The 44,478-nt window shown below is 71.4% G+C and carries 41 protein-coding genes and 2 pseudogenes; 17 read left to right on the forward strand and 26 right to left on the reverse strand.

Annotated elements, in window-relative coordinates; all coding sequences use genetic code 11:
* Positions 1 to 182 precede the first annotated feature (182 nt).
* On the reverse strand, positions 183 to 2,507 hold the full coding sequence (locus ABZ656_RS13465; RefSeq protein ID WP_101404452.1) for a serine/threonine-protein kinase: 2,325 nt from the start codon (positions 2,505 to 2,507) through the stop codon (positions 183 to 185).
* A gap of 160 nt (positions 2,508 to 2,667) precedes the next feature.
* The gene (locus ABZ656_RS13470) at positions 2,668 to 3,420 is read right to left on the reverse strand and encodes a VOC family protein (RefSeq protein WP_101404451.1); all 753 of its coding nucleotides are present in this window, start codon (positions 3,418 to 3,420) and stop codon (positions 2,668 to 2,670) included.
* 165 nt (positions 3,421 to 3,585) lie between these two features.
* Here ABZ656_RS13470 and ABZ656_RS13475 point away from each other — a divergent pair, with 165 nt between their 5' ends.
* The gene (locus tag ABZ656_RS13475) at positions 3,586 to 4,221 is read left to right on the forward strand and encodes a TetR family transcriptional regulator (protein WP_101404450.1); all 636 of its coding nucleotides are present in this window, start codon (positions 3,586 to 3,588) and stop codon (positions 4,219 to 4,221) included.
* Between the two features lie 85 nt (positions 4,222 to 4,306).
* Here ABZ656_RS13475 and ABZ656_RS13480 read toward each other — a convergent pair whose 3' ends face one another.
* Both ABZ656_RS13480 and ABZ656_RS13485 read right to left on the reverse strand, forming a co-directional pair.
* Positions 4,307 to 4,849, reverse strand: coding sequence for a nitroreductase family deazaflavin-dependent oxidoreductase (locus ABZ656_RS13480; RefSeq protein ID WP_101404449.1), 543 nt, complete (start codon positions 4,847 to 4,849; stop codon positions 4,307 to 4,309).
* Positions 4,849 to 6,039 (reverse strand): acyl-CoA dehydrogenase family protein, encoded by a 1,191-nt coding sequence (locus ABZ656_RS13485; protein ID WP_360267609.1) that lies wholly within the window; start codon positions 6,037 to 6,039, stop codon positions 4,849 to 4,851. The genes ABZ656_RS13480 and ABZ656_RS13485 overlap by 1 nt, the downstream gene beginning before the upstream one ends.
* 114 nt (positions 6,040 to 6,153) lie before the next feature.
* Between ABZ656_RS13485 and ABZ656_RS13490 the strand changes: the two genes are divergently transcribed.
* A complete protein-coding gene (locus ABZ656_RS13490) occupies positions 6,154 to 7,320 on the forward strand; it encodes an acetyl-CoA acetyltransferase (protein ID WP_360267537.1) in 1,167 nt (388 codons plus the stop codon).
* A gap of 26 nt (positions 7,321 to 7,346) precedes the next feature.
* Here the strand turns inward: ABZ656_RS13490 and ABZ656_RS13495 are convergent, their stop codons facing one another.
* Genes ABZ656_RS13495 through ABZ656_RS13505 form a run of 3 tightly spaced genes read right to left on the reverse strand, consistent with a single transcriptional unit; the run spans position 7,347 to position 9,639 of the window.
* On the reverse strand, positions 7,347 to 8,687 hold the full coding sequence (locus tag ABZ656_RS13495; RefSeq protein WP_360267540.1) for a hypothetical protein: 1,341 nt from the start codon (positions 8,685 to 8,687) through the stop codon (positions 7,347 to 7,349).
* A complete protein-coding gene (locus ABZ656_RS13500) occupies positions 8,684 to 8,863 on the reverse strand; it encodes a DUF397 domain-containing protein (protein WP_101404446.1) in 180 nt (59 codons plus the stop codon). The genes ABZ656_RS13495 and ABZ656_RS13500 overlap by 4 nt, the downstream gene beginning before the upstream one ends.
* Entirely contained in the window at positions 8,860 to 9,639 is a 780-nt protein-coding gene (locus tag ABZ656_RS13505; protein WP_360267612.1) for a helix-turn-helix transcriptional regulator, read from the reverse strand. Before ABZ656_RS13505 ends, ABZ656_RS13500 begins: the two co-directional genes overlap by 4 nt.
* 122 nt (positions 9,640 to 9,761) lie before the next feature.
* Here ABZ656_RS13505 and ABZ656_RS13510 point away from each other — a divergent pair, with 122 nt between their 5' ends.
* Entirely contained in the window at positions 9,762 to 10,169 is a 408-nt protein-coding gene (locus ABZ656_RS13510; protein WP_360267543.1) for a hypothetical protein, read from the forward strand.
* Between the two features lie 10 nt (positions 10,170 to 10,179).
* On the forward strand, positions 10,180 to 10,851 hold the full coding sequence (locus ABZ656_RS13515) for a pyridoxal 5'-phosphate synthase (protein ID WP_101404445.1): 672 nt from the start codon (positions 10,180 to 10,182) through the stop codon (positions 10,849 to 10,851).
* On the opposite strand, the gene ABZ656_RS13520 is transcribed toward ABZ656_RS13515, so the two are convergent.
* Positions 10,788 to 11,762, reverse strand: a complete 975-nt coding sequence (locus ABZ656_RS13520) for a LysR substrate-binding domain-containing protein (protein ID WP_101404444.1) — start codon at positions 11,760 to 11,762, stop codon at positions 10,788 to 10,790. The genes ABZ656_RS13515 and ABZ656_RS13520 overlap by 64 nt on opposite strands.
* Before the next feature lie 208 nt (positions 11,763 to 11,970).
* Between ABZ656_RS13520 and ABZ656_RS13525 the strand changes: the two genes are divergently transcribed.
* A complete protein-coding gene (locus ABZ656_RS13525; RefSeq protein WP_101404443.1) occupies positions 11,971 to 12,876 on the forward strand; it encodes an SDR family oxidoreductase in 906 nt (301 codons plus the stop codon).
* 46 nt (positions 12,877 to 12,922) lie between these two features.
* Here the strand turns inward: ABZ656_RS13525 and ABZ656_RS13530 are convergent, their stop codons facing one another.
* Positions 12,923 to 13,816, reverse strand: a complete 894-nt coding sequence (locus ABZ656_RS13530; protein ID WP_101404442.1) for a GNAT family N-acetyltransferase — start codon at positions 13,814 to 13,816, stop codon at positions 12,923 to 12,925.
* A 61-nt stretch (positions 13,817 to 13,877) separates the two neighbouring features.
* Between ABZ656_RS13530 and ABZ656_RS13535 the strand changes: the two genes are divergently transcribed.
* Positions 13,878 to 14,180 (forward strand): hypothetical protein, encoded by a 303-nt coding sequence (locus tag ABZ656_RS13535; RefSeq protein ID WP_360267548.1) that lies wholly within the window; start codon positions 13,878 to 13,880, stop codon positions 14,178 to 14,180.
* Between the two features lie 81 nt (positions 14,181 to 14,261).
* Here the strand turns inward: ABZ656_RS13535 and ABZ656_RS13540 are convergent, their stop codons facing one another.
* The 3 genes and pseudogenes from ABZ656_RS13540 to ABZ656_RS13550 form a co-directional block, all read right to left on the reverse strand.
* Complete coding sequence (locus ABZ656_RS13540) at positions 14,262 to 14,906, reverse strand: GNAT family N-acetyltransferase (RefSeq protein WP_101404441.1); 645 nt, start codon at positions 14,904 to 14,906, stop codon at positions 14,262 to 14,264.
* Positions 14,907 to 15,047: 141 nt separating this feature from the next.
* A pseudogene (locus ABZ656_RS13545) lies at positions 15,048 to 15,446 on the reverse strand (OB-fold domain-containing protein); the annotation flags it as partial.
* 124 nt (positions 15,447 to 15,570) lie between these two features.
* A complete protein-coding gene (locus ABZ656_RS13550) occupies positions 15,571 to 16,023 on the reverse strand; it encodes a DoxX family protein (protein WP_360267551.1) in 453 nt (150 codons plus the stop codon).
* A 255-nt stretch (positions 16,024 to 16,278) separates the two neighbouring features.
* On the opposite strand from ABZ656_RS13550, the gene ABZ656_RS13555 reads away from it, so the two are divergent.
* From ABZ656_RS13555 to ABZ656_RS13570, 4 genes and pseudogenes are all read left to right on the forward strand, one after another.
* The gene (locus ABZ656_RS13555; RefSeq protein ID WP_360267554.1) at positions 16,279 to 17,601 is read left to right on the forward strand and encodes an NAD(P)/FAD-dependent oxidoreductase; all 1,323 of its coding nucleotides are present in this window, start codon (positions 16,279 to 16,281) and stop codon (positions 17,599 to 17,601) included.
* Between the two features lie 18 nt (positions 17,602 to 17,619).
* Positions 17,620 to 18,134: pseudogene (locus ABZ656_RS13560) on the forward strand (transposase); the annotation flags it as partial.
* A 392-nt stretch (positions 18,135 to 18,526) separates the two neighbouring features.
* Complete coding sequence (locus tag ABZ656_RS13565; RefSeq protein ID WP_101404438.1) at positions 18,527 to 20,752, forward strand: acetate--CoA ligase family protein; 2,226 nt, start codon at positions 18,527 to 18,529, stop codon at positions 20,750 to 20,752.
* Positions 20,753 to 20,825: 73 nt separating this feature from the next.
* A complete protein-coding gene (locus tag ABZ656_RS13570) occupies positions 20,826 to 21,659 on the forward strand; it encodes an enoyl-CoA hydratase-related protein (protein ID WP_360267557.1) in 834 nt (277 codons plus the stop codon).
* A gap of 1 nt (position 21,660) precedes the next feature.
* Here the strand turns inward: ABZ656_RS13570 and ABZ656_RS13575 are convergent, their stop codons facing one another.
* The gene (locus tag ABZ656_RS13575) at positions 21,661 to 21,792 is read right to left on the reverse strand and encodes a hypothetical protein (protein WP_360267560.1); all 132 of its coding nucleotides are present in this window, start codon (positions 21,790 to 21,792) and stop codon (positions 21,661 to 21,663) included.
* Positions 21,793 to 21,896: 104 nt separating this feature from the next.
* Between ABZ656_RS13575 and ABZ656_RS13580 the strand changes: the two genes are divergently transcribed.
* On the forward strand, positions 21,897 to 22,514 hold the full coding sequence (locus ABZ656_RS13580) for a flavin reductase family protein (RefSeq protein WP_101404435.1): 618 nt from the start codon (positions 21,897 to 21,899) through the stop codon (positions 22,512 to 22,514).
* A 202-nt stretch (positions 22,515 to 22,716) separates the two neighbouring features.
* Here ABZ656_RS13580 and ABZ656_RS13585 read toward each other — a convergent pair whose 3' ends face one another.
* The gene (locus ABZ656_RS13585; protein WP_360267563.1) at positions 22,717 to 24,096 is read right to left on the reverse strand and encodes an MFS transporter; all 1,380 of its coding nucleotides are present in this window, start codon (positions 24,094 to 24,096) and stop codon (positions 22,717 to 22,719) included.
* A gap of 71 nt (positions 24,097 to 24,167) precedes the next feature.
* Here ABZ656_RS13585 and ABZ656_RS13590 point away from each other — a divergent pair, with 71 nt between their 5' ends.
* Complete coding sequence (locus tag ABZ656_RS13590) at positions 24,168 to 25,166, forward strand: helix-turn-helix domain-containing protein (protein WP_101404433.1); 999 nt, start codon at positions 24,168 to 24,170, stop codon at positions 25,164 to 25,166.
* Positions 25,167 to 25,636: 470 nt separating this feature from the next.
* Here the strand turns inward: ABZ656_RS13590 and ABZ656_RS13595 are convergent, their stop codons facing one another.
* Genes ABZ656_RS13595 through ABZ656_RS13605 form a run of 3 tightly spaced genes read right to left on the reverse strand, consistent with a single transcriptional unit; the run spans position 25,637 to position 28,797 of the window.
* Positions 25,637 to 26,686: a Zn-dependent alcohol dehydrogenase gene (locus ABZ656_RS13595; RefSeq protein WP_360267566.1), complete on the reverse strand. Its 1,050-nt coding sequence runs from the start codon at positions 26,684 to 26,686 to the stop codon at positions 25,637 to 25,639.
* A 10-nt stretch (positions 26,687 to 26,696) separates the two neighbouring features.
* Positions 26,697 to 27,842 carry an acyl-CoA dehydrogenase family protein gene (locus ABZ656_RS13600; protein WP_360267569.1) on the reverse strand — a complete coding sequence of 382 codons (1,146 nt, stop codon included), beginning with the start codon at positions 27,840 to 27,842 and terminating at the stop codon, positions 26,697 to 26,699.
* A gap of 40 nt (positions 27,843 to 27,882) precedes the next feature.
* Positions 27,883 to 28,797, reverse strand: a complete 915-nt coding sequence (locus tag ABZ656_RS13605) for an SDR family oxidoreductase (RefSeq protein ID WP_360267572.1) — start codon at positions 28,795 to 28,797, stop codon at positions 27,883 to 27,885.
* 99 nt (positions 28,798 to 28,896) lie between these two features.
* On the opposite strand from ABZ656_RS13605, the gene ABZ656_RS13610 reads away from it, so the two are divergent.
* A complete protein-coding gene (locus tag ABZ656_RS13610; protein WP_360267575.1) occupies positions 28,897 to 29,823 on the forward strand; it encodes a cyclase family protein in 927 nt (308 codons plus the stop codon).
* A 510-nt stretch (positions 29,824 to 30,333) separates the two neighbouring features.
* Here the strand turns inward: ABZ656_RS13610 and ABZ656_RS13615 are convergent.
* From ABZ656_RS13615 to ABZ656_RS13630, 4 genes are all read right to left on the reverse strand, one after another.
* The gene (locus ABZ656_RS13615) at positions 30,334 to 30,816 is read right to left on the reverse strand and encodes an ATP-binding protein (RefSeq protein WP_360267578.1); all 483 of its coding nucleotides are present in this window, start codon (positions 30,814 to 30,816) and stop codon (positions 30,334 to 30,336) included.
* Positions 30,817 to 31,214: 398 nt separating this feature from the next.
* The gene (locus ABZ656_RS13620; RefSeq protein ID WP_360267581.1) at positions 31,215 to 32,222 is read right to left on the reverse strand and encodes an acyl-CoA dehydrogenase family protein; all 1,008 of its coding nucleotides are present in this window, start codon (positions 32,220 to 32,222) and stop codon (positions 31,215 to 31,217) included.
* A gap of 9 nt (positions 32,223 to 32,231) precedes the next feature.
* Positions 32,232 to 33,386 carry an acyl-CoA dehydrogenase gene (locus tag ABZ656_RS13625; protein ID WP_101404426.1) on the reverse strand — a complete coding sequence of 385 codons (1,155 nt, stop codon included), beginning with the start codon at positions 33,384 to 33,386 and terminating at the stop codon, positions 32,232 to 32,234.
* A gap of 7 nt (positions 33,387 to 33,393) precedes the next feature.
* Positions 33,394 to 34,587, reverse strand: coding sequence for an amidohydrolase family protein (locus ABZ656_RS13630; protein ID WP_101404425.1), 1,194 nt, complete (start codon positions 34,585 to 34,587; stop codon positions 33,394 to 33,396).
* 160 nt (positions 34,588 to 34,747) lie between these two features.
* On the opposite strand from ABZ656_RS13630, the gene ABZ656_RS13635 reads away from it, so the two are divergent.
* Positions 34,748 to 36,253, forward strand: coding sequence for an AMP-binding protein (locus tag ABZ656_RS13635; protein ID WP_360267586.1), 1,506 nt, complete (start codon positions 34,748 to 34,750; stop codon positions 36,251 to 36,253).
* Positions 36,254 to 36,298: 45 nt separating this feature from the next.
* Here the strand turns inward: ABZ656_RS13635 and ABZ656_RS13640 are convergent, their stop codons facing one another.
* Both ABZ656_RS13640 and ABZ656_RS13645 read right to left on the reverse strand, forming a co-directional pair.
* Positions 36,299 to 36,811, reverse strand: a complete 513-nt coding sequence (locus ABZ656_RS13640; RefSeq protein ID WP_101404423.1) for an EF-hand domain-containing protein — start codon at positions 36,809 to 36,811, stop codon at positions 36,299 to 36,301.
* Between the two features lie 155 nt (positions 36,812 to 36,966).
* Positions 36,967 to 37,350, reverse strand: coding sequence for an STAS domain-containing protein (locus tag ABZ656_RS13645; protein ID WP_360267589.1), 384 nt, complete (start codon positions 37,348 to 37,350; stop codon positions 36,967 to 36,969).
* Positions 37,351 to 37,744: 394 nt separating this feature from the next.
* Here ABZ656_RS13645 and ABZ656_RS13650 point away from each other — a divergent pair, with 394 nt between their 5' ends.
* Together ABZ656_RS13650 and ABZ656_RS13655 are read left to right on the forward strand one after the other, a co-directional pair.
* On the forward strand, positions 37,745 to 38,326 hold the full coding sequence (locus ABZ656_RS13650; RefSeq protein WP_360267592.1) for a sigma-70 family RNA polymerase sigma factor: 582 nt from the start codon (positions 37,745 to 37,747) through the stop codon (positions 38,324 to 38,326).
* The gene (locus ABZ656_RS13655; RefSeq protein ID WP_360267595.1) at positions 38,323 to 39,738 is read left to right on the forward strand and encodes a maleylpyruvate isomerase N-terminal domain-containing protein; all 1,416 of its coding nucleotides are present in this window, start codon (positions 38,323 to 38,325) and stop codon (positions 39,736 to 39,738) included. The genes ABZ656_RS13650 and ABZ656_RS13655 overlap by 4 nt, the downstream gene beginning before the upstream one ends.
* A 146-nt stretch (positions 39,739 to 39,884) precedes the next feature.
* On the opposite strand, the gene purU is transcribed toward ABZ656_RS13655, so the two are convergent.
* Both purU and ABZ656_RS13665 read right to left on the reverse strand, forming a co-directional pair.
* Entirely contained in the window at positions 39,885 to 40,766 is an 882-nt protein-coding gene (gene purU / locus ABZ656_RS13660; RefSeq protein ID WP_054235638.1) for a formyltetrahydrofolate deformylase, read from the reverse strand.
* A gap of 268 nt (positions 40,767 to 41,034) precedes the next feature.
* The gene (locus ABZ656_RS13665; RefSeq protein ID WP_101404420.1) at positions 41,035 to 41,481 is read right to left on the reverse strand and encodes a hypothetical protein; all 447 of its coding nucleotides are present in this window, start codon (positions 41,479 to 41,481) and stop codon (positions 41,035 to 41,037) included.
* Positions 41,482 to 41,652: 171 nt separating this feature from the next.
* Between ABZ656_RS13665 and ABZ656_RS13670 the strand changes: the two genes are divergently transcribed.
* The gene (locus tag ABZ656_RS13670) at positions 41,653 to 42,981 is read left to right on the forward strand and encodes an ABC transporter substrate-binding protein (protein WP_360267600.1); all 1,329 of its coding nucleotides are present in this window, start codon (positions 41,653 to 41,655) and stop codon (positions 42,979 to 42,981) included.
* Between the two features lie 39 nt (positions 42,982 to 43,020).
* On the opposite strand, the gene ABZ656_RS13675 is transcribed toward ABZ656_RS13670, so the two are convergent.
* On the reverse strand, positions 43,021 to 44,478 hold a 1,458-nt coding region (locus ABZ656_RS13675), incomplete at its 5' end, for a hypothetical protein (RefSeq protein WP_360267603.1).

The raw sequence follows: 44,478 nt of genomic DNA on the forward strand, positions 1-44,478 counted from the left end.
GTAGGAGCGGCCGGGTCTGGGGCGGAGCCCCGGGTACGGGATGGGACAGGTAGGAGCGGCCGGGTCTAGGGCGGAGCCCCGGGTACGGGATGGGACAGGTAGGAGCGGCCGGGTCTAGGGCGGAGCCCCGGGTACGGGATGGGACGGGTAGGGGCGGCCGGGGCGAGGAAAGGCCGGTCACCCTACGTCGTGCGGGCCGTCCCCGTCCCCTTCTCCGCGTCCAGCGCGTACACGCACCGGTCCTTGCTGCACGCGTACACCACCCCGTCCTTGACCACCGGCGCACCGGTGATCTCCCCGCCCGTCGCCAGCTTCCAGCGGAGCCGGCCGTCGTCCGCCTTCAGGGTGTAGAGGAGATGGTCCGTGGAGCCGAAGTGGATGCGGCCCTCGGCGACCGCGGGCGCGCCCACGAGGTCGCCCCCGGCCTGGAAGCGCCACTTCGGGGTGCCGGTGACCGCGTCGAGGGTGTACAACCCCTTGCCGCTGCCGACGTGGACGTGGCCGGCGGCGACCAGGACGGGATCGATCGAGGACCGGGCCTCGGTCGCGATGCGCCAGCGGTCACGACCGTCCGTGGCGTCGAGGGCGTACACCGTGCCGAGGTAGTCGGCGAGGTAGACGCCGCCTCCCGTGACCGCGGGGCCCGGCACGAAGGTCGGCGGGGAGAGGAAGACCGCGGGGGCCTCGAAGTGCCAGCGGACGTGCCCGCTCGCGACGTCGACGGCGAGGACGCGGGTGCCCGCGGAGATGTAGACGTAGCCGTCGGGGGCGGACGTGATCCGTACGGGTACGCCTCCGCACGACGCAGCGTCGCCGATCGGGTACGACCACCGCTCCTCACCCGTACGGGCCTCCAGGGCACGCAGCCGGGCGTCCTTCCAGACGTACACCGTGCCGTCGTGGACGGCGGGCCCGGCCTCCGGGGACTCGAAGTCGGACTGGGCGCCGGTGATCTCCCAGAGCTTCTGGCCGTTGGAGGCCTCCCAGGCCTGGACGCCGCCCCCGCGCGTACCGGTGATGACGGTCCCGCGGTCGGCCTTCAGGGAGTACACCCAGGCGTCCGTGGACAGCCGCCACAGGTCCGCGCCCTCCCGCGCGTTCAGGGCGAAGAGGGTGGGGCCGTCGGAGGCGTGGATGCGGCCGTCCGCGACCGCCATGGACCAGGCCACGTCCCGTGTCTTGAAGCGGCGGCGGCCGGTCGCGACGTCCAGGGCGTGGACTTCGAAGGAGGTGACGTAGACGAGGTCGCCCGCGACCGAGGGCGTACCCCAGACGTCGTTCGACATACGGAAGCGCCAGGGCCGCCAGCCGGACGGGGAGTCCGGTGCGGGCGGCGGAGCGACCGTCGGTGCGGGGTCGGCGCCGTTGACGCCGACGCGCGGGCGGGACCAGGAGGCGGCGAGGCCCGCCTCCGGAGGAGGTGCCTTCACGGCGGCGGCACGGGCGTCGGCGACACGCGGTCCGGGGCCGATGGGCACCTGGCCGCCCGCGAGCCGCACGGGGCCGGCGTCGGGCGCCCCGACGGGCACGGGGGCGTGCGAGGGCGGCGGAGGAAGGGCGGGGCGTCCGCCACCGCTGCGACCGCCGGAGGACGGGGGCTTCAGCGCCGGACGGCCCCCTCGGCGCGCCTCGATCAGGCCTACCGCCCGCTCGGGCAGCCACGCCGACGCCGTACCGCTGTCGTCGGAGCCGGAGCCGAAGAGGTGGGGTGCCAACTGGGCCTGGAGGTCGGCGGGATTGGGACGGCCGGTCGCCTCCATCTGCATACAGGACTCGATGAGGGGGCGCAGCTCGTCCGGGAGACCCTCCAGGTCGGGGCCCTCGCGCAGCAGCATGAAGACGGTCTCGACCGGGTTGGCGCCGTGGAAGGGCGCATGCCCCGTGGCGGCGAACACCAGCATCGAGCCGAGCGAGAAGACATCGCTCGCACCGGTGACGCTGCGCGAGTCCTTCGCCTGTTCGGGGGACATGTAGGCCGGGGTGCCGACGGCGACGTTCGTCATCGTCAAACGGGTGTTCGAGACACCGGAGGCGATACCGAAGTCGATGACCCGCGGTCCGTCCTCCACCACCAGCACGTTCGAGGGCTTCAGGTCACGGTGGACGAGCCCGGCGCCGTGGATCGACTGCAGCGCCTCCGCGACGCCCGCCGCCAGCCAGCGCACCGCCTGGGCCGGCATCGGCCCGCACTCGTTCACTATTTCTTCGAGGGAGGGTGCCGGAACGTACGCGGTGGCCAGCCACGGCACGGCCGCGCGCGGATCGGCGTCGACCACGGCCGCCGTGTAGAAGCCGGAGACCGCTCGCGCGGCCTCCACCTCACGAGTGAAGCGGACCCGGAACAGCTGGTCCTCGGCGAGCTCGGTCCTGACCGTCTTGATCGCCACGCGCCGGCCCGAAGCCGAGCGCGCGAGATAGACCAGCCCCATGCCGCCGGCACCCAGCCGTCCCAGCACCTCGAACGGCCCGATCCGCCGCGGATCGTGCTGTGTCAGCTGATCCACCACTTGCCTGCCACCTCCCCGTACGAGCCACGTCATCCACGTATGAACGCGGCCCCGTGCAGCGTCTCACCACCGCACCGCCATGGCGGCACGCACCCCGATTCTTCCTGTCCGGGCCACAGGTTGCGAACCCGGGGGCGGAACGGGGTGTCTCGGGACAAAATCACCGGCCCCGTACCTGGAGTACGGCGAACGACGCCCCTTGATTGTCCGTGACGACGGCGGCCCTTCCGTACGACGTGTCGAAAGGGGCCGTCCGGACGCGTCCGCCGAGCCGGTTCACCGTACCGAGAACCGCCTCGACGTCCTCCACCCCGAAGTGCACGAGGAAGTGCGGCGGCATCTCGGCCGGGAAGACACCGGAGACCGGGGCGCGGCCGAAGTCGGGCGAGGCGTCGGGGCCGAACAGGGCCTCGTGGAACAGGGCGCCGTAGAAACGGTCGACGGTTTCCGGGTCCCGCGCGTACAGCTCGGCCCAGCAGAAGGTGCCCGGCTCGTGCCGCTTGCCGAAACCGGGGTGGGTGCCCGCCTGCCACAGGCCGAAGACCCCGCCCTCGGGATCGGTCGCGAGGGCGGTCGTACCGTAGGGGCCCAGCCGAGTGGGCGCGATGATCACCTGCCCGCCGGCCGCCTGGATCCGGGCCGCGAGCGCGGCGGCGTCCGGGGTCGCGAACGACACCGTCCAGACGGTGGGCATCCGGCCGTCCCGCTTGGGGGTGAGGGCCGCCACGGGCTCCCCGTGATGGCGCGCCCACACGCCCTCCATGTGCGGCCCGAACCCCTCCCCGAAGGTCCAGCCGAACAGCTCACCGTAGAAACGCCTGCCCGCCTCCACGTCGGGAAGCTGCGCGTCGACCCAGCAGGGGACGCCCTCCGAGTAGGCGTGCGTTGCGTCGGATGCCCGGGATACGGCCATGCAGCCAAGTTAACGGCCTTTCATCCACTCCGCGCGACGGCCCGGACACCCTCAGGCATCCTCCAGAGCCCCCTCGCCGCTCACACTCCCCCCACGCACCCCATTTGCAGTCGGCCGAATCGCGCTCCGATCACCCCTCGGTAAGCTGACGGCATGACAGGACAAGTGCGTACCGTCGACGGCCGCGTGGCCGGACGGCGAGGGCAGGCGACCAGGCAGAAACTGCTCGACTGCCTCAGTGAAATGCTCAGCTCGTCGCCGTACCGGGACGTCAAAGTCATTGATGTCGCCCGGAAGGCGGGCACGTCGCCGGCGACTTTCTACCAGTACTTTCCGGACGTCGAGGGCGCCGTTCTGGAGATCGCCGAGCAAATGGCCGCGGAGGGCGCCGGGTTGACCCAGCTCCTCGAAGGGCGCTCCTGGGTCGGCAAGGCCGGCTGGGCGACCGCGCAGGAACTCGTGGACGGCTTCCTGGAGTTCTGGCGGAAGAACGAGGCGATTCTGCGCGTGGTCGACCTGGGCGCCGCCGAGGGCGACAAACGCTTCTACAAGATCCGCATGAAGATCCTCAACTCGGTGAACAACTCCCTCTCGGACTCGGTCGCCGAGCTCCAGTCCAAGGGCAAGGTCGACAAGGACGTGAACCCCGGGGCGATCGCCGGTTCGCTCGTCGCGATGCTCGCCGCGGTGGCCTCGCACCAGAAGGGCTTCCAGACCTGGGGGGTCAAGCAGGCCGAACTCAAGCCGAACCTGGCGCTCTTGGTGCACCTCGGGGTGACCGGGAAGAAGCCGACCAAGTAGCGCGACCGTATCTTCTGGGGCTCCTGTTCGGCCCACATCCTGTCATGCAGGCGGCAGTTCACTTCGTGGACTGCCGCCTGCTGCGCTATGCGCCGCGGCGCACGATGCGAAACAGCCTGATCTCACGGTCGATCCGCGCCTGGTACGTGGCGTACGGCGGCCAGAACGCCAGCACCGCCTTCCAGACCGCGTCCCGCTCCTCCCCCTCCAGCAGACGGGCCGTCACGGGGATGTCCTCGCCCTGCCAGCTGATGACGGCGTCCGGATGGGCGAGGAGGTTGGCGGTCCAGGCCGGATGATCGGTGCGCCCGAAGTTGGACCCGATGAGAATCCAGCTGCCTGCCCGGCCACCCGTCCCCTTCGCCCCCTCGGCCCCCTGCGCCCCCTGTGCCCCCTCGGGCATACAGGCCAGTGGCGTGCGCCGCTCCAGCCCGCTACGGGCCCCCCGCACGGTCAGCACGATCCCCGGCAGCAGCTGCGCGCTGAGCAGCACCTTGCCGCGCGTCAGCCGGTGCACCGCGCGGTCGAGGGCCGGGACGAGGTGCGGGGCGACCCGGGCGAAGGCCCGCGTCGAGGACACCTTCTGCACACTCCGTACGACGGCTCGCGACCGGATTCCCGGCGCCATCAGACCGCCACCTCCGCCCCGTCGAAGAGCCGCGCCGCGTCGGCGGCGTACGCCCGCAGCCGGTGCACGGGCCCGAAGAGCAGTTCGTCGCCGGCCGCGCGCTTGAAGTACAGCTGGGCCTCGTGCTCCCAGGTGAAGCCGATGCCGCCGTGCAGCTGGATCGCCTCGGCGGCGGCCGTGCGCAGCGCCTCCAGGCCCTGGGCGAGCGCGAGCCCGCCGACCCGCTCGCCCCCGGCCCCCGCCGCCCAGGCGGCGTAGTACGCGGCGGAGCGCGCCGCCTGCACCTGCACGTACACGTCCGCGAGCCGGTGCTTCACCGCCTGGAAGGACCCGATCGCCCGCCCGAACTGCTCCCGCTGCCGCACGTGGGCGACGGTCCGCTCCAGCGCCCGGTCGGCGGCTCCGACGGCTTCGACGGCGAGCAGGGCGGCGGCGCTGTCCCCGACGGAGGCGAGCGCGCCGAGCACGTCGCCGTCCTCCTCGCCCAGCAACTCGGCCCGCACCTGACGCAGTTGCACCCGGCCCTGCGCCCGCGTCTCGTCCAACGACGTCTGCCGCATCCGTACGAGTCCCTGGGCGCCCTCCGTCACGAGGAAGATCCGCGTCCGGGCCCGGGCGAACCCCCCGGTGTGCGCGGCGACCAGCAGGAGCCCGGCGCTGTGCCCGTCGAGGACGCGTTCCACCTCCCCGTAGAGGCGCCAGCCGCTTTCCTCACCCGGCCGGGCCTGTACGCCCCCGGCCCGGCCGCCGCCCGCCCAGTCCCCGCCGTTGTCGCCGACCAGGCCGAGCGCGGTGGGGATCCCGGCGCCCGGTACCGCGAGGGCGGCGGTCAGCTCGCCGGCCGCGATCCCGGGCAGCAGCCCGGCGCGCTGGGCGTCGGTGCCGAGGGCGAGGATCAGCGGGGCCGAGAGGGCGGCCGTGGCGAGCAGCGGCGAGGGGGCGAGGACCCGCCCCGACTCCTCGCAGGCGAGGGCGAGGTCGGCGAACGAGCAGCCGACCCCGCCGTACGCCGTGGGCAGGGCGAGCCCCGGCAGCCCGAGCTGCTGTGCGAGCGCCTCCCAGAGCCCGGTGTCGTATCCGACCCCGGTGCGCACGGCCGACCGCACCTCCTCCGGACCGCAGCGCTTGAGCAGGAGTTCCCGCAGGGTGCGGCGGATCTCGTCCTGTTCGGCGGTGAAACGGGCGTCCATGGCCAGGCCCTTTCTCCCGATCTGACGGTCCGTCACATTAGCGCCGTGCGGTACGGATGCCCAGAGCCACGACGGCCTCCCGCGCGCCGCCACATCTGATGTACCGTCAGATTCATGACTCCGGGGAAGCGCAAGGTCGCCGTCGTGGGTGTCTCCCTCTCGGACTGCGGTCGCGTGGACGACGCGACGCCCTACGCCCTGCACGCCCAGGCCGCCAGGCGCGCGCTGGCGGACGCGGGGATGGACCGCTCGCTGGTCGACGGGTTCGCGTCGGCGGGCCTCGGCACCCTGCCGCCGGTCGAGGTGGCCGAGTACCTGGGCCTGCGCCCCACCTGGGTCGACTCCACCGCCGTCGGCGGCTCCACCTGGGAGGTCATGGCCGCGCACGCGGCGGACGCGATCGCGGCGGGCCACACCCGCGCCGTCCTCCTCGTCTACGGCTCGACCGCCCGCGCCGACATCAAGGCGGGCCGCCGCACCGGCAACCTCTCCTTCGGCGCCCGGGGTCCTCTCCAGTTCGAGGTCCCCTACGGCCACACGCTCATCGCCAAGTACGCGATGGCCGCGCGCCGCCACATGCACGAGTACGGCACGACACTCGAACAGTTCGCGTCGGTGGCCGTCCAGGCGCGGGCGAACGCGGCGCTGAACCCGGAGGCGATGTTCCGCACCCCGATCACCACCGACGACGTCCTGTCCGGCCCGATGATCGCCGACCCCTTCACCAAGCTGCACTGCTGTCTGCGCTCCGACGGCGGCGCGGCGGTGCTGCTGGCGGCCGAGGAGTACGTACGGGACTGTCGTACGGCCCCGGTGTGGATCCTCGGAACCGGCGAGCACGTCTCGCACACGACGATGTCCGAGTGGCCGGACTTCACGGTCTCCCCCGCGGCGGTCAGCGGACGCCTCGCCTTCGAGCGGGCGGGGGTGCGGCCCGACGAGATCGACGTGGCCGAGATCTACGACGCCTTCACCTACATGACCCTCGTGACCCTGGAGGACCTGGGCTTCTGCGCGAAGGGCGAGGGCGGTCAGTTCGTGGAGAAGGGGCGCCTGACGGTGGGCGGGGAGCTGCCCGTGAACACGGACGGGGGCGGGCTCTCGGCCCAACATCCGGGAATGCGGGGCCTGTTCCTCCTGGTGGAGGCCGTACGGCAACTGCGCGGGGAGGCCGGGCAGCGGCAGGTCAGGAAGGCGGGCGGACGCCTTCCTGAGCTGGCGGTGGCCTCCGGCACGGGCGGGTGGTTCTGCTCGTCCGGGACGGTGGTGCTGGGGCGGTAGGGGACGGGCGCCAGGGATACGGAAGGTCAGGGCAGAACGGTGACAGGAGCCGTGTCGTTGGCCGGGATCGGGTCGCGGCGGCCGGTGGACGGCTCGGTGTCCTGGAGGGCCACGCTGCCCTGCCCCGGCCCGTCGAGGCTCAGGGTGAACTCGAAGTCACGGCTCTCGCCGGGGTCGAGTCGGCCCACGAGGCAGCTGTACGCCGGGCCGTCGGAGTCGCAGTACGGCTCGTACGCGTCCTCGTCGATGGCCTCCATGGGTTCTTCCAGCACGATGCCGGGCGGCGGCGTGAACAGCAGCTTCGTACCGGCGCCGGGGATGCCGGGCCCGTTGTTGCGGACCTTGAGCCGTAGCGAGCGCTTCGTGCCGGGGCGACCCCGCAGTTCGGCGCCGAAGACCTCGTAGTCGGCGTGGGTGTCCAGACGCACGTCGGTGAAGACGTCTCCCTCGGCGAACGTGCCGCCGGTGGCGCCGGCGCCGTGCACGGCCTCGGCGGTCAGGGGCGGGCCGTCACCGGGGTCACCGCCCGGCGGCACCACGGTGTACTGCCCGGGCCCCGAGTCCAGCGTCCAGGCCTCCTGGCTGAAGGAGCCGTACATCCGCGTGTTCGGCGCGCGCAGGCGCAGGGCGGGGTGCAGGACGGCGGTCCCGCCCGGCGGGATACGCAGATCGGGAAAGCGGCAGACGGCCGTGTGGCCGTGATGCTGCGGCGGGTAACGGCAGTTGGCGTACCGCTGCCGGAAGTCCAGGTCCCCGGAACCGAGTTCGAGGCCGAGTCCCTTCACCGGTACCTCGCCGTCATTGCGGACGACGACCGGTACGGTCACGTCGGCGCCGGGGCGCACGTCCTTGATGACCTTCGGAGTTCGCACCTTCACCATGGGCTCGCCGACCACGACCCAGGTGCGGGTGGTGAGCGTCTTCCCGTCCTTCATGGTGAAGGTGTAGCGCACGATGCCGGTGTCGCCGGGTTTGCTGCCCTCTGCGGCGACCGGATGGACGCGGTCCAGGTCCGACCAGCTGTCGTAGGCGCCGCTGACGTCACAGATGGCACGCACGGTGTCGTTGAGGCACCGGGTCCCACTCTTGCGCAGGCCGACCGCCTTCAGCCGTACGACGCCCTCGGACCCGCGCACGTCGACGGTCAGCCGGTGATCCTGCGTGCCGTAGCGGCTGGTCGCCTTGACGTCCTCGGCCTGCAGATGGAACGGCATCTTGGCCTTGGGCCCGGATTTGTCACCGACGGGACGCAGGTAGAAGACCTCGGGGGCGGAGATCCAGGACTTGGGGTCCTCCGCGAGGGGGCCGCAGGCGCCGAGGGGGAGCAGGAGGGCGCCGCTGAGAGCGACGCCCGCAGAGCGCCTCAACGGACGGTACGGAGGAAGGCCGTCCAGGTGGTGGGGGTGACGGCGAGGGTGGGGCCGGTGTGGTTCTTCGAGTCGCGGATGTGGACCGTTTCGGGGCGGGTCGCTATTTCGAGGCAGGCGCCGCCTTCGTTGCTGCTGTAGCTCGACTTGAACCAGGCAAGTTCGGTCGTGTTCACAGTTCTCCCGCCTTCTGCTCGATGAGCTCCGCGGACTCCCAGGGGTTGAGCGCCTGCGCCCGCAGGATGCCGAAAAGTTCGAACAGGTCGTTCACCTGCTCCGGCTTGGAGATCACCGTAGCGCCGCCATGCCATTCCTGGTACACGAGCATGCGCCCTTCTTCCGTGCCCATCAGTTGCAACGGACCATGCATTCCCGCATGCGTGTGCCGCTTGGTCGGCATCACCTGAACCGTGAGGTGCTGTTTCAGCGTCCGGCTGCACCCCAAGATGTGCAGCAACTGCTCTTTCAGCACCTCCGCGCCCCCGAGATCCCGTTCCAGTACGGATTCCTCGATCACGTAGCCCACATACGGCGGTGAGTCACGCGTCAGCACCGCCTGTCGCTCCAGTCGGGCGGTGACGTGGCGATCGATCTCCTCCTCGGTGTATGCGGGTCGCCGCGCTTCGTACAGCGCCTGGGCGTACGCCGGGGTCTGGAGCAACCCCGGGATCAGCATCGTCTCGTACGCGCTGATCACCCGCGCGTGCCGTTCCAGCCGCACCCAGTCCAGGAACGTCGGCGGGTACTTCTCCTTCTCGGTGATCTCGATGCACGCGATGAGCGCACCCCTCGCATCGAGTCCCTTGTCCGCACCCCTGAGGAACTCGATCGGCGGGATCCGCTCGGCCCTCTCGTACGCACCGAGAATCGACTCGGACACCAGCAACAACTCACCCGCCTCCTTCTGCGTCAGCCCCATCCGCCCCCTCTGAATGCGCAACAGCTCCCCCACCAACCTGCGCCCCACGGACACCCCACCATTCGCCCCCACAACGACCACCATCCTCCCCACAACCGGCAATGTGGACCGTGTCCACATGGTCACGCTACGCAACCACTGCCACGCTCATAGTCATGACGAACAAACTCACCCCGAATTGGGTCCCAAGGTCCGGGCTTCAACTACGCCTCGCCGGGGTCCACTTCGACGCCATCCGGGTGTGCGGCGTACGCGGGGAAGCCGTGCTGCACCACCTCGTCGCGCTCACCGACGGTCACCCCGGACCGGTCGTCAGGGAATCCAACGGCTGCCGGTGGACGTACTTCCTGCTGGCGCCCGGCGAGGGCGCGGAGCACGACTGGCCGCCCGGCGCCCGCCGGTTCACGCGCTCGGCGCACGACGAATACGTGGGCGTACCCGCGCCGGAGGGGACCACGTACCCCCTGAGCTGGGGGCACGGCGCACCGGAGGTGGGTGAGTTCGTGGACGCGGAGCTGCTGCACGGGGTGCTCATGGCGCAGCTTTGCCGGACCTCCGAGTGATACTCGGGGCATGGGAACGGATCTTCAAGAGCTGCTCAGGTCACTGCGGGTGTGGGACGTGGAGCTGCCCACCTTCGACCCGGCATCCACACCCGCCGAACCACTCCCCCTGTTCACGGAGTGGTTCGCGGAGGCGGTCGCGGCGGGGCAGAGCGAACCGCACACGATGTCGCTGGCGACGGCGGACGAGGACGGGCTGCCCGACGTCCGGATCGTGATGCTGCACGACGCGGACGCGGACGGCTGGGCCTTCGCGAGCCATGTCACCAGCCGCAAGGGTCGCCAGCTGGCAGCCCGCCCGTACGCGGCTCTGGGCTTCTACTGGCCCGCTCAGGGCCGTCAGATCCGGCTGCGGGGGCCGGTCGAGGTCGCCACGGCCGAGGAGGGGCAGGCGGATCTGCACGCCCGTTCGACGGGGGCGCTGGCCGCCGCGCTCGTGGGCGGGCAGAGTGAAGTGCTCGGTTCCGTAGCGGAGTTGGGGCGGGTCTCGGATGCCGCCTGGGACCGCGCTCAGCGCGAGCCCGACGCCCCGGCCCCGACGTGGACCCTCTACCGCCTCCGGCCGGAAGAGGTGGAGTTCTTCCAGGGAGACGCGAGGCGTCGGCACGTACGGCTCGTCTACCGCCGTACGGAAGCCTCTCCGGAGGGCGGTGGCTGGCGCAAGGAGCTGCTCTGGCCCTGAGACTCGGGACCGGTCAGGTGGGCCTGGGCGCACTTGCGGAAGGCCGTCACGAGGCGGCTGCGGTCGTCGGCGCGGGTCGCGAGCACGACGTGGCTCGGTTCGACGCCGTGCAGGGGGACCGTGGTGAGGTCGGGGCGGACTCTGTCGACGCGCGGGTCGGCCGGGACGATGGCCACGGCCTGCCCTGAGGCGATGAATTCGAACTTGTCCTCCAGGGCCTCGATGAGCGGACCGTCGGGCGCCCGGCTGCCGTCGGGGCGGGGGTCGATGCGCCAGAACGCGTTCCAGGCCGAGTCGGACACCCGGGGCAGGGGTTCGTCGGCGATGTCGTCGAGGGTGACGGATTCCTTGCCGGCCAGGCGGTGGTCGAAGGGGACGAGGAGCACGCGGGGCTCGTCGTAGAGGATCGTGACGTGGAGTTGGTCGGTCCGCATCGGGAGGCGGGTCACCGCCACGTCCACCCGGTGCTCGGCCAGGGCCGCGTGGGCGTCGTTCCAGACGAGGTGCTGGGCGACCACCTCGGCGTCCGGGTGCAGTCGGCGCATCTCGCGTACCGCCGCGGTGACGATGAGGCCGGAGGTGTAGCCGATGGTGACACGGCTGGGCTGGGCGGCGGCCCGGGTGCGCGCCGCGGCCTGAGTGGCCGAGCGCAGCAGCGCCTTGGCCTGGGGCAGGAAGACCTCCCCTGCCTCGGTGAGCCGGCTGCCCTGGGGGGTGCGGTCCAGCAGCCGGGCACCGAGCTGCTGTTCGAGGCGGCGGATCTGCCGGCTCAGGGACGGCTGGGCGATGCACAGGGCGGCGGCGGCACGGCCGAAGTGCCGGTGCTCGGCGACGACCGTGAAGTACCGCACGAGGCGCAGATCGAGGTCGACCGGAGGCGAAGGCTGCTGCGGCGACGAAGCGGATGTCATGCCTTCACGGTATCCCCCGCACACATCAGGTGACAGCACTCTTCGGGTATTGAGCTGTGGTGATACCTGAAACGCATGCACTGTTTCGAAACAGGCCTTGGACACGGTTCCCCACGTGTCCGCACGGTGGATCCGGAACCACCGGACGGAGAACCGACAGGCGGGGAACCGCCGGACCGGACCTCATCACCCTTTTTTGGAGTGCACCATGCGTGTGTTCGTCACCGGAGCCACCGGATTCGTCGGCAGCGCCGTCGTACGCGAACTGCTGGACGCGGGACACCGGGTTCTCGGCCTCGCCCGCTCTGACCAGGCCGCCGCGTCGCTGACGGCCGCGGGGGCGCAGGCGCACCGCGGCGCCCTCGACGACCTCGACAGTCTGCGGGCGGGCGCGGACGCGGCGGACGGCGTGATCCACACGGCGTTCCAGCACGGCTCCTCCGACTTCGCGGCCGCCGCCCGGTCGGAACTCCGTGCCATCCAGAGGCTCGGTGAGACGCTCGTGGGATCCGGTCGGCCCTTCGTCGTGACCTCCGGGACCGCCGGTCTCACGCTCATGCCGGGCCGTGTCGCGACCGAGGACGACGAGCAGGATCTCTCGTCGCCCGCGGCGGCCCGGATCCGCGCGGAGGCGGAGACGCTGTCGTTCGCCGAGCGCGGTGTGCGGGCCTCGGTGGTGCGGCTGCCGCCGTCGGTGCACGGCGAGGGGGACCACGGCTTCGTCCCGCAGATCATCGCCGTCGCCCGCGCGAAGGGCGTCTCCGCCTACCCCGGCGACGGCTCCAACCGCTGGGCCGCCGGGCACCGGCTCGACGCCGCGCACCTGTACCGGCTGGCCCTGGAGGAGGCACCCGGCGGAGCGCGGCTGCACGCGATCGGCGACGAGGGCGTACCGGTCCGCGACATCGCCGACGCCGTCGGCCGGTACCTGAAGCTGCCGGTGGCCGCCGTCCCCCGCGAGGAGGCGGCCGACCACTTCGGCTGGCTCGGACACTTCTTCTCGATGGACCTACCGGCGTCGAGCACCCTCACGCAGAAGCGACTGGGATGGCGCCCCGAGCGGCCCGGCCTCGTCGAGGACCTCGCAGAGGGCCACTACTTCACGAAGGCGTAGACGGGTTGTCGTACACGGGTTGTCGTAGACGGGTTGTCGTAGACGGCTACTTCACGAAGTCGTAGACGGCGAAGTCGGCGACGGGGCGGTATCCGATGCGCTGGTAGAGGCCGTTGCTCGTCGGATTGGCGAGGTCGGTGAAGAGGAGCACCTCGTCCGCCCCGGTGGCCAGCGCGGCCCTGCTGACCTCGGCGGTGGCGGCCCCCGCGTAGCCGCGTCCGCGCAGGGGTGCCGGGGTGTAGACGGGGGCGACCCGGATCTGCCCGGCGATCAGGGGTGTCACTCCGGCCATGGCCACCGGCGTACCGTCCGGCGTCTCCCAGAGCGTGACGCCGCCGTACGCGATTCGGCTCTCGGCCCAGCGGTCCGGGTCCTGCCTCTCGTTCCGCCCGAAGATCCCGGCGAACTCGGAGTACCAGCGCGCGACGAGCGCGTGGTCGCCCTCACCGGCCATCCGGGCGCGGCCGGGCGGGACGGGCTTCGGCGGCGTGAGCGTGCCGAGCCGGTACAGCCGTTCGCTTCTCCTGAGCTGGGCCCGCGCGCCGGCATGGCGCTCCCAGGCGGCGGCGAACTCCGCGGCCGTGTCCACCGGACCGCCGACGCCCGGGAACGAGTACCCCTCGTCCGCGAGCCGCGCGGCCAGCGCGTCGATGTCCTCCGCCGGGAGGTCGGTGAGGTTGAGCTGGTACGGCGGAGTGTGGAACAGCACGGCCGACACTCCACCAACCCCGCCCCCGGCCCCGTCACCATCCGCGTCGGCGAGCCGCCCGAAGAACGGAACCTCTTCCCCGTACACGTCCGGCCCTCGTCTGCGCAGCGCGTCAGTCACGGACAGCGCCACGGTGTGCGCCGCGGGCCGCGAGCGCAGGAAGTCCCCCGCGCTCGTGAGGAATTCGTCCAGATCGCGGGTGAACACCCAGCCGTGCGCGTCACGAGTCATACCCGGCATGATCCCGCTCACGGCATGCCTGGTGCCTCCGGTTTTTCCTGGCCCGCGCACCGTGCCTGCCCTGGCCGGCGGCCCGGCCCGGCCCCTCACGCGTGGCCGTGCAGGCCGTCCGAAGGAACGGCACCCCCGCCCGCCCCAGCTGACCGTGGGCTCCTCGGGCGGACCACTGGACAACGGTCCGGACGACAACAAGGTCATGGGACAGCTGATCGGCACGCCCTTGCAGGCCGTCCATAAGTCGATCACCGCGGAAGTGAACCCTGCGGGAGGCGTGGGGATCTTCGGATACGCGGTCCTCGAAGACAACGGCGGGACCTGGAAGATCGCCTTCCAGACACGGCCGGCAGTCCCGTAATGAGTACGACCTGCACGTCGAGTGCGAGCAAGACCAACAAGTCGTTCGCCTGCCACTGAGACAGACCGGCAGACCGGCAGGTCAAGGAGTCGGGACCGGGTCTTGTCGGGGCCCGGAGCCCGTCGGCGGCAGCGTCGGCTCCGGGTCCGTCGCGATCCGTGCGTGCAGGTGGACGTCCCGGAACGCGTCGTGCCGCCCCGACTCGAACATCGCCTCCCGCAGCGTCCCCTCGTACGGGAACCCGCACCGCTCGGCGATCCGGCAGGACGCGTCGTGGCCGAGGGCGTGGCCCAGTTCGATGCGGTGCAGACGGACGGCGCCGAAGGCGTAGCGGGCGGCCAGGGCGAGGGCGCGGGTGGCGACCTGGTGGCCGCGGGCCTCCGGAAGGACCCAGTAGCCGACGATGCCGACGCGTATGACGTGGTTGATGTCGTTGACGCCTATGTGACCGAGGGTCGTACCGGTGGCCGCGTCCGTGATGCAGAAGGCGACAGCGGTGCCCTCGGCGACGCTCTCGGCGCGCGAGCGGAGCGAGTCACGGGCGCTGTCCAGGTCCCGGACGAGCTTGACCGGGGTGTTCCAGCGCTGGAACTCCGGGTCGGACAGACCACGCAGCCAGGTCTCGACATCAGTCTCGGAATCCGGGTCCCAGGGGCGCAGCCGCAGGCCGTGGCCGTCGAGCACGGGGAAGGGGTGGGCGAGGGACTTCTCGTGAACGTCGGACATCCGGCCATTATTCACGGGGCCCAAAGGGGATCAGGAAGTGGTTTTCGACACGGAAGAAGGGGACGGGACGGCGGAGGAGGGGGAGTGGACGGCGGAGGAGGGGGAGTGGACGGCGGAGTAAGGAGGCGGGACTGCGCCGGACCGCGGCCGGAACACGGGCACCCCCGCCCTGAACGCGACCTCCAGCCCCATCCCGATCCGCAGCGCGTCGCCCTCGCACTCCACCACCTCGGTCATCATCCGCGGCCCCTCCGCGAGGTCGACGACCGCGGCGACGTACGGCACCCGCTCGCCGAACGGAGGGAGGTCGTTGCGGTGTACGACGGACCAGGTGTAGAGCGTGGCGTGGCCGCTCGCGGGCTGCCAGCGCACGTCCTCGCTCCAGCAGTGCGGGCAGAACTCCCGGGGGTAGTGGTGGGCCCGGTCGCAGCCGGCGCAGTGGCGGATCAGCAGCCGTCCCTCCGCCGCCGCGTCCCAGTACGGCCGGGTGAAGGCATCGACTTCGGGCAGATCGACACGCGCCCCGCCCGACGCACGCACTTCGCCCGACGGACGCGCCCCGCCCGATGCACGCACTTCGCCCGACGCACGCGCCTCGCCTGGCGCACGCTCCCCGCCCGGCGCACGCTCCCCGCTCACGGGCACACCCCGATCGGCAGGCGCCTCACGAGAAGAGCCCGATCGCACTGTCCAGCGACCACGTCTGCCACCCCATCCCGAAGAAGGCGACGACCGAGATCAGCGCCATCATCGCGTTCTGCCCCTGCTCGGCCCAGTCGTGGATCATGAGGGTGAAGTACAGGACGTTGAGGAGCAGCCCGCCGACCAGCGCGATCGGCGTCAGGAACCCCGCCACCAGTCCCAGTCCGAGGGCCAATTCCGCGTACACGACGACGTACGCCATCGTCCGTGGCCTGGGCGCGACCACGACGTCGAAGCCGGAACGCACCGCGCTCCACCGGTGCTTGCCCGCGACGTCCGCCGCCCACGCGATCCCGGTCCCCCGCTCGAACCAGCCCTTCTTGTCCTTGTGCCGCCAACTCTCCAGCCACCACAGCCCGAGCCCGATCCGCAGCACGGCCAGCCACTCCGCCCCGCCGAGCCAGATCGTGTCCATGGCAGTCCACGCCCCCTTCGATATCTGACGGTACGTCAGTTCAGCGCACGGAGGGCGCCCGCGCAAGAGGCGTACGCCACCCTCCCTTCCCGTTCACCCCTCACCGTCCCTCACCACTCCTCACCATCCTTCGAACACAACCAAGTGACCTACGCCACCGGCCCCACCCACTCCTCCTACAGCCGTGATCAGTTCGCAACCGATTCCGGGCTTGACCGAGACCTATCAAGTGACGACGTGATTACGCTCGCGCTCATGGCCGACTCGACTGCTTCCTCCACATCCCGCCCGGTGCCGTCGCACGAAGACCGCCCCGTGTACGTGATAGGCGGCGGCCCCGGGGGGCTCGCGACGGCGTACGCGCTGCGCGCCCAGGGCGTACGGGCCGTCGTACTGGAGAAGTCCGACCAGGTCGGAGCGTCCTGGCGGCGCCACTACGACCGGCTGCACCTGCACACGACCCGGCGGCTGTCCGGCCTGCCCGGCCTCGCGATGCCGCGCACCTTCGGGCGGTGGGTCTCCCGCGACAACGTGGTGCGCTACCTGGAGAAGTACGCCGAGCACCACCAGCTGGAGATCGTCACGGGCGTCGAGGTCTCGCGCGTCGAGCCCGCCCCGGGCGGCGACGGCTGGCTGCTGCACGCCACCGGCGGCCGCGAGCTGACCGGCAGCGCCGTGGTCGTCGCCACCGGCCACAACCACACCCCGCGCCTCCCCGACTGGCCCGGCCGCGACACGTACACCGGCGAACTCCTGCACGCCGGCGACTACCGCAACCCCGCCCCCTACGCCGGCCGTGACGTCCTCGTCGTCGGCGTCGGCAACACGGGCGCCGAGATCGCCGTGGACCTGGTCGAGGGCGGCGCCTCCCGGGTACGGCTCGCCGTGCGCACCGCGCCGCACATCGTGCGCCGCTCCACGGCCGGCTGGGCCGCCCAGTTCACCGGGATCGTCGTACGACGGCTGCCGGTGCGTCTCGTCGACGCGCTCGCCGGACCGATGGCCAAGGTCAGCGTGCCGGACCTGTCGGCGCAGGGGCTGCCCCGCCCCGACACCGGCCTCTACTCCCGCGTCAACGAAGGCTCCATCCCCGTCCAGGACGTCGGCCTCATCAACGCCGTCCGCAAGGGACGGGTCGAGGTCGTGGCCGCGGTGGAGGGTTTCGAGGAGGACAAGGTCGTCCTCGCCGACGGAAAGCGGATCGGCCCGGACGCCGTGATCGCCGCGACGGGGTATGTACGCGCCCTGGAGGGCATCGTCGGCCACCTCGGCGTCCTCGACGGGCGGGGCCGCCCCGTCGTGCACGGCGCCCGCAGCCCGAAGAAGGCACCCGGCCTCTACTTCACCGGCTTCACCAACCCCATCAGCGGCATGTTCCGCGAACTCGCCCTCGACGCGGAGAAGATCGCGAAGGCGGTCGCGAGGACCGCGGAGAAGGCGGAGAAGGCGGCGGCCAAGGCGGGGGAGAAGGCGGCCAAGGCGCAGGAGAAGGCGGCCAAGGCGCAGGAGAAGGCGGCGACGAAAGCCGCGGCGGACACGGGGGCGCGCGACACGGGAGACACCCGCGCCGCGCACTGAGTTGCCGCATTACTGAGAGAGCGCACGGTGTCCATCTGGACCACCAGCGGCCGGGTCAAGAACGTGGCGTTCACCGCCTCACCCGAGCAACTGGCCACGCCGGCGCTGTACCGCAAGGGTGAGTCGGACCTGCTGGAGCGGGACGGCATGTGGTTCCTCGACGCCACGTGCGAGGTTCCTGAAGCGCCGCTCAACACCGGTCCGGTGGACTTCCTCGGCGTCGACCTGGGGCTCGTGAACATCGCCACCACCTCGGACGGCGAGATCATGGCCGGGCGCGAGCTGAACCGCACCCGCCTGCGCGAGCGCGGCCTGCGCACCAAACTGCAGAAGAAGAACACCCCGTCCGCCAAACGGCGCCTGAAGAAACGGCGGCGCAAGGAGGCGCGGCGGGCACGGGACATCAACCACAAGATCGCAAAGCATGTGGTGACCGAGGCTGGGGGTACCTCCCACGCCCTTTACGCAGTGGGGGGAGCACCGGTCGCGGAATCGCCCTGGAAGACCTGGTCGGCCCCCGATCACGGGCACGTCCGGCACGCTGCACACCACGGTCGTGCCGCTCGGCGCGCAGTGGTCCGGACTGGGCGACGAGTCCGACCGCAAACGTCGTACAGGCTCCGAGCCGCAGCGCGCGGCGGAGGGAGACAGGTCTCCTGGCATCCCCAAGGGTGAGAAGAAGGGGGAGGAGTGGTCTTGATCGACTGAGGCAACCGGCGTGAGACGACAGCGCCAAGTCATGGACGATCAAAGGGAGTTGGAGATTGTGCGGCACTCCCGCAGGTTCCGGCCCCGCATGCGGCGGGTACGAACCAGATCCCCGCAGCCCAGCCTTTTGCTTGCACGACGGTTCCTGACGCGGCGTCAGTTAAGTAATCTGACAGTGCGTCAGTTAATTGGCTGTCACACAGGAGCGGGCGGACCGATGCTTGGATCAACCCACGGCACCCTCACCACCGACTCCCGACGGGCCCGCGTCATCGCCTGCGGCGAGCAGCCCTCACCCGTCGTGCACGGCCGCCCGGCCGACGTCGACGACCTGGACGTCAGCGGCCGTCCGCTGTACGCCGACGTACCCGATCTGGACCGCTTCTTCCGCCCCGAGTCCGTGGCCGTCGTCGGCGCCTCGGACGCCGAGGGCCGGCCGAACACCGGCATCACCCGGCAGCTGATCGCCTGGGCCGAGCGGGTCGGCGCCCGACTGCACCCCGTGCACCCCACCCGTCGGTCCGTCTTCGGCATCCCCTGCTCCCCCTCCCTGGCCGGCCTGCCCGAGCAGGTCGATCTGGCCGTGCTCCTCGTCGGCGATCCGCTCCCCGTGATCGGGGAACTGGCCGAGGCCAAGGTGAAGTTCGCCGTCGCCTTCGCCTCCGGGTTCGCCGAGACCGGGGCCGAGGGCGCCGCCGCACAGGCCCACCTCGCCGCCGCCGTCCGCCGCTCCGGCCTCCGGCTCCTGGGGCCCAACACCAACCTCAACGCCTTCGAGAAGTTCCGCGACGATCTCGACGGTCCCGCCATCGCCCTCATCACCCAGTCCGGACACCAGGGCCGGCCGGTGTTCGCGATGCAGGAGCTGGGCGTACGGCTCTCCCACTGGGCTCCCACCGGCAACGAGGCCGACCTCGAGACCGCCGACTTCATCTCCTACTTCTCCGAGCAGCCGGAGATCGGCGCGATCGCCTGCTACGTCGAGGGGCTCAAGGACGGCCGCTCCTTTCTGCTCGCCGCCGACCGCGCCGCCCGCCGCGGAGTTCCCGTCGTCGCCGTCAAGGTCGGCCGCACCGAGGCCGGCGCCCGCACCGCCGCCTCACACACCGGCAAGCTGACCGGCGCCGACACGGTGGTGGACGCGGCGATGCGGCAGTACGGCGTGATCCGCGTCGACGGGCTCGACGAACTCCAGGACACCGCCGCCCTGTTGGCCCGCGCCCGCGCCCCACGGGCCGAGGGTGTCGTGGTCTATTCGATCTCGGGCGGCACGGGGGCGCACTTCGCCGACCTGGCGACGGCGGCGGGGCTGCCGCTGCCGGGTCTCTCCGCCGCCAAACAGACCGAGCTGCACCAGTGGATACCCGAGTACCTGAGCGTGACCAATCCCGTCGACAACGGCGGGCATCCGGTCGGCGACTGGCGCGGGCGGAAGATCATCGACGCGATCCTCGCCGACCCCGAGGTCGGCGTACTGATCTGTCCGATCACCGGGCCCTTTCCTCCCATGAGCGACAAGCTCGCGCAGGACCTGGTGGACGCGGCGGAACAGACGGACAAGCTGGTGTGCGTGGTGTGGGGCTCGCCGGTCGGCACCGAGGCCGCGTACCGCGAGACGCTGCTCGGCTCGTCGAAGGTCGCCACCTTCCGGACCTTCGCCAACTGCATCACGGCCGTGCGCGCCTACCTGGACCATCACCGGTTCGTCGCCGCCTACCGCTCCCCCTTCGACGAGGCTCCCCGCACCCCTTCGCCGTCCTTGCGCAAGTCGCAGGCGCTGATGCGGCCGGGGCAGCAGCTGAGCGAGCACGCGGCGAAGCAGCTGCTGCGCGCCTACGGGATCCGGGTGCCGCGCGAGCAGTTGGTGACCAGCGCGGCGGCGGCCGTGCGCGCGGCGAGTCTCGTCGGCTACCCCGTGGTCATGAAGGCGTCCGGCGCCCAGATCGCCCACAAGACCGAACTGGGCCTGGTGAAGATCGGACTGACCTCCGCCAGCCAGGTCAGGGACGCCTACCGCGAGCTCACCGACATCGCGCGCTACGAGGGGATCTCGCTCGACGGGGTGCTGGTGTGCCAGATGGTCGAGCGGGGCGTGGAAATGGTCGTGGGCGTCACGCACGACCGGCTCTTCGGGCCGACCGTGACCGTCGGGCTGGGTGGTGTGCTCGTCGAGGTGCTGCGGGACGCGGCCGTCCGCGTGCCGCCGTTCGGCGAGGACCAGGCGCGGGGCATGCTCGGCGAGCTGCGCGGGCGGGCCCTTCTGGAGGGCGTGCGCGGGGGCCCGCCGGTGGATGTGGACGCGCTGGTCGAGGTCGTCATGCGCGTACAGCGGATGGCTCTGGAACTCGGGGACGACATCGCCGAGCTCGACATCAACCCTCTGATGGTGCTGCCCAGGGGCCAGGGAGCGGTCGCCTTGGACGCGCTGGTCGTCTGCCGCTGACCCCCAGCGCCCCAGCCCCCGCGCCATCGCCCGCCCCCGCCGCACCGCCCCCCGTAAAAACCGGAGCACCCCCATGACATCCTCCCCCGAGAAATCCGCCGAGAAATCTGCCGATCCCGTCGACTCATTGATACTGCACGCCACTGACAATCACGTCTCGTGGATCACCCTCAACCGCCCCGAAACCCTCAACGCCATCACCCCTGACCAGCGCGAACGCCTCATCCAGCACCTCTCCCACGCCTCCTCCGACCCGGACGTACGGGCCGTCGTGATCACGGCTACCGGACGTGGTTTCTGCGCGGGCGCGGACCTGCGTGGGGGGCCGCCGACCGGGGAGCGGGCGGCCGGTGACGTGGCCCGCACGATCCGGCTCGGCGCTCAGCGCCTGATCGGCGCGGTCCTCGACTGCGAGAAACCCGTGATCGCGGCGGTCAACGGCACCGCGGCCGGCCTCGGCGCCCACCTCGCCCTCGCCTGCGACCTCGTACTCGCCGCCGATTCCGCCAAGTTCATCGAGGTGTTCGTGCGCCGCGGCCTGGTCCCCGACGGCGGCGGCGCGTATCTGCTGCCCCGTCTCGTCGGACCCCAGCGCGCCAAGGAACTGATGTTCTTCGGCGACGCGCTGACGGCGGCGGGCGCGGCGCGGCTCGGGCTCGTCAACAGAGTCGTACCGCCGGACGATCTGGAGAAGACCGCCCGCGACTGGGCCGAGCGCCTGGCCACCGGCCCGACCCGCGCCCTCGCCCTCACCAAACAGCTGGTCAACGCCTCCCTCGACACCGACCGCAGCACCGCCTTCGCCGCCGAAGCCGCCGCCCAGGAGATCAACATGACCACGACGGACGCGACGGAGGGCGTGACAAGCTTCGTAGAACGCCGAACCCCGCACTACCGGGGCCGCTGAGTCAGTCCCGCCTCAGCCTGCGCAGATCCCCCGAGCCGGGATCGCCGAACAGGACGTAGAGCTCGGGCTCGTCGGCGTCCGCCCACTTCAGCCCCGTGCGCCCCGGCTTGTGCGCCGTGTCCGCCCACCCCATGGTCGCGAAGATACGCGCAGGTTGGACCGGGAGTTCCCGCCGGGTTCCGTACCGGCTCCCACCCCTTCCTATCTGACACATCGTCAGCTTCAATGGGTGGTGTGATGGGACACGCAGGGATGGCGGCAGCCGCCGTCCGTTACCTCAGGTCGGCCGGGGCTTCCACCGTCGCGGGGCGCGTCGAGGCGCTGCCCCGGCCGGAGTTGCGCGCGGTGGGGGACGATGAGCGGGCGCCGGTCGATCAGGCCGCGTTCCGGCGGGTGTTGGGGAACTTCGCGACGGGTGTCACCGTCATCACCGCGCCGGGCGTCGAGGGCGAGGCAGGCGGCGGAGGCCCGGCCGGGTTCGCCTGTCAGTCGTTCGCGTCGCTCTCGCTCGACCCTCCCCTGGTCTGCTTCATGGTGGGGCGTACGTCGGCGACCTGGCCGCGGATCGCCCGCGCGGGCGTGTTCTGTGTGAACGTACTGGGGGCGCACCAGGGTGAGTTGTGCCGTGGGTTCGCGGTGAGCGGGGCGGACAAGTTCGCCGGGGTCGTGTACGACGCGGCGCCCGTTTCCGGTTCGCCGCGTCTCGCGGGCGCCGCGGCCTGGGTCGACTGCACCATCCACGCGGTGCACACCGGCGGGGACCATCTGATCGTGGTGGGACGGGTGGACGCGCTCGGCGCGAGCGCCGGTGACGACGCCGCGCCGCTGCTGTTCCACAAGGGGCGGTTCCTCTAGTGCCGCAACAGGCAACGTTCGCCCCGTCGCGACGCCCGGCACGCACTCTCGCCGCACGGGCCGAAAGCCCAAGTACGTCCAGTACGAGGACTTCTGGCCGGCACGCCGAGAGCACGCACCGGACACCGCTCCTTGACGGGCAAACGTTGCCTGCCGCGGCACTAGCTCGGTGGCAGGCCGCCCGGCCGGAGTGCCGGAGTCGTCAGGCGATCGCCGGTACCGCGGGTGTGCCCGTCGCGGGGCGCCGTCGGATCACCAGTGCCATCAGGGCCGCCGCCGCGCACAGCGCGCCCGAGGCGTACCAGACCATGTCGTACGAGCCGAACGTGTCCCGTGCCACACCGCCGAGGAAGGCGACGAGGGCGGCGCCGACCTGGTGGGAGGCGAGGACCCAGCCGAAGACGATGGCGCTGTCCTCGCCGTACTGCTCGCGGCACAGGGCCAGCGTGGGCGGGACGGTGGCGACCCAGTCGAGGCCGTAGAAGACGATGAAGAAGATCATCGGAGGGTGCACGGACGAGGCGAGAAGCATCGGGAGGAAGAGGAGTGAGATGCCGCGCAGCGCGTAATAGACGGCGAGCAGCCTGCGCGGTTCGAAGCGGTCGGTGAACCAGCCGGAGGCGACCGTTCCGACCACGTCGAAGACCCCGATGACCGCGAGCAGCGAGGCCGCCGCCGTGATGGGCATCCCGTGGTCGTGGGCCGCGGGCACGAAGTGCGTCTGGACCAGGCCGTTCGTCGAGGCACCGCAGATCGCGAAGGTGCCGGCCAGCAGCCAGAACGGTCCTGTGCGGACCGCGGAGAGCAGGACCGTCACCGCGCGCCGGGCGGCGCCCTGCACGGGCGCGGGCTTCGCTACGAACTCCGCCGACCCGTACGGCTTCACGCCCACGTCCGCCGGGTGGTCCCGCAGCAGCAGCCATACGAAGGGGACGACCGCGAGCGCCGCGAGGGCCACCGTCACCGCGGCCGGGCGCCAGTCGTGCTCGGTGACGATCCAGGAGAGGAGCGGCAGGAAGATCAGCTGGCCGGACGCCGAGGCCGCCGTCAGGATGCCCGTGACCAGGCCCTTGCGCGCCGTGAACCAGCGGTTGGTGACCGTCGCCGCGAAGGCCAGCGCCATGGAGCCGGACCCCAGGCCGACCAGCAGGCCCCAGCAGAGCAGCAGCTGCCAGGCGGCCGTCATCCACACGGTCAGACCGGAACCGAGCGCGATCACCATCAGGGCGACCGCCACCACCCGCCGGATGCCGAAGCGGTCCATCAGCGCCGCCGCGAACGGCGCCGTCAGCCCGTACAGCGCGAGGTTGATGGACACCGCCGCGCCGATCGTGCCGCGCGACCAGTGAAACTCCTGGTGCAGCGGGTCGATCAGCAGACCCGGCAGCGAGCGGAAGGCCGCCGCACCGATGATCGTCACGAAGGTGACGGCTGCGACGAACCAGGCGCGATGGATGCGGACGCGGGGGGTGGAGGAGCCGGTCGGCTCGACGGAGTCGGTGGAGTCGGTCGGCTCGGTGGGGCGGGGGTCCTCCGCGGCTGCGGCGCCCCCTGGGGAGGCGGCTTCGGTTGTCTGGGTCACGACATAGAGCTTCGGGCCTGCCGTTCTCACGAACGAGTGGCCCGAAGGACAGCATTCGCTAGGATCGGGCCATGGCCTCTCACGGTACGCGCCCTCGCCACCGCGTCGTCGTCCTCGCCCTCGACGGGCTGCTGCCCTTCGAGCTCGGTATCCCGCAGCGCATCTTCGGCAAGGCACGCGACGCGGACGGGCGCCCGCTGTACGAGACCGTCACCTGCTCGGTCCGGCCGCCCGGCCCCGTCGAGACGGACGCCGACTTCGCCGTCCTCGTCGCGAACGGCCCCGAAGCCCTCGCCACCGCCGACACCGTCGTCGTCCCCGCCTCCTACGAACTCGGCCCCGTCCACGAGGAAGGCATCCTCACCCCCGAACTGGCCGCCGCCCTCACCCACATCCGCCCCGGCACCCGGCTCGTCTCCATCTGCACCGGCGGCTACGTCCTCGCCGCCGCGGGCTACCTCGACGGCCGCCCGGCCACCACCCACTGGATGCACGCCGAGCACTTCCAGCGGCTCTTCCCGAAGATCAAGGTCGACGCCGAAGTGCTCTTCGTCGACGACGGCGACGTCCTCACCTCCGCCGGCGTCGCCGCGGGAATCGACCTGTGCCTCCACCTCGTACGCCGTGACCACGGCACCGCCGTCGCCAACGACGTGGCCCGCCGCACCGTCGTACCCCCGCACCGCGACGGCGGGCAGGCGCAGTACATCCAGCGGCCGGTGCCGGAGCCGCAGGCGGCCACCACGACCGCCGCCCGCGCCTGGGCCCTGGCCCGCCTCGACGAGCCGATCCAGCTGCGCGACATGGCCGAGCAGGAAGCCATGTCCGTACGCACCTTCACGCGCCGCTTCCGCGAGGAGGTCGGCGTCAGCCCCGGGCATTGGCTGACCCAGCAGCGCATCGAACGGGCCCGGCACCTGCTGGAGACCAGCGACCTGTCCATCGACCAGGTCGCGCGGGACGCCGGCTTCGGCACGGCCCAGTCGATGCGGCAACACCTACAGGCCGTGCTCGGGGTCACTCCCACCACGTATCGCCGAACCTTCCGGGCCCTCGGGGCCGTGCGTTGAGCGCGGGACGGGGGCGGCGGGGGCGGGGCCTGCGGTCCTCGACCGACCGCGCTCGCCCAGTGCGCCCACCAACGTGAGCAGCAGGGTGAGGCCGACGCCGGCCAGGATCGCGGTCGAGGGCGCGACGAAGGGAAGGAGGGCGCCCTCGCCCCCGCCGCCCCTACTCGTCCCATCCCAGGGGCTCCGCCCCGCACCCCGCCGGGGGCTGCCGCCCCCTGGGACCCCCGCATCGCCCGAAGGGCTCGTCCTCAAACGCCGGACGGGCTGGAGGGCGCGGACCGGGGTGGGTGGGGGGACCAGGTGAGTGGGGGGGGACCAGGTGGGTGGTGGGGACCAGGTGGGTGGGGAATCGGCCCTCGGCCTTGTCCTCAAGCGCCGGACAGGCTGAAAGATGCGCGCCGGCGCTCTTGAGGGGCGCGGGGAACCGCGCGCCCAGCCCCCACCCACCCACCCGCAGACGAATGAACCGCCTAGAACGTCAGCACCGCCCGCGCCACCCTCCCCTCCTCCGCATCCTGCGCCGCCTTGTCGAAGTCCTCCACCGGGTAGGTCCGGGTGACCAGTTCGTCCAGGAGGAGGCGGCCCTCTCGGTACAGGTCGGCGTACAGGGCGATGTCACGCTGGGGGCGGGAGGACCCGTATCGGCAGCCCAGGATGGACTTGTCCAGGTACATGGACGAGACGACGAAGGACGCCTCGGCCGTGGCCGGAGGTACGCCGAGGAGGACCGCCTGGCCGTGGCGGTCCAGCAGGTCGATGGCCTGGCGGATGAGTTCGACGCGGCCGACACACTCGAAGGCGTGGTCGGCACCCGTGGGAAGGATGTCCTTCACGGCCTCCGTCGACGTCAGGAAGTGCGTGGCGCCGAAGCGCCGGGCCACGCCCTCCTTCGCCGGATTGGCGTCGACCGCGACGATCTTCAGGGCGCCCGCGATCCGCGCGCCCTGGAGAACGTTGAGTCCAATGCCGCCGGTGCCGATGACGAGGACGGTGTCCCCCCGGTCCACCCTCGCGCGGTTGAGGACCGCGCCCACTCCGGTCAGGACTCCGCATCCGATCAGCGCGGCGGACGGGAGGGGGATGTCCTTGGGGATGCGGACGACCTGGACGGCCTTCACCACCGTCCGTTCCGCGAACGCGGAGTTGGACGCGAACTGGTACAGCGGACGCCCGCCCCGCGCGAACGGCTGCCGCGGCATCCCGATCGCCTTGCGGCACATCGTCGGCCGTCCCCGGTCGCACTCCGCGCACGCCCCGCAGTTGGCGAGCGTGGAGAGCGCGACATGGTCGCCGGGGCGGACATGGCCGACGCCCGCGCCCACCGCCTCGACGACCCCCGCGCCCTCATGTCCCAGGACCACGGGGACGGGGAAGGGGATCGTCCCGTCCACCACCGACAGGTCACTGTGGCAGAGGCCGGCCGCGGAGATCGCGACCTGCACCTCGCCGGGCCCCGGATCCCGTATCTCCAGGTCGTCCACGACCTGCGTCCGCTCGCCGTCGAAGATCACGCCTCGCATCGCGACTCCCTCAGCCCTTGGGTTCCCTCGGCAGGCCGAGCACGCGCTCGGCGATGATCGTGCGCTGGATCTCGTCCGAGCCGCCGTAGATGGTGTCGGCCCGGCTGAACAGGAACAGGTGCTGGGAGGAGTCGAGTTCGTACGGTGCCGAGGCCGACCAGTCCTCGGGGCCGGTCGCGGCCTCCGCGCCCCGCACCCGTACCGCCAGTTCGCCGAGCCGCTGGTGCCAGCGGCCCCACAGCAGCTTGGCGACGCTGGGCGCGCCCGCGTCGCCCGAACCGCCCAGCGTCCGCAGCGCGTTCCAGCGCATCGTGCGCAGCTCCGCCCACTGGCGTACGAGTCGGTCCCGGATCACCGGGTCGGCCGCCGCGCCCGTGGCGACGGCCGTCTCGATCACCCGCCCCAACTCCTCCGCGAAGCCGATCTGCTGGGCCAGCGTCGAGACCCCTCGTTCGAAACCGAGGAGACTCATGGCCACCTGCCAGCCGTTGCCCGCACCGCCGACGACGTGTTCGGCGCGGGCCATCGCCCCGTCGAAGAAGACCTCGTTGAACTCGCTCGTGCCGGTGAGCTGGCGGATCGGGCGGACCTCGACGCGGCCCGGCTGGTCCATCGGGACGAGAAGGAAGGACAGGCCGTGGTGGCGGGCCGACCCCGGTTCCGTACGGGCGAGGACGAAGCACCAGTCCGCCTCGTGGGCCAGCGAGGTCCAGATCTTCTGGCCGGTGATGCGGTACGTGTCGCCGTCCCGTGCCGCGGCCGTACGGATCCCCGCCAGGTCCGAGCCCGCGCCCGGCTCGCTGTATCCCTGGCACCAGAGTTCCTCGCCGCGGGCGACAGGGGGCAGGAAGCGGGCCTTCTGTTCCGGGGTCCCGTGGGCGATGAGGGTGGGGGCGAGAAGCTTCTCGCCGATATGGCCGGAGCGGGCCGGGGCCCTGGAACGGGCGTACTCCTCGGCCCAGACGACCTGTTGGGTCAGGCTCGCCCGCCGGTTGCCGTATCCGTCCTCCGCCCAGCCGAGGCCGATCCAGCCGCCCCGGCCCAGTTCCCTCTCCCAGTCCTGCCGGACGACCGCCTCTGCGGCCGGATGGGCCGTCAGCCAGTCGCGTGCCGTGCGCCGGAAGGCCTCGTCCTCGGCGTCGAATCCGAACTCCATGTGTCCCCCTCACCCACGGGCCCAACAGAACAACGGCACCTCACGCGTTCGGCCGCGCCTTTTGCGCGGCCGCCCGCGCCATCGCCTCCACCTGTTCCAGCAGGGGCATGGGGTCCACGCCCACGGTCCCCGGCAGGAAGTCCGCGATCCGCTCGGGAGTCCAGGGGCCGCCGTCCGCGTATCCGGCGCGCAGCTCCCGCGGCTGTGCCCACACCGCGATCTTCGGGCCGGCGATCGTGTAGACCTGCCCGGTGATGCGTTCCTCGCGGGCACGGTCGGAGAGGAGGTAGACCACCAGCGCGGCCACGTCCTCCGGTTCACCGATCTCCTTCAGCTCCATGGGGACATTGGCCGACATGCGGGTACGGGCGACCGGTGCCACCGCGTTCGCCGTCACCCCGTACTTGTGCAGGCCCAGTGCCGCGCTGCGGACCAGCGAGATGATCCCGCCCTTCGCCGCGCTGTAGTTGGCCTGCGCGACCGAGCCCTGGTGGTTGCCGCTGGTGAAGCCGATCAGCGTGCCCGCGCCCTGTTTGCGCATGACCGCCGACGCCGCCCGGAAGAGCGTGAACGTGCCCTTCAGATGGGTGGCGACGACGGGGTCCCACTCCTCCTCGGACATGTTGAAGAGCATCCGTTCACGCAGGATGCCGGCCACGCACACCACTCCGTCGATGCGCCCGTACGAGGTCAGCGCCACGTCGACGACCCGCTGGCCGCCGGCCATCGTGGAGATGTCGTCGGCCACCGCGACCGCTTCCCCGCCCGCCGCCTCGATCTCCTTGACCACGGCGTCGGCGATCGAACTCGTCGGCTCGGCGCCCTCGATGGACACCCCGTAGTCGTTGACGACGACCCGTGCACCCTCGGCCGCCGCGGCGAGCGCGACGGCGCGGCCGATCCCGCGGCCCGCCCCCGTCACGGCGACGACCTTTCCTGCCAAGAAGTTCCCCACGTCCGGCCCCTTCCCGCAGTTTCTGACGGTCCGTTAGATTCGGTCTCCTCGGATTCTACGACCCGTCAGACACCCGGAGACAAGCCCCGCGGAGGACTCATGTCACTTCCGGTCGAGTTCCACGACATCGCCAAGCGCGTGAACAACTGGGGGCGTTGGGGCGCCGACGACGAGATCGGGACCCTGAACCTGATCACCGACGAGGTGGTACGAGAGGCCGTCGCCTGCGTCCGCACGGGCCGACGTGTTCCGCTCGCGCTCCCTCTCCAGCAGGACGGGGTGCAGACCGGGATGATCCCCGGGCGGATCAATCCGCTGCACGTCATGGTGCAGGTCAACCAGGAGATCTTCGGTCCTGGAACGGTCGCGTGCAGCGACGACGCCGTGACTCTGGGGCTCCAGGCGGCGACCCACTGGGACGCGCTCACCCATGTCTCGCACTCCGGGAAGCTCTACAACGGCCGCCCGGCCGGCACGATCACCCCGCACGGCGGCGCCGAGTTCAGCGGCATCGACAAGCCCCGGCACCTCGTCTCGCGAGGCGTCCTGCTCGACATCCCGCGCGCGCGGGGCGTCGACCGCCTCGACGGCGGGCACGCCGTGACCCCCGAAGACCTCGACGCGGCGGAGGAGTTGGCGGGCACGCGGGTGCGGCCCGGGGACATCGCGCTCGTACGGACCGGACAGATCCAGGTCTACCTGGCCGGCGACAAGCACGCGTACGGGTATCCGTCGCCCGGGCTGTCGATCCGCACACCGGAGTGGTTCCACGCGCGCGATGTCGCGGCCGTCGCGAACGACACTCTCACTTTTGAGATCTTCCCTCCCGAAATCGAGGACCTGTGGCTGCCCGTACACGCGCTCGACCTGGTCGAGATGGGGATGCTGCAGGGCCAGAACTGGAATCTCGAAGAGTTGTCCACAGCCTGTGGACAAGAGAATCGCTACGCCTTCCTGCTGTCCGCGATGCCGGAACCCTTCGTGGGCGGCACGGGCACCCCCGTGGCACCGGTGGCCATCCTCTGAGATGAGCCCCTGGAGCCCCCGGGGAAAGGCCGGCCGGCGGCCGTGGAAAGGGGCGGCCGGCCCCCGGGGAAAGGCCGGCCGGCGGCCGTGGAAAGGGGCGGCCGGCGGCCTGGTAAAGGGTCGGCCGGGGAATGGGTCGGCTGGCGGCGCGCCACTGCGCGCCCCGAGCACGGCATCGCGCGCCGCCAGTCGGTTCCGGCGTACCCGCCCTGCTCCCTCTGGCCCTGCGGGAGCCGACGCCGAATCACGACCCGCACTCGCCGAGGGTTCCCGTCACCGAAACCCTCGCCGTCCCCTCGCGGCGAATCGCTGAACACAAGCGTGATCAAACGGACACGCCACGTCAACACCTGTTCGGGGAATTATCACTTACGCGCCCTTTGCGACGGCGCGCACGGAAGCACATCCCGGCGCACTCGGCCCCGACCCGGGCCGTGGAAACGGAACACGTGCACAAATGCACGAACCGTGCTCCCGCACCAGAGGTACGGGAGCGGGTGCGGACGCGGACTAGACCGCCTCGTACGCCTCGTACGCGAAGCCCTCATAGGAGGAAGCCGCGTACGCGACCCCCGCCCGGGCGCCCTGCGTACAGCGGTCGACCTCGCACCAGATGCTCTTGCCGGCACCCTCGGGGTTCCAGCCCCAGCGGTCCGCCAGACCGTCGACCAACTCCAGGCCGCGGCCGTTGGTCTCGTCACCCTCGGCGTGCCGGGGCACCGGGGGGCGGGCGCTGGAGTCGGCCACCTCCAGGCGGACGGTCCCGATGGACTCACCGAGGACGCCCGGCAGGGACAGCCGCAGCACGGCCGGACAGCCGGTGTGCACCACGGCGTTGGTGACGAGTTCGGAGACGAGCAGGATCAGCGTCTCGGCGAGCGGCTCATCGGCCTCTATCCCGGACCCGGCGAGCCGCGAACGGGCCCACCTCCGAGCTCGCCCCACCTCCGCGGGGTCGGGCCGGATCTCCAGCTGCACTTGAAGCACCTGCACCGCTCACACCATCCGAACCGGCGGACACATCGCCTCGCGCCTCACCAGGGCCACGATCGTGGCCATGACCTGCATGACCAGAACCAGGATCACGGAACGTGATTCCCTTGAGAGACAGCATGGTTGACGTACAGTCACCCCAACAAGCGCTTCGGGCATATTCCAGCGCGAAGGAGTACGCCTGCGGCATACTGTGCGACGCTCGCCACGGGGAGTCGAACAGGCAGTCGCGGGGGTCCGCACTGCCTTGCGAGCGGCGAGCATCGCCGGATCCGGCGCGGCCTCAGGGGCAACACCGGGATGGCTCGACCTCGGAACCACTCGCATCCCACACAAGGTACCCGAGCCCGCCGCCGACTCCAGGCCGTGACAAGTCACGCGTAGGACACAACCCGATATCAACGCTCCGTAATTCCGGTATGCCACGATCCGCGACATCCATCCCGCCCCTTTCCGGACCGTGCCTGTACAGAGCCCTGTGGGCCCGCTCCGGACACCAGGTCGGCCGCCAATAATTCCTCACTCTCCGTAGCCGATCCCGTACGTCGGGTTCGAGTCCAAGCCCGCTTCAAATACAGATGGACGTCGGACTCCCAGGTGAAGCCCATGCCGCCGTGCACCTGGAGGCAGTCGCGGGCGCCGCGCACGGCGGCCTCGTCGGCGAGCAGCCGGGCCGCCGCGATGTCCACGGGGTCGGCCGTGACGGCGGCGGCGTAGACCGCGGCGCGCGCCAGTTCCACCCGCACCAGCATCTGGGCGCACAGGTGCTTGACCGCCTGGAAGGCCCCGATCGGCTGCCCGAACTGCTCGCGGGTCCGGGCGTGTTGCACGGCCGTGTCGCAGGCGCGGGCGGCGGTGCCGAGTTGTTCGGCCGCCGTGAAGAGCGAAGTGAGGGGAGCCGTGGGGAGTGCGCCGGTGGAACCCACGGGGCGTACGTCCGGGGGCTCGGCAACGCCGGATACGGGTACCCGGTGCAGCGGCGTCAGTGGGTCCACCGGCCGCAGCGGCTCGGCGCCGCTCGCGTCCCCGCGTACGACGTCCGCCTCGGCCAGCCACACCACCAGGCCGCCGCCGTCGACGGCCGTCACCACGGTCTCCCCGGTGGCGGCCCCATCCACCACGCCCGCCGCGAGATGCGTGGCGATCAGCGGGCCGGGCAGCAGCACCCGCCCCGCCTCCTCGAAGGCGAGCACCGCCTCCGGGAGGCCGAGCCCGACGCCGCCGTCCGCCTCGGGCAGGCGCAGCGCGAAGAACCCCGCCTCGCCGAGCTCACGCCACAGGGCCCGGTCGAGCCTCGGCCCCTCGTCCACGGCGACGCGCAGCCGTTCCCGGCCGAACCGCGCCGCGAGCAGCTCGCGCACGCCCGTCTTCAAGGCTCGCTGGTCGTCCGTGAGTTGGAAGTCCACGGGAGGTACTCACCGTCCCTTCGGCAGGCCCAGGATCCGCTCGGCCACGATGTTGTGCTGGATCTGCGAGGTGCCGGCCGCGATGGTGTACGACAGGGAGCCGAGCCGGTCGAGGGTCCACTCTCGGCCCAGGTCCAGCGCCTCGGGCCCGAGAACCTCGGCGGCGGCGTCGTACAACTCCTGCCGCGCGTGCGAGTACCTCAGTTTGAAAACCGAGCCGCCTACTCCCGGCACTCCCCCGTTCCTCTGTGCCTCGCTCACGTTCCACTGCGTGAGCCGCCACAGCGCGCGGAACTCGGCGTTGAGCCCGCCCAGCCGCCGCCGGAGTGCCGGATCGTCCCAGCGGCCGTTCTTCCGGGCCTCGCGCGCGACCTCCCCCAGCACCCGTCGGCAGGCCACGACCTCGCCCACGAAGGCGGTACCGCGCTCGTACGACAGGGTCACCATGGTCACGCGCCAACCGTCGTTCTCGGCGCCGACCCGGTGTGAGACGGGCACCCGCACCTCGTCGAGGAAGACCTCCGCGAACTCGGTCGAACCCGCGAGGGTGCGCAGTGGCCGGACGGTGATCCCGGGCGCGTCCATGGGCATCGCGAGCCACGAGATCCCTCGGTGCTTCGGGGCCGCCGGGTCGGTCCTGACCAGCAGCTCGCACCAGTCGGCGACCTCGGCGTGGGAGGTCCAGATCTTGGACCCGCTCACTACGTAGTCGTCGCCGTCCCGCCACGCGCGTGTGCGCAGTGCCGCGAGGTCCGAGCCGGCGTCCGGTTCGCTGAACCCCTGGCACCAGACCTCCTCGCCACGCAGCACCGGCGGCAGCCAGCGCGCCCGCTGCGCGGGGGTCCCTTCGGAGGCGATGGTCGGCCCGGCGTGCAGCAGCCCGACGAAATTGGCCCCTACGTATGGGGCGCCCGCCTGTTCCGTCTCCTCCAGGTAGATGAGGTGCTGGGTCGGCGTGGCACCCCGGCCCCCGGCGTCGACGGGCCAGTGCAGCCCCGCGTACCCGGCGTCGTACAGCATCCGCTGCCACCCGAGGTCGTACGCCCGCCGGCCGGGCCAGTCGTCCGGGGACGGTTTCGGGGGCAGCGCCGGGAGCACCCCGGCGAGCCACTCCCGCAGCCGGGCGCGGAACTCCTCCTCCTCGGGGGTGTACGTGAGATCCATGGGCCCGCTACTTGTCGAGGTCCAGGCCGAGCATGCGGATGGCGTTGCCGCGCATCAGCTTGTGGACGGTCTCGTCGTCGAGGCCCTTCACATGGTCGAGGGCGACCTCCTTGGTGTGCGGGAAGGTCGAGTCGACGTGCGGGTAGTCGGTCTCGAAGGTCGCGTTGTCCCGTCCCACGACGTCCAGCGAGGCGACGCCGTGCTTGTCGCGGAAGAAGCAGCAGAAGATCTGCCGGTAGTAGTACGTCGAGGGCGGCTCCGGGATGAGGTCCCGGACGCCACCCCAGGCGCGGTGCTCCTGCCAGACGTCGTCGGCGCGCTCCAGGGCGTACGGGATCCAGCCCATCTGCCCCTCGGAGTAGGCGAGTTTGAGACGCGGGAACTTCACCAGCACCCCGCTGAACAGGAAGTCCATCATCGAGGCCATCGCGTTGTTGAAGGACAGCGAGGCCTGTACGGCGGGCGGCGCGTCCGGGGACGCGGCGGGCATCTGCGACGAGGAACCGATGTGCATGTTCACGACCGTCCCCGTCTCCTGGCAGACCGCGAAGAACGGGTCCCAGTAGCCGGAGTGGATGGAGGGCAGGCCGAGATGGGTGGGGATCTCGGAGAACGTCACCGCCTTCACTCCGCGCGCGGCGTTGCGCCGGATCTCCGCGACCGCCAGTTCGATGTCCCACAGCGGGATGAGGCACAGCGGGATCAGCCGGCCGCCGCTGTCGCCGCACCACTCCTCGACCATCCAGTCGTTGTACGCGCGCACGCAGGCCAGGGCCACTTCCTTGTCGTGCGCCTCGGCGAAGGTCTGCCCGCAGAAGCGGGGGAAGGTCGGGAAGCAGAGGCTTCCCTCGACGTGGTTGAGGTCCATGTCCTTGAGCCGCTCGGCGGGGTCCCAGCAGCCGCGCCGCATCTCCTCGCGCGTGATGCCCTCCAGGGTCATCTCGTCGCGGTCGAAGCCGACGGCGGCGATGTTGCGCTTGTACGGGAACTTGAGGTCCTCGTAGATCCACCAGTCGGTGGGCGGCCCGTCCGGGTCCATGGTGATCTGGTACTTGCCGCCGACGTAGGCGAGTTCACCGATTCCGGCCGTGAGGGGCTTGGGTCCCCGGTCCTGGTACTTCTTCGGCAGCCAGGTCTCGAAGAGGTGCGCGGGCTCGATCACATGGTCGTCGACGCTGATGATGCGGGGCAGTTCGGTCATGGTTCCCCTCCGCCTGGCGTGCATATCTGATGGGCCGTCAGATTCCCATTTCCCCAGCAGGCTAGTCCCGCACCCCTGGACCGACAAGGCGCCGAGCCCTACGCTCTGCCCACGATCTGACTGTCCGTCAGTTGCATCACAGTCACAGGGGGCCACCGCCGTGAACGACACCGCCCACGCACTGAGCGCATCCCGCACCCTCTGGGAACTGGTCGCGCGCCGGGCCGACCTCACCCCCGACCGTCCGGTCCTCCTCCAGGGCGACCGCACCCTGAGCTTCGGCGAGTTGCGCGACCGCGCCGAGCGGGTGGCGGCGGGCCTGTACGACATGGGCGTACGCCCCGGCACGGTGGTCGCCTGGCAACTGCCCACCCGTGTCGAGACCGCTCTGCTGTCCTTCGCCCTGGCCCGCCTCGGCGCCGTACAGTCCCCGGTGATCCCCTTCTACCGCGACCGCGAGGTCGGCTTCGCGCTGCGGGAGTCCAAGGCCGAGTACTTCGCCGTACCGGGCGAGTGGCGCGGGTTCGACCACACGGCGATGGCGCGGCGGCTCGGTGCGAAGGGTGTCTTCGAGGCGTACGACGTGCTGCCGGACGGCGATCCCGCCGTGCTGCCCGCGCCACCCGCCGAGGGCACCTCGGTCCGCTGGATCTACTGGACCTCAGGGACGACGTCCGACCCCAAGGGGGTCCTCCACACGGACCGTTCGCTGATCGCGGGCGGGTCGTGCCTCGCCCACGCGCTGCGGCTGTCGGCCGCCGACGTGGGCTCGATGGCCTTCCCGTACGCGCACATCGCCGGGCCCGACTACACGGTGATGCTGCTGCTGTACGGCTTCCCCGCGGTGATGTTCGAGCACTTCGCGCTGCCGGAGGCGCTGGCGGAGTACCGGCGGCACGGGGTGACGGTGGCGGGCGGTTCGACGGCGTTCTACTCGATGTTCCTCGCCGAGCAGCGCAAGCGGCCGTCCGAGCCGGTCATCCCCACGCTACGGCTGCTGGCGGGCGGGGGCGCGCCGAAGCCGCCCGAGGTGTACCACTCCGTCGTACGGGAGATGGGCGTGCAGCTCACCCACGGGTACGGGATGACCGAGGTCCCGATGATCACGATGGGGGCGCCGGACGACACGGCCGAGAATCTCGCGACGACGGAGGGCAGGCCGTCGGCGGGCATGGAGATACGGATCGTGGACGGCGGGGTACGGCTGCGCGGGGAAGCCGTCTGTCAGGGCTATCTGGACCCGGCGCAGACCGCCGAGGCCTTCGACGAGGACGGGTTCCTGATCACCGGTGACGTGGGCCGTCTGACGGAGAGCGGGCACCTCGTCCTCACCGGGCGCCTGAAGGACGTCATCATCCGCAAGGGCGAGAACATCTCCGCGAAGGAGATCGAGGACCTGCTGCACCGGCACCCGGCCGTCGGCGACGTCGCGGTGATCGGCCTCCCGGACGCCGACCGCGGTGAGCGGGTCTGCGCCGTGGTCGAACAGCCTCCGGGCGCCGCCGAACTGACGCTCGCCGTCGTGGTCTCGTACCTGCGCGGGGAAGGACTCTCCGTCCACAAACTCCCCGAGCAGTTGGAGGTGGTGGACGCCCTCCCCCGCAACGAAACACTCCGGAAGGTGCTCAAGTACAAGCTGAGGGAGTGGTTTTCGGGGGAGGGGTGAGGGTGGGGACCGGACGGCCAGTGGGAGTACGGGTGCCGTAGGGGTCTACTCCGGAACTGTGAAGTAGCGGGCGAACGAGGTGACGACCTCCGTTTCACCGATCCGGCCGTCGGCGTCCGTGTCGAGCGTGGCGGCCGCCACGGCGGCGACGCCGTCGGGCACGCCCAGGGCCCTGAGTACGCGGACGGCCTCCTCGACCGTGGCCACGCCGTCCCCGTCCGTGTCCGCGACGGCGAGGGCCGCGTGCAGGAAGGGACGGGCGATCTCCCCGAAGCGGTCGGGGTTGTCCCGCAGCCGCTTCACGGCGCCGTTCACGAACTCTGCCCGGGTGATGCGCTGATCGCCGTCACGATCCGCTATCCCCGCCATGCCCTGCCAGAACGCCTCCGCGCCGACGTACAGGGCCTGGCCCTTGTCCGACCGTGCCGGCGTACCGAACTCGGCGAGAACCGCCTTCGTCGCGGCGTTGAAGTCCTCCCGGTCGATGTAGCCGTTGCCGTCCTGGTCGAAGCCGGCGAAGCGGGCGGCAATCCTGCGCTCGTACTCGGTGCTGACCATGGTCTTCTCGGACCGCCTTACAACTCAGCCGGAATCTCAGCCGGACTGCGGTTTCATCTGGCACGGAGCGTACGACGCCCGGGCAACCCGGGGTGCGGGAAAACGGCGGTTGTGCCAAGACCGAGGGAATTCCCGGACAACTGTGTGGCGCGGGTTCACGCCGACAGCGGACTCGACTCCTCGTCGACGGCCGAGACGACGTCCGGATAGACGTCGAAGAGGCGGCGCACTCCGAGGGCCCCGAGAACGCGGTTGACGTGGGAGACGTCCGCCGCGCCCTGCGCCGGCAGGATCAGCCGCAGACGCCCCTGGCAGGAGCGGACCAGACGGCGGGTCGCGATGAGGACGCCGACGCCGCTGGAGTCGCAGAAGAGGACCTCGGAGAGGTCGAGGACCAGACTGTGACGACCCTCCGCCACCGCTTCGTGCACCCGCCGGCGCAGCACCGGAGACGTCACGAGATCCATCTCGCCCGACACCCGGAGCACGGCCCACTCGCCCCACTCGCCCCACTCGTCGTCGGTCACCTTGAGCGTCACCGCAACGCCTCCCGCTCGCCTCGCCCGCCGAAAACGGAAGCACTTCTTACGCTTCCTGTCAGCGCGGCTGCCCCACCGTCGTTCCATGAAACACCGGTACGCGATCCATGAAACGTCGGTCTACGGTCGAAAATGCTGGATGACCGAGCTGTTTCGGTCGTTCAGTGGTCACGTACGGTCTGATTCGATCGGATCCAAGGGGGGAAGCGATGGGCTTCTACCATCCGGACCCCGTCCAGGGGCGCACATTGACGTAAAGGGGCGTGCGCTGTCGGACGTGCCGACTACATTCGAGACAGCGATGCACACAGGCTGGACGGGGACTCCGGCCGCCGACAGGTACGGACAGGGACGCAGGGACAGGCGCCGGGCAGGAGCAGAGTGAGGGGGCCGCATGGCGACGAAGGACGCACCGCCCCGCTGGGACCGCAAGATGCAGCAGCGGCTCGCACGCGGGGAGGCGGCCGCGCTCGGTGAGCTCTACGACCGGTTCGCCTCGCTCGTGCACGGCCTCGCGCACCGCGTACTCGGCGACGAGCGGGCCGCCGACAACATCACCCGCGAGGTGTTCGCCCACGTCTGGCAGAGCCCCGAGTCGTACAACCCCAAGCAGGGTCCCCTGCGTTCCTGGATCGCCACGCTGACCCACCGGCTCGCCGTGCAGCGGCTGCGCACCACCGAGACCGCCGCGCTCGCCCTGGACGGCGGCGGCACCACCGAGGAGTTGGAACGCAAGGTGCGCAGCGCCTCCGTCGCCGCCCGCGCGGACTACATCGTCACGTCCATGCCGACCCCACTGCGGGCCGCCCTGGAGCTGGCGTACTTCCAGCGCCGCGACTACCGCCAGGCCGCCGCCGACCTCGGCGTCACCGAGGACGAGGCCCGCCGCCGGCTCCGTCTCGGCCTGCAACTGCTGTCCACCGCCCACGACGCCGGGCTCTCCGGCACGCCGCCCGAATACGGAGGTGCGCGGTGAGCGGAGGAACAGACCGGTTCGATCCCTTCGACGAGCCTTTCGACGAGCCTTTCGACAAGCCTCTCGCCGAACACGAGGCGCACGAGGCGAAGGAGGCGAAGGAGCAGGGCGATGAAGGGGACGGCCCTGTCGGAGGCGGAGGTGACGACGGGGACGGTGGCGGCGGTGGGCTCGCCGGTCCCGCCGGTCCCGCAGGGTCGGGGCAGCCGTCGCGCATCCCCATGCCGCGTTCCTCCGTCGAGGACACCGGACTGCCGCTGCCGGAACCCGCGCCGCTCGTTATGGAGCACCGGGTGCTGAAGTCGCTGCTCGGCGCGTGGGCGCTGGCCGCCTGCTCGGCGCAGGAGACGGAGGCGGTCGAGGAGCACCTCGGGGAGTGCGGTTCGTGCGCGGACGAGGCGCTGCGACTGCGCGAGGCGGTCGGGCTGCTGCACCCGCCGGAGAGCCTCGATCTCGACCCGACGCTGCGCACCCGGGTCCTGGAAGGCTGCCTGGACCGGCGTCCGGCGCGTATCCCGGTGCCCGAGTGGGCGGCGCCCTACGACGCGGAGGCCGCGCGGCTCGACGCGCTGTTGCAGGACATAGGAGACGCGGAGTGGCACGCGCCGGTGCGGTTGCGCTGGTTCGAGGGCGACGGGCCCGTGAGCCGGCGCACGACCGTGGCCGGGGTCATCGCGCATCTGCTCTCCGTGGACGGGCTGGTGGGGGTGGCGCTGGGCCTGGAGGACCCGCTCGGCGGAGCGACGACCGGGAAGACCGGGGCGAAGGGGGCTGCGGGCACCCCGACTCCTTCGCAGCGCACCGAGGCGTACTGGCGTGCCTCGCACTTCCCGCCCACCCGGGCCGTGCGCGCGCCCTGGCGGGAGCAGAGCCACCACCTCGTCCGTACGGTGTCGTTCGCGGGCGGAGGCTCCGGGCGGCTCGCCGTGTCGTACGGCGCTTTCGAACTGCCGCTCAGCGACTCGATGCTGGATCGCGCCTTCGAGTGCTGGGTGCACGCGGGGGACATCGCGAACGCCGTGGACTATCCGTACGAGCCGCCCGCGCCGCGTCATCTGCACCGGATGATCGACCTGGCGGCGCGGATGCTGCCCATGTCGCTCGCCGAGCGGCGGCGGGCGGGGCTGTCGGCTCCGGCGCCCCGCCGGCTCGTCGCCGCCGGGGCGCCCGGGCGCAGTCTGCGTCTGGAGATCGAGGGCTCCGGTGGGGGCGAGTGGCTGATCCCGCTCGACTCCCCGGCAAGCGTCGCCTCCGCCGAGCACGAGGTCGCGCATGTCGCTCTGGACGGGGTGGAGTTCTGTCGGTTGGCGGCTGGGCACGTGTCGCCGGAGGAAGCGGCGGCGGGTCAGGTGGGCGACCGCGAGGCCATCAGGGACGTACTCTTCGCCGCCGCGTCCCTGAGCCGCATGTAGGCCGCCCGTTTCCCTCGTCCTCGAACGCCGGACAGGCTGAGTGATGCGGGCCGGGGTGAGGCTTCCAGGAGCGCGGGGCTGTTTTCACTGTGCGGCTCCGCCGCGTGGGCGCGAGCAACCCCCGCCCGCAGCCGAGGAAACCGGCCCTACGCGAACACCACCGTGCGGCGGCCGTTCAGGAGGATCCGGCGCTCGGCGTGCCACTTCACCGCGCGCGCCAGCGCCTGGCACTCCACGTCCCGCCCGATGGCGACCAGCCCGTCGGGCGTCACGTCGTGGCCGACGCGCTCGACCTCCTGCTCGATGATCGGCCCCTCGTCGAGGTCGGCGGTGACGTAGTGCGCCGTCGCGCCGATCAGCTTCACACCGCGCGCATGCGCCTGGTGGTACGGCTTCGCGCCCTTGAAGCTCGGCAGGAAGGAGTGGTGGATGTTGATGATCCGGCCGCTGAGCTGCTTGCACAGGTCGTCCGAGAGCACCTGCATGTAGCGGGCCAGCACGACCAGTTCGACCCCTTCGGAGCGGACCAGTTCGAGCAGCTGCGCCTCGGCCTGCGCCTTCGTGTCCTTCGTCACCGGAATGTGGTGGAAGGGGACGTCGTACGAGGCCACGAGCTCGGCGAAGTCCGTGTGGTTGGAGACCACGGCCGCGATGTCGACGCGCAGCGCGCCGGTCCGCGCGCGGAAGAGCAGGTCGTTCAGACAGTGGCCGAACTTGCTGACCATCAGCACGACCCGCATCTTGTCCTCGGCCCGGTTGAGCTGCCAGTCCATGTGGAAGGAGTCACCGATCGCCGCGAAGCTCGCGCGCAGCTTGTCCACGGTCACCGGCGCCTCGGCCGAGAAGTGGACACGCATGAAGAACAGTCCCGTGTCGTGGTCGCCGAACTGCTGGCTGTCCTCGATGTTGCAGCCGGTCATGAAGAGGTAGCTCGACACGGCGTGCACGATTCCCTGCTTGTCCGGGCAGGAGAGGGTCAGGACATATTGTTCGGCGGGCGCGGCGGCGCGGGTGGACTGATCATTCATGCAGGACAGGGTCCCATACGAGGCACCGCGCCGGACGAACCGTCCCGCCACGCGGACGCACACGGCGTCCGGACGTAGGACCCTCCCAGATGGCCGGACCCTTCAAGGTCCCGGCTCTCGGTCCCGGCCCTCGGGTCCCGGCTCTCGGGTCCCCGCGCTCGGGTCCCGGCCCTCGGGTCCCGGCCCTCGGGTCCCGGCTCTCGGGTCCCCGCGCTCGGGTCCCCGCGCTCGGGTCCCCGCGCTCCAGTCCCGGCCCTCGGAGCGGCCGCTACGCCGACCGCGTCAGGATCCGCAGGATCTCCAGCGTCCGCGGCGGAGTGTCCGGATCCTCGCCGTCGCTCACCGCGAGGCGTACGTGCGCGTCGCGCGCCGCCCGCAGTGCCTCCGGCCACGCCTGGTGGTCGAGGTAGGCGGAGACGGGTGCGTCGGGCCCGACCTGGTGCATGATCCGCAGGACGCGGAGCACGGCGGTGTCGACGAGGGCCGCCTCCTGGGAGTCCCGGAAGATCGTGCCGACGTACTTCTCGGCGGACCAGTTGTCCAGCCAGGTGTCCTCGACCAGGCGGTACACGGCGTCGGTGACGTCTCCGTACCCGTCGATCCCGGCAAGCCAGACATCACGTTGGAAGGTGGGGTCGGAGAGCATGTGCAGCGCGGAACGCACATTGCTGCGCCAGCGCCACCAGGGCATGTCGTTCAGTGGCATGCCGCCCATGGTGGAGGAGCGACGGCCGCGACGGGAAGAGTTCTCCGAACCTTGCACAGTCGACGATCGTACGTTCTCCGTGAAAATGCGATCATCGCCCCCCGCAATTCACCTCTACGTCACCTCACGTTGACTGCCGGTCACACGCGGGTTAGTGATGTGACGGAATCGTGCGTGTCCATGACCGGTAGGCGACGCACGAGCACCACCCCACCCGTCCGCCCCCAGCGGACCGGGACCAGAGTCTCGACGAAGGTCAGGACCAGAGTGCTGTTGGCGGGCGCGGTGGTGGCGTGTGCGTCGATCGCTGTCGGGTGCGGGGCCGTCCCCGGTATCACGGGGGGCTCCGGGGACGACCCCATCACCGTCATGACCTGGGCGCCGCAGGACACCCCCGCGACCAACAAGCCCGGCATGCCCGCCATGGCCGAGGCCTACGCGCGCTGGATCAACGCGAACGGCGGCATCAACGGCCACAAGCTCAAGGTCCTGACCTGCAACGACCACAACGACACCGTGTACGCGGCGAAGTGCGCCCGGCGCGCCGCCGACGAGAACGTGGTCGCGGTCGTCGGTTCCTACAGCCAGCACGGCCGTTCTTTCCTGGCCCCGCTGGAGGCCGCCGGCATCCCGTACATCGGCGGCTACGGCGTCACCGACGACGAGTTCTCGAGCCCGCTCTCCTATCCGATCAACGGCGGCGAGCCCGCCCTGCTGGCCGGTCTCGGGGAGCAGCTCGGCAAGAAGTGCGGTCCGGTGGCGCTCGTGCGGCCCGACACCGTCGCGGGCGACCAGCTCCCGGTGCTGCTCAACGCCGGTCTGAAGGCGGAGGGCCACACGCCCGCCACCGACCAGCGGGCCGCCGAGGACGCGACCGAGTACTCGGAGCAGACGAAGCTCGCGCTCGGCCGCGCGAGCTCGGACCCGCTGAAGCAGGGCTGCGCGGTGCCCGCGCTCGGGGACCGTACGGAGACCTTCATGGACTCGTTCCGGCGCGACCGCCAGGACTATCCGAAGGTGGGTACCGGCACGGTGCTGGGCAGCCTCGACCAGTCCCTGATCGACTCCACCGGCGGCCAGTCGAGCCCGTACGAGGGCGCGCACGTCACCGGTTGGTACCCGGTGGCGAGCGACGCGCGCTGGGACCCGATGCGCAAGGTGATCAAGGAGGAGGCCTTCGGCGACAACCGGATCGACCCCGCGGACGCCGGCGTGCAGACCACCTGGATCGCGTACAACGTGTTCAAGTCGGTCGTCGAGTCGCTCGGCGACGGCAAGGTGACCTCGCTCGCGATCCGGCACGCCCTCGACAACGGCCTCAAGGTGACCACCGGCCGGCTCACCCCGACCCTCAGCTGGCGCTACGAGGACCTGATCGCGGCCGTCGACTTCCCGCGCCTGGTCAACGCCCACGTCACCTTCCAGGTCGTACGCGAGGGTCAGCTGGCCTCGGAGCGCAACGGGTTCATCGACGTGTCCAAGACGCTGGAGAACGCGGACTCGAACTGAGACCAGGGCCCGGTCCGGGCGGTCACTCGGACCGGGCGGTCACAGCTGGGTCGTCGTGCGCCGCGTCAGTCCGTACGTCGAGGCGATCGAGTTCCACAGCCTGGCGGCCTTCGCCTTCTGCGCGCTCGCGGTGCCGCTGGCCTGCGTGGCCGCCGCGGTCTGCCCGGTGGTGCGGGCGTGGCCCTTCTTGCAGCCCTTCTTGCCCTTGACCTGGTCGGCCCAGGCCGCGTAGTGGTTGTCGGCCGACGCGGAGGCCTGCCAGGCGCTGTTCAGCGCGGCGGTCAGCTCGGCGTTGTTCGGGAGCTTGTCGACCGAGAGGCCGGAGAGCCTGGTCACCAGTCCGGACCGCTGCTTGGCCGCGTCGCGCAGGTCACTGGCCGCCTGGTCCAGGTTGTTGCACCCCTTCACGTTCTCCACGGCGTTGATCACCGAGTCGCGGCTGTTGTTGCTGTCCGCGAGGAGCTTGTCCAGCGCGACGGCCTGCGCCTTGGCCGGGTCGGCCGCCGCCGACGAGCCGTCCGTGGCCCCGGCCGTCGCCGACACGTTCTTGCTGCTGTCGTTCTTGCCGCTGTCGCTGCCTCCGCCGCCGCTGAGCATGGCGCCTGCCCCGATACCGAGCACGACGATGCCGATACCGACGGCCGCGATCAGCGGGACGCGCGAGCGGCTCCGTCCACCGCGGCCATCGCCGCCGTCGTCGGCCGCGCCGCGCCGGGTGGCGGCCCGCCCGCCCGGCGCTCCGGGCATCCCCGGGGCCTGCGCGCCATACGGGGCGTGCGGAGTCTGCGGGGCGTGCGGAGTCTGCGGGGCGGGGGCCTCGAACCGCGGCAGCTGCTGCGTGGACGCGGGCCCCTCCGACGCACTCGGCGCGCCGGGCGCACTGCGGAACAGGTTGTCGAACTCCGCGGGCGGCTGCCGGTCCTCCGGCCCGCCCGGACGTATCCCGTACGGCGCCGCGCCCGGCTCCGCGGGCACGGGGGCGATGTACTGCGTGGCCTCGGCGTCGGGGTGCGCGGCCGGGGGCAGCGGTCCCGAAGACACCTCGGGCGGCAGCGCACCCGGGCCCACCGGCGGGATGTACTGCGTGGCCCCCTCGTCGGGCGTGGCGGGGACGGGCGGCAGGAACTGGGTCGCGCCCTCGGGGGCGGCCGCAACCGGCGGGATGTACTGCGTGGCGCCCTCGTCGACGGCGGGCGGCAGCGCCCCGGGAACGGCGGGCGGCAGCGCGGCAGCATGCGCGCCCTGGGGCTGCTGCTGGGGTACGGCACCGCCCTGGTGGCCGCCGTACGCCGGATCCTGTTGGCCGCCGTAGGCGGAAGTCTCCTGACCGCCGTACGACGGCGGCTGCTGGTCCCCGTACGGCCGCTGGTCCCCGTACGACGGCTGCTGGGTGCCCTCGGCCGGCAGCGGGCCGGCGCCGGGTGCCTGCTGGGCCGGGAAGCCCTGCTGCTGGGCCGGGGCGGCGCCCCAGCCCTGCGCCGGTTCCGCGGGCGCGGC

The sequence above is a fragment of the Streptomyces sp. NPDC007095 genome, assembly GCF_040634475.1.
Classification (GTDB): domain Bacteria; phylum Actinomycetota; class Actinomycetes; order Streptomycetales; family Streptomycetaceae; genus Streptomyces.

Coding starts and splice junctions, on each gene's coding strand:
- ABZ656_RS13610 (WP_360267575.1), top strand. CDS start 28,897: ATGTCACTTCCGGTCGAGTTCCACGACATCGCCAAGCGCGTGAACAAC.
- ABZ656_RS13570 (WP_360267557.1), top strand. CDS start 20,826: ATGACATCCTCCCCCGAGAAATCCGCCGAGAAATCTGCCGATCCCGTC.
- ABZ656_RS13670 (WP_360267600.1), top strand. CDS start 41,653: ATGACCGGTAGGCGACGCACGAGCACCACCCCACCCGTCCGCCCCCAG.
- ABZ656_RS13565 (WP_101404438.1), top strand. CDS start 18,527: ATGCTTGGATCAACCCACGGCACCCTCACCACCGACTCCCGACGGGCC.
- ABZ656_RS13510 (WP_360267543.1), top strand. CDS start 9,762: ATGACGAACAAACTCACCCCGAATTGGGTCCCAAGGTCCGGGCTTCAA.
- ABZ656_RS13540 (WP_101404441.1), bottom strand. CDS start 14,906: ATGTCCGACGTTCACGAGAAGTCCCTCGCCCACCCCTTCCCCGTGCTC.
- ABZ656_RS13550 (WP_360267551.1), bottom strand. CDS start 16,023: ATGGACACGATCTGGCTCGGCGGGGCGGAGTGGCTGGCCGTGCTGCGG.
- ABZ656_RS13515 (WP_101404445.1), top strand. CDS start 10,180: ATGGGAACGGATCTTCAAGAGCTGCTCAGGTCACTGCGGGTGTGGGAC.
- purU (WP_054235638.1), bottom strand. CDS start 40,766: ATGAATGATCAGTCCACCCGCGCCGCCGCGCCCGCCGAACAATATGTC.
- ABZ656_RS13555 (WP_360267554.1), top strand. CDS start 16,279: ATGGCCGACTCGACTGCTTCCTCCACATCCCGCCCGGTGCCGTCGCAC.
- ABZ656_RS13625 (WP_101404426.1), bottom strand. CDS start 33,386: ATGGATCTCACGTACACCCCCGAGGAGGAGGAGTTCCGCGCCCGGCTG.
- ABZ656_RS13650 (WP_360267592.1), top strand. CDS start 37,745: ATGGCGACGAAGGACGCACCGCCCCGCTGGGACCGCAAGATGCAGCAG.
- ABZ656_RS13665 (WP_101404420.1), bottom strand. CDS start 41,481: ATGGGCGGCATGCCACTGAACGACATGCCCTGGTGGCGCTGGCGCAGC.
- ABZ656_RS13525 (WP_101404443.1), top strand. CDS start 11,971: ATGCGTGTGTTCGTCACCGGAGCCACCGGATTCGTCGGCAGCGCCGTC.
- ABZ656_RS13485 (WP_360267609.1), bottom strand. CDS start 6,039: ATGGACGCCCGTTTCACCGCCGAACAGGACGAGATCCGCCGCACCCTG.
- ABZ656_RS13480 (WP_101404449.1), bottom strand. CDS start 4,849: ATGGCGCCGGGAATCCGGTCGCGAGCCGTCGTACGGAGTGTGCAGAAG.
- ABZ656_RS13580 (WP_101404435.1), top strand. CDS start 21,897: ATGGGACACGCAGGGATGGCGGCAGCCGCCGTCCGTTACCTCAGGTCG.
- ABZ656_RS13590 (WP_101404433.1), top strand. CDS start 24,168: ATGGCCTCTCACGGTACGCGCCCTCGCCACCGCGTCGTCGTCCTCGCC.
- ABZ656_RS13520 (WP_101404444.1), bottom strand. CDS start 11,762: ATGACATCCGCTTCGTCGCCGCAGCAGCCTTCGCCTCCGGTCGACCTC.
- ABZ656_RS13630 (WP_101404425.1), bottom strand. CDS start 34,587: ATGACCGAACTGCCCCGCATCATCAGCGTCGACGACCATGTGATCGAG.
- ABZ656_RS13600 (WP_360267569.1), bottom strand. CDS start 27,842: ATGGAGTTCGGATTCGACGCCGAGGACGAGGCCTTCCGGCGCACGGCA.
- ABZ656_RS13530 (WP_101404442.1), bottom strand. CDS start 13,816: ATGACTCGTGACGCGCACGGCTGGGTGTTCACCCGCGATCTGGACGAA.
- ABZ656_RS13595 (WP_360267566.1), bottom strand. CDS start 26,686: ATGCGAGGCGTGATCTTCGACGGCGAGCGGACGCAGGTCGTGGACGAC.
- ABZ656_RS13470 (WP_101404451.1), bottom strand. CDS start 3,420: ATGGCCGTATCCCGGGCATCCGACGCAACGCACGCCTACTCGGAGGGC.
- ABZ656_RS13640 (WP_101404423.1), bottom strand. CDS start 36,811: ATGGTCAGCACCGAGTACGAGCGCAGGATTGCCGCCCGCTTCGCCGGC.
- ABZ656_RS13490 (WP_360267537.1), top strand. CDS start 6,154: ATGACTCCGGGGAAGCGCAAGGTCGCCGTCGTGGGTGTCTCCCTCTCG.
- ABZ656_RS13575 (WP_360267560.1), bottom strand. CDS start 21,792: ATGGGGTGGGCGGACACGGCGCACAAGCCGGGGCGCACGGGGCTGAAG.